The following is a 57,671-nucleotide window of genomic DNA, read 5'->3' on the forward strand; positions in this document are numbered from 1 at the left end:
TGTCTTGCGCACAGTTGTTAAACTGGCTTGTTTCATGTTTTTATCATACTGGTTGTTTTGTTCAGTTTTCAAAGATCAATGTTGTGTCGTTTTTTTGGCGACCCCTTAAATATATCATTTATTTAATATGCCGTCAATACTTTTTTAAAAAAGTATTATCCGGAGAAACCAAAATTCTTTTTCCCTCAAAAAAGCGACTTAGTAATAGTATCATAAGAGAAATAGTACATGCAATGCTTATTTCGATATTTTTAACTGTTAATAATAACCAGTATGTAAAAGACCAAAATAAAACGAGTAGGTAGTCAATTCGATTTCCCACTCGTCCATTTGTTATTTGGTCGGCATACGTCCGGTTTCATTCACTTTTTTTATAATGGGTGTGCAGTGTCATTAAAAAATAAAGACATGTAATGCGGTTAAACACGCTATACCTGGTATGCCTAATAAACCTACTATAATAGCTGTAAAAAAATTGATAGGGATGTGTAAGCCGAAAGATGCACCAAACAAGTTAAAGAAAAATAAGAATAAAATGCCTATTGTAACCTTCATTACAATTTGACCACTGCTTTTGACGACATTTACTGGAATTCCTCTAATTAATAAAACAGCAATTAGCAATAAGATCCCTGCAATAATCCACCAATCCATAATACTTGTCCCCTTTAACATATAAAGTCTTACTCTATTTATATGTATAGAGAACAAAAATAGACTACTTAATAGCTGATAAATTCCTTATCCTTGCTTCTCTTATAAGATAGAAGTATTTTGCCTTTTTTACTGCTAGATCAAATTGCGCTGACTCACTTGGTTCAATACTCCGATCCATAATTCCGTCTAAATAAGACCATTCTTTTTTTAATCGGAAAATAGTATCTAATAATTCTTTATCTAATAGTTCTTTTTTTATCGTTTTGGAACGAAACATCTCTTTCACCTACTATTATACTTCGCGCCTACCTTCTAGCGCTTTAGATAGTGTTACTTCATCCGCATATTCCAGATCTCCACCCATCGGTAGACCGTGAGCAATTCTTGTTGTTTTAATTCCTGATGGCTTAACAAGTCGAGAGATATACATTGCAGTTGCTTCGCCTTCGATATTTGGATTTGTTGCTAATATTAATTCTGTAATTTCCTCATCCTTCAACCTGTTTATTAAGGATGGTACATTAATATCTTCTGGTCCTATGCCGTCCATTGGTGAAATGGCTCCATGTAATACATGATATTTCCCATTGAACTCTTTCATTTTTTCCATGGCAATTACATCTTTCGGATCTTGAACAACACAAATCAAGGTTTCATCACGCATGTCATCTTGACAAATAGCACAAGGATCTTGATCGGTAATATGCCCACAAACACTGCAATGTGTCAGCTCTCGTTTTGCATTAGCTAGAGCTTTAGCAAAATCCAGCACATCATCTTCTTTCATATTTAAGACAAAAAAGGCCAGGCGCACGGCAGTCTTTGGACCGATTCCTGGCAATTTTGTAAAGCTGTCTATAAGCTTTGATATCGGTTCAGGATAATACATGAGACGCCTCCTAGAACATGCCTCCAGGTAAATTTAGCCCTTTAGTAAATTTGCCCATTGTATCGTTTGTTTTTTCTTCCACTTCTTTTAATACTTCATTTGTTGCAGCTAAAATTAAGTCTTGCAGCATTTCGATATCATCAGGATCTACAACTTCTTCGTTAATCTCAATGTCTGTAAGTTCCTTTTTGCCATTAGCCACTACTTTTACCATTCCACCACCAGCAGTTGCTTCAAACGTCATTTCTTGTAATTCATCTTGAGCTTTCATCATATCTTTTTGCATTTTTTGCATTTGTTTCATCATTTTATTCATATTTCCTCCACCACGCATGGTAATCCCTCCTATAAATAGATAACATTAATCATGTATTTCTAATATTTCATCGCCAACTAATTTTCTAGCTTCTTCCACCATCGGATCTTCTTCATTAACACCTGTTTCAGAAGATGATTCCGGATCTTCTTGTTGCCGCTGCTTACGAACATATTCTTCACGCAAGCTGCCCCATTCCGCTTCAGGAATCGGAATAAATGACATGTTTTTTCCGGCAGCCTCCGATAACATTAATTCTATCGTTTGTTTATGCTCTAATGCAAGTGAACAGTGAATTTCATAACGAAAAGCAATTATGACTACTTCTTCAGACGCAGCACTTGGCTTACTATTTTGAATCGTAGCATGCGCTGGGGCACTCTGTTTTTTCAATGCTTCCATAAATGTTGGCCATTGGGAGCGCAACTTCTGAATGGCAGGCTTTGATGCATCATTCAACACATTTCGTATTCGATCAAACGGAACCTTATAACTGTTTCGATTAGCGGATACATTTCTTTTTGGTGCACTAGTTGGTTGTGTTGATGGATTCGCTTGATTCGATTGACTATTCATTTGCTGCAGTTGAGCTTCTAATTGTTTGATTTTCTCATTTAATTGTTCTACTGCAGGAATGGAAACATCCTCGACATGTGCTATCTTTTGATGATTACAAATCTTTAGTATCGCAACTTCTATAAATACTTTTGGGCTATTCGTCCACTTTATTTCTTGCTGGCATTGATTGAGCTCTCTAATAGCCATTTGAATCCATTCCGCATCTAACTTCTGAGCCATTCCTTGAAATGTCTCATCCACTATAGCACGTTCCAGTACATTTTCTAAGGACGGTGCTGTTTGATACAATAAAAGATCACGTAAATAATAGATGAGATCAAATACAAATCTTCCAGGATCTTTTCCTTCCTGTATGATTTGATCGATTTCTAACAGTGCCGCTTTCACTTCATTTATATGCATGTCATCTACGACTTTTGCTAGTCTTTCCTGTGATACTGAGCCTGTAACTGCTAACACGTCATCAATCGTTACTTGATCTTCACTATAAGAGATGGCTTGGTCCAATAAACTTAAAGCATCTCGCATTCCACCTTCAGCAGATAGAGCCACTGCTTCTAAAGCTTCTTTTGTCACATCTATTTCTTCTGCTTCAATAATTTTTTCCATACGGCCGACCATAGAGGATTGGGCAATTCGTTTAAAATCAAAACGCTGACACCTTGAAATAATCGTTAGTGGTATTTTGTGCGGTTCCGTTGTCGCCAAAACAAAAATTACGTGTTTTGGTGGTTCTTCTAATGTTTTCAAAAGTGCGTTGAAGGCACCAATGGATAACATATGAACTTCATCAATAATATATACTTTATACGTAACAGCACTTGGTGCATATTTGACCTTATCTCGAATATCTCTAATTTGTTCAACCCCATTATTGGAGGCTGCATCGATTTCTACAACATCTGAAATAGAATTGTCCATGATACCTACACAGGCATCACACTTATTACAAGGCTCTAACGATGGCCCATTTTGACAGTTTACTGCTTTTGCAAATATTTTAGCAGCACTTGTTTTACCCGTACCTCGGGGACCTGAAAAAAGGTATGCATGGGTAAACTTATCCTGCATAATGGCATTTTGCAATGTGCGGGTAATATGTGCTTGTCCAACAACATCCTCAAAATTCTTCGGACGCCAGACACGATATAATGCTTGATAGCCCATAACCGATCCCCTTTACTAATAGATTAACATGATATTCCTCATTTTATTGTAGCAAATCCAACGCTAAAAAACGAGTCTAAAGTTAGTGCACAAAAGCAAGATTATACGACATAACTCTAGTGGTAATTATGACATTTTAGAACTGCGTAACAATCGCTACGGCTTGTCCGCTTCCCTTTCCGCGGGCTTTTCTCCTCAGCTAACTTTTTAAGCAAAGTTCGCTTAAAAAGTGGATCTTCGGATAAAAACTTCCCGCAGGAGTGGAAGCGGACGCCTGCGCTTTTTAATGCTTTACAACTAAAGTCAGAATAAAAATGTTGGCTTTATTCAACATCGACTATGAATTTGTATTTAGATTACTTATTATTAACAAAATAAGCCCATAACTATAACAACCCAAAATGCTAGCACTTGCAATCTTTGTAGAACTTCATTCAGCTTAGGCGTCCACTTCGACTCCTAGGGGATCAGCGTGATCTGAAGATCCACTTTTGTAAAACGAACTTCTTTACAAAAGTTAGCTGAAGACACGCCCCCTGGAAAGCGAAGTGGGCAAGCCGTAGCGGATACTACCCACATACATCATCCCAAAATGACCACAAGAGTTATGTCTTATTGTCCTTCTTATGTTCATCTACTCCGTTTTCTTTATTGTGCTTTTCTTAATTTATTAAAAAACCTCTTGTAATCCAATACAAGAGGTTAAGTAGTTATATGTAACGCCGTGCACCAAGCTTCGATGACGCTACATTAAGCGTTACTTAAGTTGATAGCTCGACCCAGGCTTCCCCGCGGCACACAGAAAGTTTCGCTTAATGCTGCTTCCTTCCGGACCTGACATGGTTCACGAGTTTCTGTTGCGCGGGACCCGAGTGTCAACACTACTCCCTTAAGGCAGGCCTTAACGTAACGGCACCTCAGCAAGGCATTCAGTCTCGCTATAGCGGATTGCGAGTACAGGGCACCGCTACCTCCCCACCTAGCACGGCAAGTTTACTAATATATTCAGTTGCGCAATTAAAGCGCATTTATTAGTATAACCTTTTTTATATAAAATTGCAATTGTTATCAATAAATATAACTAGCAACGTTGGATACAAAAAGCTTACTTTTCTCTTATCCAAACTAGCATTTCATTCTCACCCCTATTGCTCCAAGCATAATAAGGCACTGCTATTATATTGGTTTCGTTAAAAGATAAGCTATCTGTTGTATAGAGCTGATTTTGATCCATTTCGGATTGGGTTTTCCATCCTTTCCCGTTCACTATTGTAACTCCATTCAGTAGTGAGTCATCATGGTCGACAGAAAATGTCTGATTAGAATCTAATCTAATATCTTGTAGATTCCCCCCGTTATCCTTCTCTTCTAAACAATATACAATAGGACCACGTTGTAGTGCTACTTTTCCTGCATTTTCACGGACTTGAGGATGGGATCTTACTATTTCTACCTTCATATCTAGAATCACTGTCACTTCATCATTCGATTCCCATTCTCTGGCGATTTTTGCGTAACCTTTCTCTTCTTCTACTAAAATTTCTCTTCCATTAACTAATACTTTGCTTTGCTTACACCAATCTGGGATCCTCACCGCTAATGTAAAGGATGCTTTTTTTTCTACTTCAATTTGAAAATTGATATTCCCATCCCATGGATAATTTGATCGCTGTATGAGTCTTACTTGTTCTCCATGAATAGGAAATTTTGTTTCGCCACTAATAAACAAGTGTACATATAACTCACTTTCATTACTAGAGTATATATATTGCCCTAATGAGGCTAATAACCTAGCAATATTAGGTGGACAACATGCACAACCAAACCAAGGTTGTCTTGTTGTTTTAACTGTGTCCATATCATGTCGACAATTTGCTGTATGTGGCCAAACTTCTAATGGGTTAACATAAAAATAGCTTTTACCATCTAATGAAATACCACTTAAGGCACCATTATATAAGGCTCGTTCTAAAATATCAGTATATTTTGAATCAGCTTCAATTTGTACCATTCGATGTGCCCACATAATTAGGGCGATTGCTGCACATGTTTCTGTATATGCTCGATCATTCGGTAAATCGTAATCTACGGTAAATCGCTCTTCATAAGACGAGGAACCGATACCACCAGTAACATACATTCTTTTCGTTACTGTATTCTCCCATAATGTTCGGCATACTTCCAGCAGTTCTTCATCTTTAAGGCTACTAGCTAAATCTGCGATCCCACTATAAAGATACATAGCGCGAACCGAATGGCCTTCAGCAGTGGCTTGTTCTCTACTTGATAAATGAGCTTGATAGTAACTATAATCCTTATCAGGCTCTACGCCTAGCTTTTTACATTCTTCATCAAAAAAATGAGTAGGATTTCTCTTACCTCTTTCTTCAATAAAAAACCTGCATAGGTCGATGTATGTCTCTTTACCAGTTATCTTAAACAATTTCATTAAAGCTAGCTCGATTTCAGGATGACCTGGATAACCAGAAAGCTTTTCTTCCTCTTTACCTATAACTTCTCTGATATGGTCAACGGCCTTATTTACAATCTTTATAATTTTATCTTTACCTGTTGCTTCATAGTAAGCTACTGCAGCTTCAATTAAATGACCAATACAGTACAGTTCATGATCATCTTTTAAATTTGTCCATTTTTTATCTGGATGATTCACACTAAAATACGTATTAAGATAACCATCTTCCTCCTGAGCATCCTCAATTAGTCTTATCACATCATCCATGACCTTTTCCCATTGTTCATCTTTATCTAGATGTAGTGAATATGCTACTGTCTCCATCCATTTATATAAATCACTATCTTGGAAGACCATGCCGTAATGCTTTCCCTCTGTTCTATTTGCTGCTATTTCAAAGTTTTTAATGGTTCGACTAGGTTCTGCTCCAGGTATTTGATCATTTAGTGCATTCCATTGGTAAGGAATTATTGATTCTTTAACAAGTTTTTGCCACGGAGTCCAAAAGGAGTCAACTATTCTTACGTGTGTGAGCTCTATAGGGTTCATCTTATTAAAGTTTGTTTGATGTGTATTCATTTATATCCTCCTCGTTTACTACTTTCATTTTTATCTTTTTTTTAATACTATAACTAATAATATGAGACCACCTCCTCAGCTTTAAGGTGTCTATTCTTTTATCGCCCCGGAAGTCAATCCGCTTATAATATACTTTTGAAGGAACACCGAGATCAATACAATCGGAATCGTTGCAATCACTGCTGCCGCCGTCATTTGTCCCCAATTTAATGAATGTACACCTTGGAATTGAGAAATAGCTACAGGTACTGTTTTGGCATTGTCAGAAGATGTGAATATTAAGGCAAATAAAAATTCATTCCAAGACAAAGTGAATGTAATAATTCCGACAGTTATAATCCCTGGTACCGATAAAGGTAAAACGATTTTCCAAATTAACTTTGGAATACTGCATCCATCCATAATTGCAACTTCTTCTATTGCGCTAGGTATTGTTCGAAAAAAACCAGTTAGTATCCATACCACTAACGGTGTGAAATACGCAATATACGGAAGAATTAGGGCAAAATGTGTATCAATAGCACCAATATCTCTTAAAAAGCTAAACAAAGGACTGATAATAAAAATCCCTGGAAAAATAGTCATAAATAGAACAAGCATAAATAGACCATTTTTCATTCGAAATTCTAATCTTGCAAATGCATAAGCAGCAGGTACACCAATAACAATACATAGAATCGATGTAACACTTGAAACTACTATACTATTCCAAATATTTATCAAGAATCCACTTTCAAATAATACTTGAACATAATTCTCTACAAAAAATGTTTCAGGAAAAATTTTTATATTGTAAATCTCATTTTGTTGTTTTAGAGAGGTTAGTATCGTCCACAAGTAAGGAAGAATGTTAATTAAAATAATAATAATTAACCCAATCCAAAACCAAACATTTAATTTTTTCCTCATAAGGAGTGCCTCCTATTAGTTATATTGCTTATTCATACTTCTCGTATAGAAGAAAATTAATATACCTACCATAACTACCCCGATAACAGCCATCGCACCACCAAGTCCAAAGTCAAGATATTGAAAAAATACTTTGTAATTATAAAGTGTAAAGATCTCCGTTGATTCACCTGGTCCTCCACCTGTCATTACATAGATGATATCAATTACATTAATAGTTTGAAGAGTGGTAAAGATAAGCCCCATTGCAATAAAAGGTCTAATCAATGGTAAGGTGATATAATAATATTTTTTTAGAGGCCCTGCTCCATCTATATCAGAGCTTTCATACAATTCTTTTGATACTGTCTGTAAACCAGATACAATAATAAGCGTTAATAAAGGTGTTGTCTTCCATACATTGGTGATAATAACACTCAACATGGCATGATCAGAAGAAACAAGCCAGGGAATATTCCTTTCAATAAGTCCAATGCCCTCTAACACATAGTTGATCACACCAAAATCCGTTTCAAACATAAACTTCCATGATTGTGCAGCAACAACCGGAGCAACTGCCCATGGTAATAATATAGATGCTCTAAATAAGGAACGACCTTTAAAAGCTTGATTAGCAATTTGTGCAGTTAATAAACCGAGGATCAACATACCGATAACACTACCTAAAATGTAAATAAGACTTGTAATCAACGAAGAGATGAACCGACCATCCTGTAATAAATTAGTATAATTTTCCAACCCTATAAAAGTTGCCTGGGCATCCGGATTCGTTAATTGATACGATTGGAAGCTATATATAATAGTTGTAATAAGAGGAATAAACACAATGACAACAATCATGGTAAATACAGGCAATAACAAAATATAGGGTAAAAAGCGATATTTCATGATTTACAACTCCTTATAACAGGTACTAAGATAAACAGCCTTAGTACCTGTTACGCATTTTATTCAAGTTCCTCTAATTCTGTTGCTAATTGGTGAAGTGCCTCTTCAGCCGATAAATCTTGTGTCAATGCTTGATGAATATAAGATTGTGCAATATCTGATACTTTGGAGTACTGTGGATGCGACGGTCGAACTGAAGCATGCTCAAACACATCTAGATATTCTTCTAAATAAGGATTTGCTTCTATTACTTCTTCGTCTTCATATAACGCCACTCTTGTTCCTACTTGACCGCCACCGAGAAGCATTTCTTTTTGGTTTTCAAAAGTTGTAAACCATTTGATCACTTCCCATGCAGTATCTTTATCACTTGCATTTTTCGAAATAGCGAAATTCCAACCGCCAACGGCATTTGCCTTTTTGCCACCTTCAAAAGCAAAATTACTTGCTACCCATGTTTTATCTTTTACCGGAGAATCATCTGCTTGATTTACTGAATAAACATATCCCCAATTCGGATGGAACATTACTTGACCTTGGGTAAAAGGTATTCTGGAATCTTCAGGGGTCGAATTTCCAATAGCAGAAGGAGAAACTACTTCATCCTCGTAAATCATATCTACCATAAACTGAAGTGCTTCTATTGCCTCTGGACTATTAATCACTACATTGCCTTCCTCGTCAAAAAAATTTCCGTTATTCGCATGCAGAAATTCTGTGAAGCTAACTATTAATTGTTCAGCACGCCCCCAGTGCATACTAAAACCTTCTATATTCTCTTCTTCTTGCATTGTTTTTGCTACTTCCACAGCTTCCTCATAGGTTTCAGGAATTTCTAGATTATGCTTTTCCAACAAGTCTTCTCGATACCATAATGGATGCAAATCGTTAAACCAAGGTACCGCCCATATTTGGCCATCGTAAGTCATTGCATCTACCTGTCTTTCAATAAATTCCGATTGCATGTCTTCCGTAAAATATTCGTCTAATGGCTCTATCCAACCAGCTTCTGCAAACTCTGCAGTCCATACCACATCCATATTAACGATATCAAGATTTTCAGAACCAGCTGATAATTGCGTAACGGTTTGGTCGTGCATTTGGGAGGCATCATTTGACATTTCAACAAATTCCACTTGAATTTCATCATGTTCTTCATTAAAGCGCTGACGAGCTTCCTCCATCATTCCATTTGGATCAGATTCAAGTTTTGCCATATGAATGGTTTGAACATCTTCACTATTATCATTTTCCGTTTCATCTTGGTTTTCATTTGTACTGTTATTACTACAAGCAGCTAATAATATAATTACAATTGATACTCCTATAAGAGTGAAACTATTCTTCAGATTTTTTTTCATTTGAAATTTCCTCCTCTAATTTTCAATTTTGGCAATAGAAATAACGAGACACCAGTTTATCTATTTTGTAATCACCCCCTAAATGGATCTAAATGGATACGCTTACAATTAGGTTAAACGTTTAATCATTAAACAACAGAGTATTCATACAGATTCTCGTCTAATTAAAGTACAGTTCAACTTGATTTTATTAATTCGTATGTTTTCTCCATTAATTTTCTTTATTAATAAATCTATTGATTGCTTTCCAATCTCATTTAGAGGTAAATTCATAGTGGTGAGTGTTGGTAATAAATATTGACTGATTTCTTGGTTATCAAACCCAATAATAGCTATATCATCAGGAATTTTTAATTTAAGTTCAACTGCTGCTTTAAAGGCTCCTCCCGCCATCAAATCATTCATAGTGAAAATCGCCTTAGGGGCCCTGCTTCGATTAAATAGTTCCTTTGTTTGACTGTAGCCTGAATTGTATGTCCAATCTCCTTCTTTCTGCCACTCGTCATTCCAATTTAATCCATGGTCTCTTAATGCTTGTTTAAATCCTCTCAAACGTTCAATTGTCGATTCAGAGTCATTAAATCCTGTGATCACTCCAATATCTTTATGTCCATTATTCAACAAATATTCAGTAGCATTATAAGAAGCTTGAAAATCATCATAATTAACAGATAGATCTTGAGGATTAGATGTATCACAATACGTGTACACTATAGGGATCGATGATTCTGGTAACACTCCCTTGACGTCTCGATTATGGATACCGATATAAATGACACCCTCTACTTGACTAGCTAATAAAACCCTAAAAAATGGAGCTACTTCTTGTTTACATATTTCAGTTTCCGGGTACTGCATTCCTGTTTTTTTCTTCATACGCAAATTCATTAGTAAAATAGAGTATCCATGGTCTTCAGCAAATGAATTAATTCCATCAATTATTTCTGGTGCATTAAATACTGACAAATCTTCTACAATAACACCGATGGTTTGTGATTTATTCATCTTCAAACTTTTTGCTAGCCGGTTTGGTGAATAATTTAAATCTTCAGCAATCTGTAATATTTTATTTTTAGTCTTTACGCCCACTCTACCTCTGTTATTCAATACGTTTGAAACTGTAGCAACCGATACGTTGGCTTGTTGAGCTATTTTTTTTAAACTTGTCATATTATTATCCTCACTCTTTTGATGAAACGTTTAACCTTTAGTTTTTACTAAAATATCATGTATCCGCTTCCGTTGTCAATATATATTTATAAATTTATAGAAAATCATTTTCCTATATCTTTTTTTTCTTTTTCTTTGCACGTAATTGTTTAAAAAAGGATGTTAGCATTTGACTGCACTCCTCTTCTAATACACTAGAAGTTACCTGTACTTGATGATTAAACCGCTCATCCTCCAACAAATTAAACAAGGTCCCTGCACAACCCGCTTTTTCATCTTTTGCCCCATAAACAACTCGCGAGATTCTAGATTGCAAAATCGCTCCCGCACACATTGGACATGGTTCGAGGGTCACATATAAAGTGCAATTCTCCAAACGCCAACTACCTATTACTTCATTCGCCTTATCAATGGCTAACATCTCGGCATGTGAAATAGTCGTTTGCAATTTCTCTCTTAAATTAAACGCAGTAGCGATCACCTCATCTTCATGTACAATAACTGCGCCAATAGGTACCTCTCCTAATACTTCCGCTTTTTTTGCTTCATCTATAGCCATTTGCATATATTCCTGGTCAGTCATGTTTACCCCACACTTTATAAAAACGTTTAATTATATATTGAACAAAAAATTGATTTAGTTCAAGTATTAGATGCATGATTTCAGATATTATAGGGTATCTTGTCAACAGAGACAAAAATGAGGTGAAAAGTATGAAAAAAACAGCCCTTTTAATGATTGATATGATTAATAACTTTAATTTTCATGAAGGAGACTTACTATTAGATAATACAAAAGAGATATTACCTAACTTATCTAAGCTAAAAAAATATGCAAAAAAAAATGATTTCCCAATTATTTATATTAACGATCACTATGATACTTGGGATACAGACTACAAACAAATTGCTCAAACCTGTTTATCTCCTAAAAATGAAGACGTTATTGAACAAGGTATACCAGGAAAAGAAGATTATTTTATTATGAAGCCACAAATGTCTGGTTTCTTTCGTACCCCTTTACGCTCTTTATTAGAACAGCTGGAAATTCAACATCTTATCCTAGCTGGAGTAGCAGGAAATATCTGTGTCCTGTTCACTGCCAATGATGCCCATATGCGAGGTTACAGCCTTCATGTACCCGAAAATTGCGTAGCTTCTAATACAGATAGACATAACCATGAAGCTTTAAAATTAATGGCAGAAGTATTTAATGCTGATATAAAAGCGATCTAGCCTTTGATTTCCTCTCCCTTTCAAAATTTTATCAACTAATGAATACGATGTTCCCCCATCTATTCGTTCTATTTTTTGCTGGCTATCATATGGTAAAAAGAGATCATCTTTTGAGAGGAAAGGGGAACCATTCGTGCAAATTTATATTGTTAAACAAGGGGACAGTTTATATTCAATCGCCAATCAATATGGGACGTCCTTTGAAGCTATTGCGAATGCAAATGAATTAGATACACAACTTCCTTTAGTTGTAGGTCAAGCACTTGTTATTCCAATATCTGGCCAGTTTTATACTGTAAAAGCTGGAGATAGCTTATATACAATTGGACAGAAATTCGGTATATCGGCAGCAGAACTTGCCAATATAAATCAAATTAATATCTATCAGCCGCTTTCCATTGGAATGCAGCTATATATTCCTGAATCAGCCACCAAAACAGAAATTGTAACAAATGCCTACATCGAGCCGACAGGTGGGCAAGTCTCTGACACTCTAGAAAGTGCCGCAAGAAAACACACAAATAAACTAACGTACCTCGCCCCATTCTCATATCAATTTGACCGACAAGGAAACCTAATTGCTCCTCCTTTAAATCAATTTGCCACCATCGCCAATGAAAATAATGCCACCTTAATGCTTGTCGTTACAAATCTTGAAGAAGGCTCCTTCAGTGCCGATTTAGGCCAAACGCTCCTCACTAATGAAGAAGCTCAAAATAATTTACTAAACCAGATTATCCAAACCGCTCAAGAAATAGGCTTTGGAGATATTCATTTTGATTTTGAATTTTTACCACCAGAAAATCGAGAAGATTATCGTGCCTTCTTAGTAAAAGCTACCGATCGTCTGCATCAAGAAGGGTTATTGGTATCTACTGCCCTTGCACCAAAAACAAGCGCTGATCAACAAGGGGAATGGTACGAGGCACATGATTACAAAGCACATGGGGAGATCGTTGATTTTGTTGTTTTAATGACATATGAATGGGGATATAGTGGTGGTCCGCCAATGGCTGTATCACCAATCGGACCAGTCCGGGATGTAGTCAATTACGCTTTAACAGAGATGCCTCCTGAGAAAATTTTATTAGGACAAAATTTATATGGGTATGATTGGACATTACCTTATGAGCCTGGTGGAGAGTTTGCCAAAGCTATCAGTCCCCAGCAAGGAATCCAATTAGCACGGGAAAATAATCAAGCCATTCTTTTTGATGAAGAGGCGAAAGCTCCCTATTTTTTTTATGAAGATGAAGATGGCGCACAGCATGAAGTATGGTTTGAAGATGCAAGATCGATACAAGCAAAATTTGATTTAATAAAAGAAAAGAACTTAAGAGGGATCAGCTACTGGAAACTTGGTTTAGCATTCCCGCAAAACTGGTTACTATTAGAAGATCAATTCACAATAAAGCGAGAATCCAATTAAAGGGAAATTTAATTTCCAAAAACGACCTAAAACATATTAAAATAAAGAGGAGAAGCTCTTTTAGATCTTCTCCTTTGTTATTTGCATTAATTCCTTTAATTCATCTTTATTTTCAATTAAATCTGCTAATGTATATTGATTTAACACATGAAAGAAAGCTTTCATCGCTTCACCTACTACCGTCCTTAATTTGCAAGCAGGAGTGATCACACATTTATTATGTTCACCATCAAAGCATTCTACCAAATAAAAATCATTTTCCATTAAACGAATAACAGCACCAATATTTATATCATTTGGTTCCTGTGCCAAAACGATTCCGCCATTTCTGCCTCGTGTCGTTTGGATGTAACCATTCACACTTAATTGATGTACCACTTTTCTAATGTGTTCTGTAGATATATAGAAAGTATCTGATATTTCTTTAATACTGACTTTTCGTTCTGTTGTTCCTGTATATATAAGGACACGCAATGCATAATCTGTATATTTTTTTAGTCGCATGGTCATTCTCCTTCCTTTATCTATTTTAGCGGAATTCGACCACATTCGCTAGATAGCCTTTAACAATATTGTCATATATTCCATCGATAAGCTATTGAAATGCCTTTTAGATCTTTTGTACAATTAAACATGTATTTAAAATACACATTTAGTGGAGGAGTGTTTACTATGACAACTACAACACAATTAGATATTAAAACAATAGAGACAGTGAAGGCTACGGTTCCCGTATTAGCAGAACATGGAACAGCTATTACTACAAGATTTTATCAATTACTATTTACTAACCACCCGGAATTAAAAAATATTTTTAATCAATCCAATCAAAAGAAAGGGAAACAACCAGTAGCTCTGGCAAATGCCGTATACACTGCAGCTGCTAATATTGATCAACTAGAAAACATCTTACCTGTCGTCAAGCAAATTTCTTATAAACATAGAAGTCTTAATATTAAACCAGAACATTATCCTATTGTTGGTGAGAATTTATTAAAAGCGATGCAAGATGTATTGAAAGAGGCAGCCACAGATGACATTATTTCTGCTTGGGCAAAAGCGTATGGAGTAATTGCGGACGTGTTTATTGACGTTGAAAAAGAAATGTATCAGCAAACAGAAAATACATTTGGAGGCTGGACAGGTTATCGGAATTTTACCGTGATTCAAAAAGAGAAAGAGAGTGATGTGATTACCTCGTTCTACTTAAAACCGGTCGACAACAAAGCCATTCCTACGTATGAGCCCGGACAATACGTGACAGTAAAAGTTGATATTCCATCAATTCCATACACTTGTCAACGTCAATATAGTTTATCTTGTAAGCCTAATAGCGAATTTTTTCGTTTAAGTGTAAAAAGAGAAGACGGTATTGCTAACAATCCTGATGGGGTTGTTTCGACCTACTTACATGATTCAGTGGAGGAAGGAGATAGTATTGCTCTTAGTGCCCCAGCGGGAAATTTTGTTTTAAATGATGAAAAGAAACCTTTAGTTTTATTAAGTGGTGGGGTTGGCTTAACACCTTTAACAAGCATGTTAGAAACAGTTGTCGAACAACAACCTAACCGTGAAGTTTATTATATCCATGCTGCACAAAATCAGAACGTACATGGACTAAAGGATGCTGTAAAACAGATTGCAGATCAACATGATAATGTGCATTCCTTTATTGTTTATGAGAAATGTGAAGATCAAAATGCATGTGACAAAGTCGGATTTGTAGACCTGCCTTGGTTACAATCAGTACTGCCAACAAACGAAGCATCCTTCTATTTCTGTGGTCCTGAGCCATTTATGAAGGCAATAAACAAGGCATTAAAAGAGTGGAATGTAAAGGACGAGGACATTCATTACGAATTCTTCGGCCCACAAAGCGATCTAAACTAATCGAAAATGCACACATTAGACACAAAATGCGAAGTAATGAAAACTTTGTCATGTAAAGAATAATGATGAGTGGATTACCAGCGCTACGGAAAAACACTCCCTTTCCGGGGGCACGGCTTCAGCTAACTTGGTAAAGAAAATCACTTTACCAAGTGGATCTTCAGCTCGTGCTGTTCCCCCAGGAGTGTCGCATTTTTCCTCCGCTTTGTAGAGATCTCTGTTCAGGTAAGATGAAATAAGCATTCATATCAATATTCTAGCAATTACTTTATTTGTAGTTCATTACTAAAGCGTAGTCCATTTACGTAGACTCTGGCGGGATCAGCGTCTTCCGAAGACCCCACAGGAAAAGCGCCCTTTGCTTTTCTGAGGAGGCTGAGGTGACGCCCGCAGAAAGCGAAGTAAATGGACGGAGCTTTTGTTGCATTCCACTCATCAAAATTTCAAAGTGAGCAGTACAGGTACTTCGTAGTTTATTTTAATTACAAACTTCTGGTATATTAAGTAGCCCAAGATAATGACAGGAGGCTAGCACGGGTTACATGTGCTAGCCTCTTTTTATTATTCTTCTAATGTGGATGTGTCTCCTGTTGGTAATCCTAATTCCCATGATTTTAATAATCTACGCATTATTTTACCACTACGTGTTTTTGGAATACTATCCTTTATTTCAATTTCCCGTGGGGCAGCATGTGCACTTAAACCTTTTTTAACAAACTGACGAATGTCTTCTAATAACTCATCCGATGTTTCATAATCAGGATTTAACGTAATAAATGCTTTAATAATTTCCCCGCGTTCTGGATCAGGCTTCCCAATGACACCAGCTTCGGCCACCGCTTTATGCTCAATTAATTTGCTCTCAACTTCAAATGGACCAACACGTTCTCCAGAAGTGTTGATTACATCATCAAGGCGACCTTGGAACCAGAAATAACCGTCTTCATCCATATACGCACTATCTCCAGATACATACCAACCATTGATAAAATAACTTTCAAATTTACCTGGATTTTTCCAAATCGTACGCATCATCGATGGCCAACCTTTTTTAATGGCTAAATTCCCCATTTGATTTGGAGGCAATTCATTTCCTTCATTATCAACAATAGCGGCATCTACCCCTGGTATTGGTCTCCCCATCGAACCAGGACGAATTTCCATACTAGGTAAGTTAACAATTAACATCGCACCCGTTTCTGTCATCCACCACGTATCATGAATGCGTAAGTCTAGCACTCTTAATCCCCATGTAATAACTTCTGGATTCAGTGGCTCACCTACACTCATTATATGACGCAGACTAGACAGATCATACTGTTTGACTAACTCCTCACCAGCACTTACGAATTTACGGAGAGCAGTCGGTGCTGTATACCATATCGTTACATTATGTTTATCTAACGTCTCATACCATGACTCCGGTGAAAAGCGACCACCTCTAATTACATTTGTCACACCATTTAGCCATGGAGCAAATATTCCGTAACTTGTACCTGTTACCCATCCTGGATCAGCCGTACACCAATATACATCGTCGTCTTTAAAGTCAATTACCCATTTACCTGTAGCGTAATGCTGAATCATGGCATTGTGCACATGATAAACACCCTTGGGTTTACCGGTAGAACCTGATGTATAATGAATCAGCATACCATCTTCTAAATCTACCCACTCAATTTCAAATTGATCGGACGCCTGTTCCATTTCTTGATTAAAGTTAATATAACCGTCATCCTTAACATCATCCGCCCCTACTAAAACAATTTGCTTTAAATTTGGCAAATCGTCAACAGGAACACGTTCTAACAATTCGGGTGTTGTAATGAGCATTGTTGCTTCACTATCTTCTAAACGATCGCGAACCGCCTGCTCCATGAATGCTTCGAATAACGGACCTGCAATTGCACCTACTTTAAGAATGCCAAAGAAATTTGCATAAAACTCTGGACTTCTCGGCATAAATAAAAAGACACGATCCCCTTTTTGTACACCATATTTTTTGAAAATATTTGCAGTTTTATTACTTTGTTTACGTAACTGTTCAAAAGTGACACTTTCTTCTCGATCTGGAGCTGAATATAATAATGCCACTTGGTCTTTTTTAGCAGGATCTTCTGCATGTCTGTCAATTGCCTCGTATGCAGCATTCACCTTTCCTGTTTTATACCAGCTAAAGTTTTTCTTTATTTCTTCCCAATCAAAACCTTTTCGTAATGTATCAAGATCCTCTACATTATGGCTCCCGGATCTTGCCGGTACTTTCGTCATATCCATCTTATCACCTCTTCAAAAATTGTTGGCGTTTTCAATGTTATTAACTTTTTTGTAATCCCTTACATTAATATTGTAACGAATTCAGAAAAGAAAGCAAGTCATAAAAATGTGGATTTTACGTTCCTTTATTTTTTAGAAAAACTTAAAGATTTTTCTTTCACGGTTAATCGTAATTTTTAACACTACATAATCTAACGAATACTGTATATATTAACAACTAGAATCTATGAATGAGGTGCTTTTATGGTTCGTTTTTTAAAAAAATCGTCAGAATCCCCTTCTTCTATTGAAAAGAAGAAAGTATACAATTCTCTTGAAAAAAATATACAGGAAATGAAGTATTTATTCTCTTCTAATCGCAACAAAGATTTTTCAATGAGATCCCTCAAAATAAAGTTCAATAATAAAGAAGGCTGTCTTTTTTATTACAGCTCCATCGTTGATGGCTCTAAAATTGATATGCATGTAATTAAGCCATTATTAGAAAATGAAGGCAACACGGTAATGAATGTTGTCTCCATTGAAAATATCGAAGAAACAAATGAGTTTAGTAAAGTAATACAATACATGAATAGTGGAAAAGTTATACTTTTTATCGAAGAAGATGCTTCAACCTATGCGATGGACGTTGCAGATTTCCAGCACCGCTCTATTTTCAAATCTGAAAATGAACCGACTGTAAAAGGACCACAAGATGCCTTTACTGAATCATTAAATACTAACTTGTCTTTAATTCGAAAACAACTACATAATAATCAATTAATCAATGAGGGAATCCAAATTGGAAAACGCTCGATTAATGAAGTTAATATGATTTATATAAAAGATGTAGTCAACAATGAAATTCTAGAACAGGTAAGAGAGAAATTAAATAATATCTCGGTTGATAGTGTCCGCAACGTAGAACTATTAGAACAATACATAGAAGAGCGACCATATTCCGTAATTCCTACCGTGCTATATACTGAAAGGCCAGATAAAGCAACCTCGTATTTAGAAGATGGGTTTATTGTATTATTAATGGACAGCTCCTCTGCTTGTTTAATCGTTCCGGTTACCTTCTGGTCTTTTTTTCACTCACCAGAAGACCGTTATTTACGGTTTTTATACGGAAATTTTACTCGTGCCATTCGTTTACTTTGCTTCTATTTAACGTTAATGATTTCTGCTTCCTATGTAGCAATATCAAATTTTCATAGTGAAATGATTCCGCCAGATTTGTTGCTGGCGATCACTGCATCGCGAGAACGTGTTCCTTTTCCATTAATATTTGAAGTCTTAATCATGGAGATAGCTTTTGAATTAATTAGAGAGGCCGGACTCAGAATACCAAATCCATTAGGTCCTACGATTGGTATTGTAGGTGCTTTAATTTTAGGACAAGCTGCAGTCGAAGCAAATATTATCAGTCCTATTATTGTCATAATTGCTGCCTTATCAGGTTTATCTTCTTTTGCCTTAGCAGACCTGAATATAAACTTTATGGTTCGTTTAATGCGTTTTGTATTTATTCTAGCAGCGGGAGCATTTGGAATGCTTGCCCTAACTGGGGTGTTTTTATTGTTTTTTATGTATGCTGCTTCTGTTAAATCATTCGGTGTGCCTTTTTTCTCACCGATGTCACCACATTTTCTTTCTCCAGAAGATACGGTGTTTCGCAAGCCTGTAAAAAAAGAGCTTTTTCGTCCAGGTTATTTATATCCAAAAGATATTCAAAAGAAGTCTAAATCCTAAGGTGTGGGGTGAAGCATCATGCAAAACAATGGTTATTTACGAATAAAAGAAATTGCAGCAATGACGCTTCTTTTAGTAGGAATTAAATTATCGGACTCAACGCCGGCTTTGTTAGCACAAAAGGCACAAAACGGATTCTGGCTGATTCCGCTCCTTTCTTTTATTTGTATTTTCCCTGGATTTTTAATTATGCTTTATCTGCTTAAAAAATACCAGGATAAAAATCTCATAGAATTAATGGAAGCTATTACGGGAAAATGGATAGGTAAGGGAATAGGAATCGTTATTTTTTTATTTGCCTTACTCACAATTACATTTGATAGCCGAAATTATATTGAACAAATAGGACTTCTGTATTTTCCTAAATCTCCAACAATAGTGTTATTTTTTATATTCATCGGTATCGTATTTTTTGGAGCCAAGAAAGGAATAGAAGTAATTGGAGAAACTTCATGGTTATTTCTTACAGTTATTAAAATCTCTGCTTCCCTGGTAATACTTCTGTCATTAGGCGAAGTTGTCATGCAGCGCGTATTTCCTATTTTCGGATCAGGAATTACCAATATATTAACCGAAGGCGTAAAAAAAGCATCTCTTTTTGCGGAACTATTTTTCTTGTTAATCGCCTATAAAGTAACGAAGGCGTCCTCTATGTTCTCCAAAGGAATTGTTATTGCTAGTTTCATTACTTTATTTGAAATTACTTTATTTTATTTTGTATACATCACTGTCTTTGATTATAATTCTATAGCAAAAATCGCATTTCCATTTCATGATTTGACACAATTTATTAATTTAGGAAACTTTTTCACCAATATAGAAACACTCTTTATGGTGTTTTGGTTATTCGCAGCTTTTCTAAAGTTTATTATTTTTATTTATCTCGCGACATGGATATTTGGCGAGATCTTTGCTATACGTAATTTCGAACCACTTTTACTACCTTTTAGTTTTCTCGTCATTATGATTGGCCAACTACCCTTTAATTCAATTATCAATGAATTAATCCTTCGTGAAATGTTACTTACTATTATGTCACCCTTTTTCATTATTCTTCCGTACGTGCTATGGGGAATTGCTTGGGGAAAAGGAGAGTTAAAATGATTAGAGTAATCGTCTTATTAATATTTTCTATCCTATTATCAGGATGTTATGACCGTATCGAATTAGAACAACAATCCTATGTCATTGCTATTGGAATTGACAAAACGGAACAAGAGGGGGTCTATTCATTTACTTACCAAATTGCTAATCCTGAAATTGGTTCTGCTGCTGTACAAAGTGGACCAGATGAACCACCAACAGAAATTGTAACTGTGAATGGTTCCGACATATTAAGTTCTACCTATACAGCAAATTCATTTGTATCAAAAAAGATTACATTGGATCACACAAAGATTATTGTCATATCGGAAGAATTAGCACGATCAGAAGATTTTATTCGAGTGATTCAATCTGCCTCTAGAACACCACAAATAAGACGTAGTGTACAGATGCTTGTTTCAAAAGAAAAGGCAATTGATTTTATCAATAATAATGAACCGATCATGGAAAAACGACCACATAAATACTATCAATTCATGCTGAATCGGGCGGTTCAAACCGGAATTATTCCTAAATCCACTCTACATCGTTTTTTCCAAATTACGGAGGGAGACGCTGATTTATTTTTAGCTATTTATGCCACCACTGAACAATCGGATCAAAAAAAGAATACAGAAGGATTTGAGGATAAATATATTGCAGGTGAGATTCCTCAAATAGGTGGTTCACCTACACAGTTTATGGGATCAGCAGTATTTAAGGAAGGTCAGATGATTGATATACTTGATGGAGAAGAAACCCGAGTAGCTCAAATGTTGGATAAAACATTAGAGATGGAAGATTATTTGGCAACTATCCCAGACCCTAAAATGCCTGAATATCGTATTTCCTATAATTATTATCAAAAAAAGGAACCTATCATTAACATAAATTATTATAAAAATAAGCCAACGGAAATTGATGTAAACATCTCTTTTCAAGTAGAAGTTATTGCAATTCCGAGTTTGATAATGTATTCACAGAGTAAAAAAGATCAACAAACACTGCAGGAAGCACTAACTCAAAGATTAGAAGAAAAAACAAATGCCTTAATCGAAAAGACACAGAATAGTTACAAATCTGATGCGTTTTACTGGTCTTTGTACATTCGAAAACATTTCAAAGACATAAAGGAGTATGAAGACGCAGATTGGCATAAAAATATTTATCCAAATGCAAAAATCAATGTTACGTATGAACTGGAAAAAATGGAATTCGGAAAAATGATCAATGATTCAAACTTAGAAGATGTGAGGGATTAAGATGCCAATCTTTATCATCATTATTATTATGGTTTTTGTTATTTATCGAAATATAGTGCATGGTTTAGAAACACTTAAAGAAGGTAATAAAACAGGTAGTATAGCCATTTTTTCTGTAATACCTTTTGTCCTTTTCATCTTCCTATGCTTTTATTTATGGAAATAAAGAATGATCGTGAAAAGAGTAGAACATCTATTAATAAACAACCATTGAACAAACATCAAAAAAGGAGGCAGTCTCTTATGGGTCTCAAGTCTAATATATATAAAATACTTAGAATTTTGAATGATGTCAATGCCGTTCGAAAAGGTAGAGTTAAACAACGAATGGGCAGACGAGTGAGTGGTAAAATAACTGGAAGATTGCTTAGAAAATTGTTTAAGTAATAGAGCACTTCTAGTTGGTGCTCTTTTTATAATTTAATTACTATTAAAAAACGGCCCTAGCAGGATTCGAACCTGCGACGCATAGTTTAGGAAACTAACGCTCTATCCCCTGAGCTATAGGGCCTTAATAACGCTACAAAAGATATTATGAAAGAAACTTACTGAAAAAGCAAGGCTTTGATATTATTTTTCAAATAATTTCCTTAGTTCTTTCGATCTCTCTGTAGTCTGATTCAAACATGCTTTAATCGCTTGCTGGAAGTGATGATCCGCTAAGGTTTGCACACCTGCTTCTGTTGTGCCACCAGGACTGGTGATTTTTTCACGCAACGTTTGTGGAGAATCTTCTGAAACGTCCAGCATTTTCGCGACACCTTTTATCGTTTGTACCATTAATGGTTTGGCAATTTCCTGATCAAGTCCTTTTTCATCTGCAAATTGCTCAATGGCTTCTACCATATAATAGTAAAAGGCAGGACCACTGCCCGCTAAAGCAGTAAAAGCATCCATATCTTCTTCATTAATAACCGTTGTCGTACCAATTGCTGTCATTAACTCTTCAATCAAATTGATCTGCTCCGTATTGGCATGAGTTCCAGCAGCAATTGTTGTTGCTGATTCTCCGATCATTGCAGAGGTATTCGGCATAACACGTATCACCGGATTTTTGGTGCCTAACTGTTGTTCAATAAAAGAAGTGGAGATACCTGCTAATAAAGAAACAATAATCTTATCATCGGTTAGTAATGGTTTTAATTCTGCTGTAGCTACTTTTATATCCTTCGGTTTCATCGCTAAAATAAGGACATCACTTTGCTCAATTACTTTTTTTCTATCTTGTGAAGTTTTAATCTGATACTTCTCTTCTAATTCCAATAATCTACTTTTGTTGGAGTGATTCGTTGCAATAATTTGTTGAGCTGATACGATTTGATTGGAGGTCATGCCAGCAATAATTGCTTCAGCCATCGATCCAGCACCAAGAAATGCTACACTTTTTTTCATAATAAATCATCCTTTATTTATGTGGTTATAAATACATTATAGGTAATAAAAAAATCGTTATCCAATGATAACGATTTATGTTATATATAATCTCCAATTTTGTGTTCAGATAAATGGAGGAGGAAGAGGGATTCGAACCCCCGCGGGCTTTGACACCCCTGTCGGTTTTCAAGACCGATCCCTTCAGCCAGACTTGGGTATTCCTCCTTGATGACTAACGACAAGTAATAATATAGCATATACATAAAAATGAGTCAATGGAATTTTCGCGATTATCTAATTTTTTTTTGATAATCGCGAAAATATTTATAGGTTTTCTAAAGATCAGTATGGGATTGAAAAAATCGTACTCACCTTATTTGATTACTGTTTTCCCACCCATGTATGGAACTAATACTTCTGGTATCTTAATGGTACCATCTGCTTGTTGGTAATTTTCAAGAATCGCAGAAACGGTTCTACCAATCGCTAAACCTGAACCATTTAAGGTATGCACGAATTCAGGCTTTCCTTTTTCTTCACGACGGAAACGAATACCCGCTCGTCTTGCTTGAAAATCTTCAAAGTTAGAACATGAAGAAATCTCACGGTAGGTTTCGTTACTTGGCATCCATACTTCAATATCGTATTTCTTGGCAGCTGTAAAACCTAAGTCACCTGTACACATACTCATCACGCGATAAGGTAAGTTTAATAATTGTAACACTTTCTCCGCATGACCGGTTAACTCTTCTAATACATCATAAGAATCTTCTGGCTTCACAAATTGAACAAGCTCCACTTTATTAAATTGATGCTGACGAATTAATCCTCGTGTATCTCTACCTGCAGAACCTGCTTCTGAACGGAAGCTACCGCTAAAGGCAGTAAACTTCTGTGGCAAGATATCAGCTTTTAGAATTTCTTCACGATAATAGTTGGTTACAGGTACCTCTGCTGTTGGTACTAAGAAATAATCCCAATCCTCTAATTTAAAGGCATCTTCTTCAAATTTAGGTAATTGGCCAGTTCCTGTCATACTTGTGCGATTCACCATATATGGTGGCAGCATCTCTTGATAACCATGTTGATCGGCATGTAAGTCCATCATAAAGTTCATAAGTGCCCGTTCTAATCTGGCACCTAATCCTTTGTAGAAAACAAAACGGCTTCCCGTTACTTTTGCTGCTCTTTCAAAATCTAAGATGTCTAATTCTGTTGCTAAGTCCCAATGAGCTTTTTCCTCAAAGTTAACGTTTGGAACTTCTCCCCATTTTCGTACTTCTACATTATCATCCTCTGTTTCACCAATTGGTGTTGATTCATGGGGAATATTTGGGATTGATAACATAAGTACTTCCAATTCTTCTTCTACTTGTTTTAATTCCTGGTCAATTGTTTTAATACGATCCCCAACTTCACGCATTTCTGTGATCATCTCATCGGCATCTTTTTTTTCTTTTTTGAGCTGAGAAATCTTTTGGGATACATCGTTTCGTTTTGCTTTTAGTTGCTCTGTTTCTGCTATTAATTCTCTTCTCTTCTCATCTAAATCACCAAAGCGATCTAAATCACTTAAGTTCTCACCTCTGTGTGCTAACTTCTCTTTCACCTCTGCAAAATTTTTACGTAACATTTTCATATCTAACATATAAAAAAACCTCCTTAAATTTTTAAATTGTTATTTCTAATCTTCACAGGATAATAGCCACTCTTGACGGGATATGAAGAGTTATCCAGTGAAGCGAGCACTTTATCCCGTGAAGACCATTTATTATCCCGTCTACAACACTACTTATCCCGTGAAGAAAATCACTTTCTTCGCTGACCATATAAAAAACCCCCATCCCTACTAATGATTTTTAGTAGGGACGAGAGTTTTCCCGCGATACCACCCTGATTGGAGAATAGACTTCTCCCGGCTTCGTTTTGGATAACGGTTTATCACCGAGTATACTTCTTTTTCCGTATACTACTCAAGGATGGATTCACTTATTTTTTATACCGATTCACACCAGCCATCGGCTCTCTTGAATAAAAAGAATAAGTTACTAGTTCCTTTCATCGCTTTTAATACTATCTTATTAGTTTTTCACCATATTGACAAAATATTCAGTCAGTCGATGGTCATCTGTTAATTCTGGATGGAAGGCACTACATAAATAATGACCTTGTTGTGCGGCTACAATGTTATCATTATAAGTAGCTAACACTTCTACTTCCGGACCTACTTCCGCAATATATGGGGCACGGATAAAAACTGCTTCAAAATCGTCAGCTACACCTTTTATTTCAAGTTCGGTTTCAAACGATTCTTTTTGTCGTCCGAAGGCATTTCGTTCTACTTTAATATCCATTAGAGCAAGATGATTCGTTTCTTGTCCAACAATTTGATTAGCAAGTAAGATTAACCCTGCACATGTACCAAAAATAGGTTTGTCCTTTTTACCGAAAGCTACCAAAGCATCAAAAAAGTCATATTTATCAATTAATCGCCTCATCGTTGTACTTTCGCCACCAGGGATGATCAATCCATCTATTTCATCTAATTGTTCTTTATGCTTGATAATCATAGCTTGTGCACCCGTTGCCTCCACAGAACGAACATGTTCTGCAATAGCTCCTTGTAAGCCTAATACTCCTATTTTAACCATTACCTTTTACTCCTCACTACTTACCAACCACGATCTTGCATACGTTCCTCAGGAGCAATTGTACCGATTTCCAAACCTTTCATCGCTGTACCAATTCCTTTTGATACTTTTGCAATTAATTCGTAGTTTTCATAATGTGTTGTTGCTTCTACAATCGCTCTTGCGAAGTTGGCAGGATTATCTGATTTAAAGATACCAGATCCTACAAATACACCATCAGCACCTAGTTGCATCATTAATGCAGCATCCGCTGGTGTTGCAATACCACCTGCAGCAAAGTTAACAACAGGCAAGCGACCATTTTCCTTAATATCTAATAAAACTTCATATGGTGCACCTAATTCTTTAGCATATGTCATCACTTCATCTACTGACATGTTTACTAGTGTACGAACTTGTCCATTTACTTCACGCATATGACGAACTGCTTCCACGATGTTCCCTGTACCTGGCTCACCTTTGGTACGTAACATTGACGTACCCTCACCAATACGGCGAGCTGCTTCACCTAGGTTACGACAGCCACACACAAATGGGACCGTGAAATCTCTTTTATTTAAATGGTATACTTCATCAGCAGGTGTTAATACTTCGCTTTCATCTAAATAGTCGACACCCATTGATTCTAATACACGAGCTTCTACAATATGTCCAATACGAGCTTTTGCCATTACTGGAATAGACACAGCATTCATTACCTCTTCAACAATAGTGGGATCTGCCATACGCGCAACTCCACCTGCTGCACGAATATCTGATGGCACTCGTTCTAATGCCATAACTGCTACAGCACCGGCTTCCTCTGCAATTTTGGCCTGTTCCGCATTAACAACATCCATAATGACGCCGCCTTTTTGCATTTCAGCCATACCTCTTTTTACTCGATCTGTACCTATTTTAGACATTCTTTTGTTCCTCCTAAATGATCTCTACTCTATATAAATACATTTAATTCCTTATACATTATATAACAAATATTTCTTAAATGCCAACTGCTTCCATAGGATTTATCACGGTTTTAACCGTTTGTAAATCCCTCACTTCAAGTGTCCATAGATCACAAGCCTGAAAAAATGGACGGATACTCCCTAATAGTGTCGACCAGCATCGTGGAGGTATAAAACCCTAAATGATAGAAGTCGAATTTTTATTATGAAAATAGACCTTTAAAGAAATCCACTACTGTTGTGAAAATAGAACTGAAAAAGTCACCAATAGCTCCTAAGGATAGCATAAACCAATTAGATTTCTCTACAGCACTTTTTGTAACTAAATCTACGCTTTGTTCACTACCTTCGCCTTCAATATATCCATTGTCTACTTCTCCTGAGTATTGAAGAATAGCTTCTCCAATTTTCTCACCAGATTCGATAGGTGCGATTAAGCTCCCATCTTCATCCAGCTTGTCCTCATCAATTTGATAACTAATCGTATATTGCTCTTCTTCACCATTTTTAATCATGGTTTCCATTGGTTCCGCAGTTGCTATTTCTACTTCTTTTTCCTTACCTTTAGATACAGGCAAAATGGATTCACCCTCTAGTTGGTAACCAGCTGGGAATAACTCTGTTGCTTCAAATTGTGTGAAACCATATTCCATTAATTTTTTTGTCTCTACAAACCGTTTTTCCATTGATTCAGTTTTCATCACAACTGTAATAACTCTTCGATCTCCTTGTTGTGCCGTCCCGGTAAAGCAGTATCCGGCTGCTTCTGTATGTCCTGTTTTTAAACCGTCTACACCATCATAGCCATATTGAGTAAAATTATTATCTTCCCATGGTAACATCCAATTCCAATTTTCTAACTCTCTGCCATCCAGCTCTGATGTCGTCATACTTGAAAAATCTAAGACTTCAGGGTAATCGTTCACCAAATGGTAAGCTAATAGTGCGGAAGTCCTTGCAGAAAGTAAGTTATCCGCATTTGCCTCTGTTCCTTCAGGATGATATTCTCCTAAATCTGAATTGGATAAACCCGTAGAGTTCACAAATTTATATTCTTGCAGCCCGAGTTCTTCTGCTTTTTCATTCATCATTTTAACAAATTCGCCTTCCGATCCTGCCACTAATTCAGCTAAAGCAACCGTTGTAGCATTATCGGAAATAATTGCCATTCCTTCATAAAGCTGTCGAACTGTATAATCTTTGTCTTGAATTAACCCAATACCAGAGAAACTGTTATTGGATGATAACCAATACGCATAATCACTAATTTGAGTAGTTGTATCCCAGCTGAATTGACCTTCACTAATTGCTTCCAATACTAAATATTCTGTCATCATTTTCGTCATACTAGCTGGAGGTAATTTTAAATCAGATTGTTTCTCATATAAAATTTTCCCTGTTTTAGCATCCACTATAATAGCAGATTCTGCCTCTACTTCAATATTCTCTGCAGCCTGTACTGAATTGTTAGTCATTGAATATGTAGTAAGCATTAAAAATGTTATCATCATCAAAACACTTACTTTTCTTATAAAATACTTCACTCTTTCCTACCTCCACCTATTTTTTTGCATGCAATTATTTTATCACAACTATACAAAATAGAAAATAACGCTTTATGACTATTGTGCGTCCATTAAGAGAAAAAGAAAACTTGGTACTCCCAAGTTTTCTTTATTTTATTAACTATTTTTATCAAGGCCAAACAACTGATCATACACTTTATGATAGTGAATAATTCGGTGATTCTTTTGTAATTTGTACATCATGAGGATGACTTTCTCTCAATCCTGCTCCTGTCATTCGGATAAAGACTGCATCATTTCGTAACCCTTCTATATTTGCAGCTCCACAATATCCCATACCAGATCTTAATCCACCAATTAATTGATGAACCGTATCAGCCAATGGTCCTTTATATGCAACACGACCTTCAATTCCTTCTGGTACTAATTTCTTAGCATCTTGAGAATCTTGGAAATAACGATCATTTGAACCGGATTTCATGGATGTAACAGACCCCATTCCGCGATAAACCTTATATCTTCTACCTTGGAAAATTTCTGTTTCTCCAGGGCTTTCTGATACACCTGCAAACAGACTTCCTAGCATAACTGCATGTGCACCTGCAGCAATTGCTTTTGCAATATCGCCTGAATATTTAATGCCACCATCGGCAATAACAGGAATATTATGCTTTTGTGCTTCCATTGCACAGTCATTAACTGCAGTAATTTGAGGAACACCGACCCCTGCAACCACTCTTGTCGTACAGATAGAGCCTGGTCCAATACCGACTTTGATAATATTCGCACCAGCTTCTATTAATGCTTTGGTAGCTTCAGCTGTGGCAACATTGCCTGCAATTATATCAATTTCAGGGTATTTATTTCTAACTCGTTGTACTTGTTCAATTACTCCTTGTGAATGGCCATGTGCGGTATCTATCACAAGCACATCGACACCTGCTTCGACTAGTTTATCAATACGTACCATCGAATCCGCAGTAACACCAACTGCAGCACCTGCTAATAACCGTCCTTGTTTATCTTTAGCAGAATGAGGGAATTCGATCACTTTTTCGATATCTTTAATGGTGATAAGGCCCTTGAGAACTTTGTTGTCATCTACTAGTGGGAGCTTTTCAATTTTATGCTCTTGCAAGATTTTACTAGCTTCCTCCAAAGTGGTCCCTACTGGTGCTGTTACTAAGTTTTTGCTCGTCATCACATCTGATATCTTAATAGAGTAATCTTCAATAAAACGTAAATCACGGTTGGTTAGAATCCCTACTAGTTTTTGCTCTTCTTCATTATTAACGATTGGCACACCAGAAATACGAAATTTTCCCATTAAATGTTCAGCGTCAAATACTTGATGATCCGGCAATAGGAAAAATGGATTGGTTATTACTCCACTTTCCGAACGTTTTACACGATCCACCTGTTCTGCTTGTTCTTCGATGGACATGTTTTTGTGTATAACACCAATACCACCTTGTCTAGCAATAGAAATAGCTAATTTAGCTTCTGTCACTGTATCCATTCCAGCACTAATAAATGGAATATTTAGCGTGATATTGTCTGATAGCTTTGTTTTAACAGATACATCTCTTGGCAATACATTAGACTCTGCAGGTAATAAAAGTACATCATCAAACGTTAAACCTTCTTTGCTAAATTTGTCTGTTCTCATTTAGGGAACCTCCTTGAATATTTATATTGTATAATTATTAATGAATAATGGAGAGGAATAAAGATCTCTATCACAAGCGATTTCTCTTTATCACGGAGTAAATCCTGATAAGTCTCGCTAGCCATCAGTGGAGTTTAAAAACTCCCCCTGAGTCGCAGTCTCACTTTACATTGGGGCTTATCTACTTAACTATTGTTAATTACAATACGATATGTTTCATTGTTTTTCAACCTTTTTTTTTACCTAGTCAAATTGCTTTATTACATAATATTATTAAACCAATAATGTAAGAGTTTACATAATAAAAAAGAAATTTCACACATTTAACATTTAAGATAATCAGCCAGTAAAAATATAAAAAATGAAACACGAGAACCGTCCCCGTGTTTCATTAATCTGTTATAATGCTGTCGATAAATATTGCTGGTTTATCTTTTAATTCGATTATTTCTGTGCTGTCCATTAGGCGTACCATTGGTCTTGTTGGGGCGTTTTGATCAATAAATACAATAAATGCTTCCTTACCAGTGGATAGTTTTACACGTGTCCCTATTGTATAGTTCATTAAGGTATCCACAAATTTTTGAAGAACTGGATAGTCAAATTTATGGTATTTCAGTTTCAACATTTCCTCAACAACTTTAAACGGAGACTGCTTTTTACGATAAACCCGTTCAGAAGTCATCGCATGATAGGTATCACTTACAGCAATTATTTTAGCATAGGTGTGGATTTTTTCTTCTTTCACACCTATTGGATATCCGCTTCCATCAATTCTCTCATGGTGTTGAAGTATAGCAAGCTTCATCTCTTTTGTTACAGAAGGAATATCTTCTACCATTCGATAAGACAATGTTGGATGTTTTTTAATTTCCTCATATTCTGCAATCGTCAGTCTGGATTCTTTCATTAACCAATTTTCACTAAGCTTAGCCATCCCACTATCAACCAGAATACCAGCGATACCTACCTGAATCCACTCTTTTTCATAACCCATTTTCTTTGCTAAATGTGCGGATAATAACGATACCGCTACTCCATGATGATAAAAATAATCCTCTTTGGTAGCAAATTTATGTAGTAAAAATAAATCTAAACTTATATCCTTTAAATAATTAAATAAGGGCATCATAATTTTGCGTACCAGATAAATATCAACAGAGCCTCCACCTTGCCATTTATTAAACATCGCTTTATAATCAGAAACCGCTTGGAGATATAAAGTATCAAAGGAAGTCTTAGACTCCCTTTGTACATTTATTTGGTTATTCAATTCTTTATGATCATAGGAATTTGGTATATATGCACTGCCTGATTGTAATTTATCCGAGACTTCAATGATATCAATATTAAAGTGTTCCAATGCCTTAATATGCTTTTCTTCAACTACTGTACCTTTTTCTATGATCGGATGTTTTGATTTGCCTATCACTTCTTTAGTAATTATACACCCAGGTTTTAATTGATGTGGATGCACCTGCAATCGGATCACACCCCTATATTATTTTTCTGTCTCTTCTGCTTCCTCAATGACTTCTTCAATTTCATCTTCAGGATCTACTTTAGCAACAGTTGCTACTCTTTCTTCTTCCTGTAATCGAATGAGTCGAACACCTTGCGTATTTCTTCCAGTCGTAGAGATACCCTCTACTTGCATTCTAATTAACACACCTGAAATGGTCATTATCATAATGTCTTCATCTTCCGTAACAGTTTTCACTGCCACCACTCTACCGGTTTTTTCGGTAATGTTACATGTGAAGATACCCTTTCCTCCACGATTTGTTCTTCGGTAATCATCGACAATGGTTCGTTTTCCATAACCATGTTCTGTTACATTGAGAACATATTGACTTTCCTCCATAATTTCCATAGAGACGACTTCATCATCTGCACGTAAGGAAATACCTTTTACACCTGCTGCTGTTCTTCCCATTGAGCGAATCTGACTCTCTTCGAATCGAATCACATAGCCGTTTTTCGTACCAATTAGAATGTCTTTATTGCCATCTGTCAGCCTAACTGATATTAATTCATCTTCATCCCGTAAATTAAGTGCAATAAGACCACCCTTACGGATATTGGCGAATTGTGGGAGTGCTGTACGTTTAGATATACCATGTTTGGTTGTGAAGAACAAATACCAATCTTCCTTGTACTCTTTCACCGTAATAACCGCATTAATCCACTCACCTTGTTCTACTTCTAACAGGTTAATAATTGGAATACCTTTTGCTGTACGGTTGAATTCAGGAATTTCATACCCTTTTGCACGATATACCTTCCCTTTATTCGAGAAAAATAACACTGTATCATGGGTAGAACACGATACTAAATGCTCGACAAAGTCATCCTCGTTTGTACCCATTCCTTGTACACCACGTCCTCCACGACGTTGTGCTCTATAAGTAGAGGCTGGCAGTCGTTTGATGTAACCTCGGTGTGTCAAGGTAACGACAATGTTTTCCTCTGGAATTAAATCCTCATCTTCAATAAGGTCGACTCCACCTGAAATGATTTCTGTTCGTCTTTCATCATTGAATTTTTCTTTAATTTCTAATAATTCTTCACGGATGATTTCTAAAATCTTCTCTTCATTAGCTAAAATAGCTTTTAACTCGTCAATTAATTCCATGATTTGATTATACTCTTCTTCAATCTTGTCTCGTTCTAATCCAGTTAAACGTTGCAAACGCATATCTAAAATAGCTTGTGCTTGTTTTTCGGATAACTTAAACTGATTCATTAAACCTTCACGGGCAATTTCAGTAGTTTGTGAACCTCGAATCAATGTAATAATCTCATCAATATGGTCTAATGCGATACGTAAACCTTCTAATATGTGGGCACGAGCTTCCGCTTTATTTAACTCATATTGTGTTCTTCTTGTAATAATCTCTTTTTGATGTGCTAAATAATACTCTAAACATTGCTTTAAATTTAATACTTTTGGTTGCCCATCGACTAAGGCGAGCATATTAATACCAAAAGAGGTTTGCAGCGATGTTTGCTTATATAAATTATTTAGAACGACATTTGGATTAGCATCTCTGCGTAATTCAATCACAATCCGCATACCATTACGATCCGACTCATCTCGTAAATCTGTAATTCCTTCAATACGTTTATCTCGTGCTAAATCAGCAATTTTTTCAATCAATTTTGCTTTATTGACTTGATAAGGAAGTTCAGACACTAGTATTCGTGACTTACCATTGGCTTGTTCTTCTATTTCTGTTTTAGAGCGGATCGTAACTGATCCTTTACCAGTTTCAAATGCTCTGCGAATACCACTTCTACCTAATATTTGTCCAGCAGTTGGAAAATCAGGTCCAAATATATATTCTTCCATCAATTCTGTAATAGAAATCTCAGGATTTTCACTGATAGCTAGAATAGCGTCAATCGTTTCACCTAAATGATGTGGTGGAATATTTGTTGCCATCCCTACTGCTATACCAGATGCACCATTTACTAAAAGATTGGGAAACTTTGCTGGTAACACTTTTGGTTCTCTTTCTGAACCATCATAATTATCGGTATAATCAATGGTATCTTTACTGATATCTCTTAACATTTCCATTGAAATTTTAGACATTCTTGCTTCGGTATAACGCATTGCAGCTGGTGGATCACCATCAACAGAACCAAAATTACCGTGACCATCTACAAGCATATAACGATAACTGAAATCCTGAGCCATTCTTACCATGGCTTCATAAACAGCAGAGTCACCGTGTGGGTGGTATTTACCGATTACATCACCGACAATACGAGCTGATTTTTTGTATGCCTTATCTGCATGCATACCTTGATCATTTAATGCATATAATATTCGACGATGCACGGGTTTCATACCATCTCTAACATCTGGCAAGGCACGAGCGACAATAACACTCATAGCATAATCTAAAAAAGATGTACGCATTTCTTGCCCTAAACTAATTTCTTGTACTTGTGGACGATTATGATCCACCATATTTAATTACCTCCTATTTCACTGCAGGAAGACGTGAACTTTCGCTAGTGATTCTATCTATTGTTTAAATATCTAAGTTTTTGACATAAACGGCATTATCCTGGATAAAGTTTCGTCTCGGCTCCACTTTGTCCCCCATTAACATGTCAAAAACGAGATCCGCTTCCATTGCATCCTCTAAACTAACTTGTAACAAAGTTCGTTGATCAGGATCCATTGTTGTTTCCCAAAGCTGTGTTGCATTCATTTCCCCTAAACCTTTATACCGCTGTAAACCAGGTCTTGGTTGTTTTGGTAATTCCGCTAATAATAGGTCCAATTCTTTATCTGAGTACGTATAATGGATCGCTTTACCTTGCTTCACTTGATAAAGTGGCGGCTGTGCAATATAAACATAACCATAATCAATTAACGGTCTCATAAAACGGAAGAAAAAGGTTAACAATAACGTTCTAATATGTGCGCCATCTACATCGGCATCAGTCATAATCACAATTTTATGATAACGGGCCTTAGATATATCAAAATCCTCACCTATTCCGGTTCCAAGTGCTGTAATCATCGAACGTATCTCATTATTAGACAAAATTTTATCTAACCTTGCTTTTTCCACGTTCAGAATTTTACCCCTTAGTGGCAGGATCGCTTGAAAATGACGATCTCTCCCTTGTTTTGCTGAACCACCCGCAGAGTCACCCTCTACGATATATAACTCACTAATTTTCGCATCTCGTGAAGAACAATCTGCTAATTTACCAGGAAGGTTGGATATCTCAAGAGCGCCTTTTCTTCTCGTTAATTCTCTCGCTTTTTTAGCTGCCATTCGAGCTCTAGAAGCCATTAAACCTTTATCGACAATAATTCGAGCAGTATTTGGATTCTCAAAAAGGAATTTCGAGAATAATTCACTAAAAGCGGAATCCGTAATAGTTCGTGCCTCGCTATTTCCTAATTTTGTTTTGGTTTGTCCCTCAAATTGAGGATCAGGGTGCTTAACGGAAATGATCGCAGTTAGACCTTCTCTGACATCATCCCCTGTTAAATTAGGATCATTTTCTTTAAATAAGTTCTTCTTTCGAGCATAATCATTGATCACACGTGTTAAACCGGTTTTAAACCCAGATTCGTGTGTCCCACCTTCATGAGTACTGATGTTATTTGCGAACGAATAAATATTGCTTGCAAAACCATCATTATATTGTAATGCAACTTCCACTTGAATATTATCTTCTTCTTTTTCTGCGTAAAACGGTTCGTGTAAAACCTCTTTTGATCGATTTAAATGTTCTACATATGAACCAATTCCACCTTCGTAATGAAAGGTTTCTAATTCTCTGTCTTCTCGTTTATCTTGAATAGAGATCGATAAACCTTTATTTAAAAAGGCAAGTTCTCGTAACCTAGTAGCTAAAATATCATACTGAAACTCAATGGTTTCAGTGAAGATATCCGGATCTGGCTTAAAATGAGTTTTAGTACCAGAGATATCTGTTTCACCGATTACTTGTAAGTCATTATTTGGCTTACCTCTGTTAAAACTCAAATGATGTAATTGTCCATCCCGATGAACATAGACTTCTAATTCACTGGAGAGGGCATTTACTACCGAAGCCCCAACACCATGCAGTCCACCAGATACTTTATAACCACCGCCACCAAATTTTCCACCAGCATGTAATACCGTCATAATTACTTCTACAGCAGGACGACCTGTCTTTTCATGTGTACTGACAGGAATTCCACGACCATTATCGGTAACTGTAATACTATTGTCCTCTTCAATAAAAACCTGAATATGATCACAATATCCAGCCAGTGCCTCATCGATACTATTATCGACAATTTCCCAAACAAGATGATGTAACCCTCTTTCATTGGTAGAACCGATATACATACCCGGTCTTTTTCGTACAGCTTCTAAACCTTCTAACACTTGTATTTGATCCGCATCATAAGCCTGTTCTATTGGTAAATTTTCTTCCATTGTCATTTCAATCACCTGCATTTTCTCTTTAATTATCTATTCTTCGTCACTTACTTCCGAGTAATCCTCCAGCCTGCTAATGGTAGAAATCATACTTGCTCGTTTCTTCAATGTTAAAACAGATAAAGGACTGTAATATACTTGACCAGAAGTAATAACTACTGCTTTCGTAAGTTCTTCATCAGATACAACGACTTGCTCTTTTGCTTTTAACTGTTCAAGCATTTCCTCATTTATCGTTGAGGACGTTACTAAACTATAATCAATGATTCCAATCACATCTTTAGATTGAATGACATGGTCATCTCCAATGTGAATAAACATGATATCCCTACTTTTTACTCAATTATTTTTCCATTATCTATTTTAAAAATCTCTGCCTTTTCTAGTGTTTGATGATCGATACCGTCGACACTAGTTGTTGAGACAAAGGTTTGGACTTTTCCTTCAATTGTATCTAATAAATGAGATTGTCTAAAATCATCCAATTCGCTTAACACATCATCTAATAGCAAAATGGGATAGTCATTTATTTCTTGGTAAATAAGCTCAATTTCTGCCAGTTTCAAAGATAGTGCTGTTGTTCTTTGCTGACCTTGAGATCCGTATGTTTGCACGTTTTTACCATTCACATAAAATAGAAGGTCGTCCCGATGTGGACCTATTAACGTCGTGCCACGTTCCACTTCTTTATTCTCGATCGAAGTAAACGTTTCTTGTAAGACATTTATTATTCTTTGCTTATTATCATCCTCGGATACATTAATAGTAGCAGCATATTGGAGACTCAGTTCTTCTATACCTCTACTAATGCCTTTATGTATCTCATATGCCCATGATCGTAAACGTTTCATAAATAAGAAACGTTTTTCTAAAATAATTGCAGCATGTTCAGTCATTTGTTCTGTTAATACACGAAGCATTGTTACATCATCGTTTTTTCGTTTTTGTAACTGTTTGAGTAAATGATTTCTTTGTTTTAATATTTTGACATATTGCCCGAGGTGATAAATATAGATAGGTTGAATTTGCCCAATTTCCATATCAATGAAACGCCTTCGTATTTGAGGACTGCCTTTTACAAGGTTAAGGTCCTCTGGAGCAAACATGACAATGTTTAATGCTCCGATATAGTCACTAAGACGTTTCTGTTCAAGATGATTTAATTTAGCTTTCTTACCTTTATTATTAATTTGAATTTCTAGTGGGAATTTCTGTTTTCTCTTAAATATACTACCTTCTATTTTAGCATAGTTTTGCTCCCACTGAATCAATTCTTTATCTTTTGTTGTACGATGTGATTTTGAGAATCCTAAAACATAAATAGCTTCCATGAGGTTTGTTTTACCTTGAGCATTTTCCCCAATAAAGACATTTATTTTATCATCAAATTGTACAGATAATTGATGGTAATTACGATAGTTGGTTAAACTTAATTGTTGTATATGCATTCGAATTTCCTTTCGAATTTAACCTTATTGCTCACGTTTTGATACCACGAACGTACCAACATCTTCGACAAAGACTGTATCCCCCGGATAAAGCTTTTTACCTCGTCTTGTTTCTATTTCATCGTTGACATAGACACCATTTTCTTGTAAAAAAACTTTAATCATGCCACCAGATTCTAAAATATTGGCTAATTTCAGAAGTTGACCGAGTTGGATATAATCTGTTGATATTTCAATGTTTTCTTTCATTTTTTCACCTACTTTTAGTTAACAAAGATATTGGTATTTAGTATAGCCCTTCTATCTATTTTACTAAACATTTGCAAAATAGAAAAGCAAACCTGCTAATTATTCTAGATTTATGGTTATAAACAATCGAAAGAGGAACAAATAATTTGTTCCTCTTTTAACAAGTCCCGAAGTTTTACTTATACCTTTTAATTACTTCATCAATTCATTTTATCTTTAAAACGTTCGTACGGGTAAAATTAATTGTAGTATTTGATCATGATCAATAGGTTTTATGATAAATGGTCTCATTGCTCCAGTGAACTCTATTTTCACTTGATCGCTTTCCATAATCTTTAACGCATCGATCATATATTTTGAACTAAATGATATTTTTAATTCCTCACCATCAATTTTAGCGACAGATATTTCTTCTTCCACTTTTCCTATTTCAGGAGAGTTACTAGATATTTCAATTGTTTGATCTTCTTTTGTTTGTAATCGAATCACATTATTATGGTTATCTTTAGCTAATAATGATGCACGATCAACTGCCTGAAGTAAATTTTTTGTGTCTGCATGAATAACTGTTTTACTTTCTTCTGGAATTAAGCGAGATGTTTCTGGATATTTTCCATCCAATAGTCGGGAAAGAAAATATAAGTGATTCGTTTGGAATGCTATTTGGTTTTCTGAAATGCTTATTTGAAGTTTATCTTCTGTATCGTCTAGTATTTTGCTTAATTCATTCAAACTTTTTCCTGGTATGACGACTTGATCAAAAGGAAATTCTTCAATGGTATTATTCAATGGCAGTTTGTTAGCTGCTAAACGGTGACTATCTGTTGCTATAAAATGCAGATGGTCTCCTTCAACTTTTATATTTACCCCTGTTAAAATCGGTCTTGTTTCAGAAGTAGAAACTGCAAATACGGTTTGTTTAATCATATCTTTGATTAAATTGATTGGTAATTCAAAATTTGTTTCTGTTTGAATCTGAGAAATTTGTGGATATTCATCTGCATCCTGTCCGTTCAAATGAAATTCAGCATGTCCAGATTGAATAGTAATCTGTAAGTTCTCATCTGCATTAATTTCTACAGTAGAAGATGGCAGTTTTCTGATTATCTCTGGGAAATACTTTGCATGTACGATAATTTCACCTTGTTCGAGTTCATCAATAAATTGAATACCTTCTTCCTCGATTGGAATAAAAGATTCAATCGTGATATCTGAGTTACTCCCAGTTAAAGTAATCCCATTAGCCGTAGCTTGTACTTTTAATCCTGCCAGGATTGGAATAGCCGTTTTAGAAGAAATAGCTTTTGTTACATGTTGAATACTTTCTATTAATTTATCTCTATTAATTACAATTTTCATTCTTATCCTCCTTGAGGAATATATTTATTTATTATTAATATAATACCGTAATAATAGTAATAGGGCCTGTGAATATGTGGATAAGTGAATAATTAGAAAGTAGAACGAGTTATCCAGATGTGGATAAGATGTTTATGACCTTGCACTTTTTATCCACAGTTTTCACAATTATATCACTGAAAAGTTTTTCTACATAGATTTTAATTGTTCCTTAATTTCTTCGATCTCTTTACTTAGTAATTGATCGCTTCCCATAAGTTTAGTGATTTTTTCATGAGCATGAATAACAGTGGTATGATCTCTCCCACCAAATTCTTCCCCAATTTTAGGTAAAGAAAAATCAGTTAATTCTCTTGATAAATACATAGCAATTTGTCTTGGAAAAGCGATGGATTTAGTTCTCTTTTTAGCTGTGAATTCTTCTAGTTTTACATTATAGCGCTTGCCAATCTCCTCTTGTATATGTTGGATAGTGATCACTTTAGGTCTTGAAGAAGGAATAATATCTTTTAAAGCTTCTGCAGCTAAAGGAGCATCAATATCCTGATTAATTAGAGAAGAATAAGCGACAACGCGTATAAGCGCACCTTCTAATTCTCGAATATTCGTATCGATTTGATTTGCAATGTATAACATGACCTCATTAGGAATATCCAGCCCTTCAGCCTTAGCCTTTTTCCTCAGAATAGCAATTCTGGTCTCTAAGTCTGGAGGTGTTATGTCTGTAATTAATCCCCATTCAAAACGAGATCGTAATCGATCCTCTAATGTAGGTATTTCTTTCGGAGGTCGATCACTGGAAATAATAATTTGTTTATTTTCTTCATGTAATGTATTAAATGTATGGAAGAATTCCTCCTGTGTTTGTTCTTTTCCTGCTAAGAATTGAATATCATCTATTAGAAGGACATCTACATTCCGATATTTATTTCGAAAATTAACAGCTTTATTGTCACGGATCGAATTAATAAACTCATTGGTAAATTTTTCGGATGAAAGATAAACTACTTTTGCTGTTGGATTATGATCCAATACGTAATGACCTATTGCATGCATTAAGTGTGTTTTTCCTAAACCAACACCACCATAGATAAACAACGGGTTGTAGGCTTTAGCAGGTGCTTCTGCTACGGCTAAGGAAGCAGCATGGGCAAATCGATTTCCAGATCCAATAACGAACGTTTCAAAAGTATACTTATCATTTAACATCGATTTAGGTGAAGAATCATTATTTGTAGTTGGTACGGTTTTTTTCTTTTTCATTTGAGTAAATTCTTCTGTTGATTCATCTAAACTTTCTGGAATCACAAATTTAACGGTCAATTTAGCTCCAGTTAATTCATATAATGCTTCTGCAATGATAGTAGTATAGCGAGATTCTAACCAGTCTCTAGTAAATTCATTAGGAGCAGAAATAATTACTGTATCTTCTTTTAATTGATCAACGGAAGTATTTTTCAACCACGTGTCATAACTGGGTTTGCTAACTTTTTCTTTGATAATTTCAAGTGTATTTCTCCATAAATCTTCTATGTTTTCCACGAAATTCCCTCCTTTCAATTACTAGAATAAAGATCACTACATGTATAATAACATGTGGATAGATTTACATTGATAAAAAAACGGAAAACCTACAAATTAAGTTTTCCACATGTGTGTGTATAAATTAATATACAAGCTGTGAACTATTGTCCACACTTTATCCACAACCTGTGGATAAAGATTACTTAGAATTACTTTACTAACAAACTAAAACACAAATATAATATCAAATTAAGACAAGAATTGCAATGATTTATCAAGAGTTATCCACAAGTTTGACAATATGTGCATTATTCTTCTACACATGTTCTTATTTTGTGGGTAAATTGTCGATAAAAGGAAGATTAAGTCGGTTGACGCTATAATTGTTATCCACAGTAATGTGTTATAGTACAATTATAGCGATAATCTGTTGTGGTACAGAGGACGATAGATTAAAATGGAGATTATATGTAAGAAAGATAATTCGTTTAAAACTAAACTGTTAAGTAAGAGTCGTGATAATTTTGAACGAAAATATGTGCGTAACAGTCGCTCCGGCTTGCCCACTTCGCTTTCCAGGGGGCGCGTCTTCAGCTAACTTTGTAAAGAAGATCACTTTACAAAGTGGATCTTCAGATCGCGCTAATCCCCTAGGAGTCGAAGTGGACGCCTGCGCTAGCTCAAATTCTACATTGAATTCGAGAATTGAAATAATGACTTTAAAATAATTAGCCTAATATTATTATAGACAGCTCTGAATGATCACTGTCGCAACCATTGTAGAGCATATTTATAGCGTAGGCCGCCCACTTTCACTCCTGTGGGATCGTTTTTCCTGAAGATCCACTTTTTCATGTGTTCTTTGCTTGAAAAAGTTAGCTGAAGGGAAAACCCCACGGAAAGGGAAGTGGACAGCCGAAGCGAATGTTTAGTAAATAAAACATTTCAAAATTACCACTTGCATTCATAAGTACCATCAGTTAATTCGCAGTTTGTGTCTTATGTGAGGGCTGGTTATAGATTGTTATTTTTTACGTTGCAGGCATTGACATTTGAGTTTATTTATCAGTATAATGAGTAAGACTGTCTAATCGATTATGATTTTTAAATTCCTCAGGGAGGTGCAATATATAATGAAACGTACATTTCAACCAAATAATCGTAAACGTAAAAAAGTTCATGGATTCCGTACTCGTATGAGCACGAAAAATGGACGTAAAGTACTTGCTCGTCGTCGTAAGAAGGGTAGAAAAGTATTGTCTGCATAGGCCACTGATACACTCAGTGGTCTTTTTCCATGTAAGGCATTAATGGGAATTTAGTATGTTTGCTTTAATGGAGGCGCACGAAAATGAAGAAAGCATGGAGAATTAAAAAAAATAGTGAATTTCAAGAGGTCTTTAAGAAGGGCGCTTCTTTTGCTAATCGACAATTAGTGATCTACTATTTACATAAAAGTGAGCAAAATCATTATCGAGTAGGTTTATCTGTTAGTAAAAAAATCGGTAATGCAGTAGTGCGTAACCAAGTAAAGCGCTATATTAGACAAGCATTTATTGAATTAGACCTAAATATTAAAAAAAGTTATGATATAATCATTATTGCAAGGAAACCGACAAAAGAAATGGACTTTCACCAAACAAAAAAAAGTGTGAACCATTTATTATATAAAACGAATCTTTTAGAAAAGAAATGAACATTTTGTTAACCACTAAATAGTTTATTTATTTTTATTCCATTATTGCTGGCTTGTTGTTAGTAAGTAGTGGTAAAATGTAAAACTATAAATAACGTGTATGTAAAGGAAATAAGGAGGATAAAGATGCGTAAGAAGCTCCTATTATTATTGGGTTTAGTAGGTGTAATACTTTTATTGTCCGGTTGTACAGAAATTGACCAGGACATTACACCTGAAAGTGAAGGGATTTGGAATCAATACTTTGTATTCCCTCTATCATGGTTGATTGTAAAAGTGGCGGAATTTTTTAATGCGGAGTATGGCTACGGTTTATCTATTGTTATTGTAACCATCTTGATTAGGTTAGTATTATTACCTTTAAATATAAAACAATTGAAAAGTTCAAAAGCAATGCAAGCAATTCAGCCTGAATTACAAAAGGTAAGAGAAAAATACAGTTCAAAAGATCAACAAACACAACAAAAGTTACAACAGGAAACAATGGAACTGTTTCAGAAGAATGGTGTTAATCCACTGGCAGGTTGTTTACCAATTATTGTACAGATGCCGATTTTAATTGCTTTCTATCATGCAATTATGCGGACAGGAGCACTGGATGGCCATGTGTTTTTATGGTTCCGATTAGATTCACCAGATCCTTACTATATATTACCTGTTTTAACAGCTGGTTTTACTTATTTACAACAAAAGTTAATGATGGCTGGTACAACGGCAACACAAAATTCTATGATGCCTCAAATGACAATGATGCTTTACTTGATGCCGATTATGATCGGGGTATTTGCAATCTTCTTCCCATCAGCATTGGCATTGTATTGGGTTGTAGGTAATATCTTTATGGTGTTGCAAACATTATTAATTAAAAACCCAATGATGAAACGTGATGAGGCGGATGCAGGAGGCACAAAATAGTGAGACAACTAACTGCTACTGGACAAACAGTTGAAGAAGCGGTCCAATCAGCTTTAAGGCAGTTAAACATCACAGAGGACCAAGCTAAAGTCGAAGTCATTGAGGAAGGAAAAAAAGGTATCTTCGGTTTATTTGGATCAAAACGAGCCATTGTGAAAGTATCCAAGGATGAAGATCCGATCGAAAAACTTCAGAAATATCTCGAATCGATTATTTCTGAATTTAATTTAGATGTTAAAATCACTATAAAAGTGGATCAAAATGTCGTAACATTCCAATTAGCTGGTGAAAAAATAGCATTACTGATAGGAAAACGGGGACAAACGCTGAATGCTATTCAATATTTATCGCAATTAGCGATGCATCAATATGCTGATAAATACTATACGGTAGTTGTTGATGCAGAAGGTTATCGTGAAAGAAGAAAAGAAACATTAACATCACTGGCAGAGCGTTTGGCTGAACGGGCTTCTAGAACAAATAAAGAGGTCAAGATTGAACCAATGCCATCCTATGAGCGTAAAGTGATTCATACGGCATTGCAGCAAAATAAAACAGTAGAAACAGATTCACAAGGTACCGAACCAAACCGGTATGTTGTGATCAAACCTAAATAAGTAGACAAAGCACGAGTAATTATCAATGATTACTCGTGCTTTTTTTTGTGCTAAGCATGGAAAGCATATAATCAGCGGTATCAAGGCATTTGTTATCAAAGTAGTAATTTTGAAATATAGTGACTTTTAATCCACCGCTTCTGCTGTCCACTTCCCTTTCCATGGCGTTTTCCCTTCAGCTAACTTTTTCGAGCACAAACCGCTCAAAAAAGTTAGCTGAAGACACGTCCTTGGTATAGGATACACTCCGAAAGCTTGCTTGAGCAGATGTTGACTTATGCCCTATGGGTAAAAGTGAAGTGGGGAAGCCGTAGCGGGTTTTAAATCTATTATACATTTCAAAATTACTACTAAAAGGACAGGGTGGGTTCCCGGTTTTTCATATACGTTAGAAAAGCATACAATTTTAGCGATAAAGTAGTTCGGCGAAGAAGAACTTTAAGTTGTGAATACTTTTATTTTTAAAAAGTTATTAACATGTGGATAAAATAAATTGAAAGAAAAAACGAAAACTAGGTGTGGATATCTTTTCAAGTGGTATAGTTTTGTGCTATTCTAATAAGTTAGTGACACTAAACGATAATGAAGAGTGATTGATATAGAGATCTTAAAAAAATGGAGGTGAAGAAATGGAGAAAGATACGATAGCCGCGATTTCCACGCCAATCGGAGAAGGTGCGATAGCCATTGTTCGATTGAGCGGGGAAGAAGCGATAACCATAAGTAATAAACTGTTTGAGGGTAAAGACCTGAAGCAGGTTGATTCACATACGATTCATTATGGCAAAATGATCGATCCAAAGACCGATGAAATGATGGAAGAAGTCATGGTCTCGGTCATGCGTGCCCCAAAAACGTTTACCAAAGAAGATGTGGTAGAGATAAATTGTCATGGGGGGCTGGCATCTGTTAATCGTTTGTTAGAACATGTTTTGCTATATGGTGCACGTCTGGCAGAACCGGGTGAATTTACGAAACGTGCTTTTTTAAATGGTAGAATTGATTTGTCACAAGCAGAAGCTGTCATGGATTTGATCCGTGCTAAAACAGACAAGGCGATGAACATCGCTCTTAAACAGTTAGATGGCAAATTATCAAAGCTTGTCCATCAATTACGACAAAAATTAATAGAAACTGTCGCACATGTGGAAGTTAATATAGACTATCCAGAATATGATGATGTTGAAGAAATGTCGCATCAAATGTTGAGAGATAGAACCCAGGAAGTGTATCAAGAAGTAGAAAAACTCCTGAGTATGGCAAAGCAAGGAAAAATCTTGCGTGAAGGAATTGCCACAGCTATAATTGGCCGTCCGAATGTAGGTAAGTCCTCCTTGTTAAATGCTTTTGTCCAAGAGACAAAAGCGATCGTAACAGATATACCTGGAACGACAAGAGATGTAATTGAGGAATATGTCAATGTTCGCGGGATTCCGCTGCGATTGGTGGATACTGCAGGTATTCGTGAAACGGAAGATATTGTCGAACGAATTGGTGTGGAACGATCACGTCAAGCTTTAAAAGAATCAGATCTGATTTTGTTAGTGTTAAACTATGGAGAAGAACTTACAGAGGAAGATCGCAATCTTTTTAAGGCGGTCGAAGGTTTGGAATATATTGTGATTGTGAATAAAACCGACCTTGATGCTAAACTAGACGTAGAAGAAGTAAAACAACTTGCAGCTAATCAAAAGGTCATCACCACTGCTTTAATTGAAGATAAAGGAATGAATGCATTAGAAGAAGCAATCGCTGATACCTTTTTTGAAGGGGAGTTAGACACTGGTGATCTATCCTATGTATCAAATGTACGGCATATTCAGTTGTTGCAACAGACGTTAACAGCATTATCTGACGCGGTGGAAGCAATGGATGCAGAGATGCCAATTGATTTAGTCCAGATTGATGTAACAAGAGCTTGGGAATTGTTAGGTGAAATTGTAGGGGATACATTGCAGGATAGTTTAATTGATCAATTGTTCTCTCAATTCTGCTTAGGAAAATAAGTAAATTAAAGGAGGATCAGCAATGTCAACCTATGAAGCTGGTCAATATGATGTGATCGTAATTGGTGCAGGACATGCGGGTGTTGAAGCTGCGTATGCTGCTGCCAAAAGAGGTGCGAAAACATTAATTTTAACATTGAATTTAGATATGATTGCGTTTATGCCGTGTAATCCATCGATTGGTGGCCCTGCGAAAGGAATTGTCGTACGTGAAATAGATGCTTTAGGTGGTTTAATGGGCAAAGTAATTGATAAAACCTATATTCAAATGCGTATGCTTAATACAGGCAAGGGGCCAGCTGTACGAGCATTACGAGCCCAAGCAGATAAACCACTATATATTCAAGAGATGAAAAAGACATTAGAACAAGAAAAGAATTTGACGCTCAGGCAAGGTATGGTAGAAGAACTTCTTGTTGAAGATGGTACATGTAAAGGGGTCATCACAGAAACGAAAGCACTTTATCGTGCGAAGTCTGTCATTATTACGACAGGAACCTTTATGCGCGGACGTGTTATTACTGGTGATATTTCTTATGAAAGTGGTCCGAATAACCAACGTGCCAGTGTTAAATTAGCGGAAAATCTAGAGAAAATCGGTTTTGATCTTGTTCGTTTTAAGACTGGAACACCACCGAGGGTCAATAATCATACGATTGATTATGCGAAAACAGAAATTCAGCCAGGGGATGACAATCCACAACATTTTTCTTATGAAACTACAGAAGAAATTGTCGATCAAATTCCTTGCTGGTTAACCTATACGAATGAAAACACTCATGCTATTATTAATGACAATTTAGGATTGTCAGCAATGTATTCAGGCATGATTAAAGGGACAGGACCTCGTTATTGTCCATCAATTGAAGATAAAATTGTTCGTTTTCATGATAAACCACGTCATCAAATTTTCTTAGAGCCTGAAGGACGCAATACAGATGAAGTGTATGTTCAAGGTTTATCTACTTCATTACCAGAATATGTACAAAGAGAAATCTTGCGAAGCATACCTGGTTTAGAAGAAGCAGAAATTATGCGTGGTGGTTATGCAATTGAATATGATTCAGTGGTACCAACACAATTATGGCCTACGTTAGAAGTGAAAAATGTCGAAGGACTGTTTACAGCTGGACAAATTAATGGAACATCCGGTTATGAGGAAGCGGCAGGACAAGGTCTGATGGCAGGTATCAATGCGGCAGCAAAAGCATTAGATGTAGAGACGTTAATTTTAGATCGTTCTCAAGGGTACATTGGTGTATTAATTGACGACCTTGTAACAAAAGGTACAAATGAACCATATCGATTATTAACGTCCAGAGCTGAATATCGTTTATTATTACGCCATGATAATGCAGATTTACGATTAACAGAAATTGGCCATCGTATTGGTTTAATTTCAGAGGAACGTTTTCATCGATTTGAAGAAAAGAAACATTTAATAGAAGAAGAAAAAGAACGGTTAAGCAATATCCGATTAAAACCGACAGAACAATTACAACAATTAATGGAATCGATTGGTGGTACAAGATTAAAAGATGGTATTTTAGCGTATGATTTATTGAAAAGACCGGAAGTTACCTATGATGTTATTCAGCAAGTAGCACCTGCGGAAATAGAATTAGCTGCTGATGTTAAGGAGCAAGTCGAGATCCAAATTAAGTATCAAGGCTATATATCAAAATCTAATCAACAGGTAGCGCGAATGAAAAAGATGGAAAATAAGGCGATTCCTGATAACATAAATTATGATGATATAAGTGGATTAGCAACAGAGGCACGAGAAAAACTAAAACAAGTACGACCGTTATCTGTGGCGCAAGCCTCTCGAATTTCTGGTGTAAATCCAGCGGATGTCTCTATTTTATTAGTCTATATTGAACAAGGAAATGTAGCAAAAGTATCGAACGAATAATAGAGGAGGGGCTAAATGAATCTCCAGTCATTTCAAACACATTTAAATAAAGAAGGTATCACGCTTACCGATCAACAATTACAACAATTTGACACGTATTTCCACACCTTAGTCGAGTGGAATGAAAAAATGAATTTGACAGCAATTACGGAAAAAGAAGAGGTATATGTCAAACATTTTTTCGATTCGTTAACAGCGGCATTCTATTTTGACTTTTCGAATGAATTACATCTATGTGATGTGGGGGCTGGGGCAGGGTTTCCCAGTATCCCACTCAAAATCATCTTTCCACAGCTTAAAGTAACAATTGTTGATTCATTAAAGAAACGAATTACATTTTTAAATCACTTGGCATCAGAGTTAGAATTGGAAGGCGTGTCCTTCTATCATGATCGTGCCGAACTGTTTGGTATTAATGATAAATTTAGACATAAATTCGATGTGGTAATGGCACGCGCTGTTGCCAGAACATCAGTTCTGTCTGAATTGTGTTTACCTTTGCTTCGAACCAATGGAACGTTTATTGCGATGAAAGGTTCAAATATTGAAGATGAATTAAAAGATGCAGAAGATGCTATTGAGTTACTCGGTGGAAAAATTAAAAAGGTTGAATATTTTATGTTGCCTGAGGATAATGGGGAAAGAAACATGTTAATCATCGATAAAAAAAGAAAAACACCTAAAAAATTCCCTAGAAAACCTGGTGTACCTAACAAAAGCCCATTATAAAATAAAACATTATTTTATAGGAGTCTAAAAGCTCTCCAGATACCTATCAGATAGTCTCTTTCCAATCTTAGTTTTATTGATTCAAGAGGAATATGATGTAAGTTTACATCATGATAAATAATAATTTACAAAAAATAATTTATATTTTTTATCGCTTTTTGTATTTTTGTGATAAAATGATACTAACAGATTACTAGTTATGTTCCACGTGAAACATTTTGGAATATAAACGGCTTCAATGACTTGCTTAAATCCATGTTTTAAGCAAGTTTTCCCATTTTATACTTTTATATAGATCCATTGTACAGGTATAATAGTTTCGTATATTCATAATTTTGGTGAAGAAGAAAAAGGTGGTGTTTAATATGTTACACCCATTTGGTCGTATTTTTGGTATTGGTGATAAAGCTGTAGAGGATGTTATAGAAGATGCCGAGAGTTTTCAGGATGAAGTATTGTTCTTAAACATAGACTCGATCGAAGCAAATCGATACCAACCAAGATCAATATTTAACGAAGAAAAAATCAAAGAATTAGCACAAACATTACATACACATGGTATGATCCAACCGATTGTCGTTCGCCCAATCGAAGATGAAGCAGAACGATATGAAATTATTGCAGGGGAAAGACGTTGGCGTGCTGCTAAAAGTCTTGAATGGGAAAAGATACCTGCCATTATTCGTGAAATGACGGATAAGGAGACCGCATCGGTTGCATTAATAGAAAACTTGCAACGTGAGGAACTGACAGTAATCGAAGAAGCTATCGCATATGATAAATTAATCGAAATGCATGAGTTAACACAAGAAGCGCTTGCGCAACGGTTAGGGAAAAGCCAATCAACGATAGCGAATAAAATGCGACTGTTGAAATTGCCAGAAGAGGTACAACAGGCCATTTTACAAAAAGTGATTACAGAAAGACATGCACGTGCGTTAATCGGTTTAAAAAGTGAAGAGCTGCAATTGAAAGTTTTAAAGCAAATAATCGATAGAGATTTAAATGTAAAGCAAACCGAAGCACAGATTGATCGATTAATGGCAGATAAAAAGAAGCCTAAAAAGCCGCGTCTTAAAGGAATTAATAAAGATATGCGTATAGCGATGAATACAATCAGGCAATCCTTGGACATGGTGTCTGATACAGGTGTTGACTTAGAAACCGATGAACAAGATCATGAGGATTTTTATCAAATAACCATTAAAATCCCTAAGAAAAAATGATGCTAGAATAGACCCATCTTTATGTAATAGCAAAGATGGGTTGTTTTATGATAAGAAATAACAAATCTATTATTTTTTTTGTATCAATCGAACTATTTATTAACTTTTTGTAAAAACAAATATTTATTTGTTCGAATTAGTGATAAAATAAAAGAAATGAAGCAAGAGGTAGGTGACATCATGGGAAAAGTAATAGCCGTTGCAAACCAAAAGGGTGGCGTCGGCAAAACGACTTCTTCAGTTAATTTGAGTGCAGGATTAGCACATTTCAATAAAAAAATATTATTGGTAGATATCGACCCACAAGGTAATGCTACTAGCGGTGTAGGGGTTAATAAAGCAGATGTTAGCCATTGTATCTATGATGTATTAGTAGATGATATAGAAACTAGTAAAGTGTGCGTACATACGGAAATTCCTAACTTAGATATTATTCCTGCTACCATTCAATTAGCTGGAGCGGAAATTGAACTAGTATCGACTATTTCACGTGAAGTTCGGTTGAAAAAAGCCATTGATAATATTAGAGATCAATATGATTTTATTATCATAGATTGTCCGCCTTCACTAGGTTTATTGACAATCAATGCGTTAACCGCATCTGACACTGTCTTAATACCTGTACAATGTGAATATTATGCGTTAGAAGGTTTAAGCCAATTGTTAAACACCATTCGTCTAGTACAAAAGCATTTAAACAAAGAACTGATGATAGAAGGCGTTCTATTAACAATGCTGGATGCCAGAACTAATCTAGGTTTGCAGGTAATAGATGAGGTAAAGAAATATTTTCAGGATAAAGTATATCAAACCGTAATACCACGTAATGTTCGATTAGGTGAAGCACCAAGTCATGGGCAACCGATTATAACATATGATTCTAAGTCGAGAGGTGCAGAAGTATATCTTGATTTAGCAAAGGAAGTGATTGCGGATGGCTAGAGGATTAGGAAAAGGATTAGATGCCTTTTTCCCTGAAATAGAGGAAAATGAATCAGATAAAATAGAAGAGGTTGAATTAAAAAAATGCAGGCCAAATCCATATCAACCTAGAAAAGTCTTTGAAGCTGATGCAATTGAGGAATTAAAGGAATCTATTATTCAGCATGGTATATTGCAACCTCTCATAGTTCGTAAAAGTATTAGGGGTTACGAAATAGTTGTTGGAGAAAGACGATTTCGAGCAGCAAAAGAAGCAAATTTAGAAACGATTCCTGTTGTTATTAAAGACTTAACTGATGAGCAGATGATGGAATTAGCTTTATTAGAAAATATTCAACGTGAGGATTTAACACCTATTGAGGAAGCGACAGCATATGACCGTCTCATTAATGAATTAGGGACAACTCAAGATGAGTTAGCTAAGCGCTTAGGAAAGAGTAGGTCGCATATTGCGAATCTAGTACGCTTACTCAGCTTACCGGAAGATATTATTGCTCAAATAAGTCATGGTGAATTATCAATGGGACATGGAAGAGCACTTTTAGGCTTAAAAGATAAGCAAAAAATAAAGCCTGTTGCAAAGCGAATTATAACAGAAAAATTAAATGTTCGTCAGGTTGAAGCGCTCATCAATGAGTTAAATAATCAACCAGTGAAGCAAAAGCAAAAGAAAGAGATAAAAGATGTTTTTATTGTAGAAAGAGAAAACCATTTAAAAGACTTCTTTGGTACAAACGTCAAAATAAACAAAGGCAAACGCAAAGGGAAAATTGAAATCGAATTTTTCTCGGATGATGATTTAAATCGTATTCTGGATAAAATGGAATAATTAAAGGTCTGATTGTTTGCTCAGCGCAAATAATCAGACCTTTTCATTGTACATACAAGGTGGAAGAAGGTGAAAAGTGCATGGTATTATTAGGGACATTAATAAATGGGTTATGTATTATTATCGGAACGGTTTTAGGTCTGATTTTTACCAATATTCCAGAAAGAATGAAAACAACTGCATTACAGGGAATAGGATTAGTCGTGTCGTTAATAGGAATACAGATGGCAATCCAAGCCGAAAATATCGTCCTTATTCTATTAAGTTTATTAATAGGAGCTCTTATTGGAGCAGGTATTTATCTTGAAGATAAGTTAAATATAATCGGTGAAAGGATTGAAAGGAAAGTTAATAAAAAAGGGAAAAGTAACCTAACAGAAGGTTTTATTACTGCTAGCTTAATATTTGTTGTTGGTGCTATGGCAATAGTTGGCGCGCTGGATGGAGGATTAAGAGGAGATCATGAAGTGTTAATAACCAAAGCTTTTTTAGATGGCTTTATGGCGATGGTTTTAACGACGACATTAGGTTATGGTGTCATTTTCTCGGTAATTCCTGTTGTGCTTTATCAGGGTTCTATCGCTTTGTTAGCAGTCCAAATTAATAAATGGTTACCACAACAAGTACTGGATGGGTTTATTAATGAAGTGACGGCCATCGGAGGTTTGTTAATTTTAGCGATCGGTTTAAATATTTTAAATATCACTAAAATTAAAATCGGAGACTTCCTGCCAGCTATATTTATATTTATCCCCTTTTATTTCAGTTATTCATTTCTAATGTAAGTTTAAATTTTTTTATCACATACCTTTGACTTCTGTTGCATATTTTTAATATATCTAAAGCTTTTTGGAGGCAAAGGTATGTGGAAATCTGGCTTGAAATGGATGTTCTTAATTGTAGGAACAATGGTAGGTGCAGGATATGCATCAGGGAGAGAGTTATGGCAATTTTTTGGTCATGAAAGTGGACTAGCAATTGTTCTGTTTACTATATTATTTATCTGTTCCGTTACAATAACCATGATGGTGAGTTATACGAATAAAACAGATAATTATTATAACTTATTAGAAATGATATTAGGAAGTAAAATTGCTAGATTTTATGATGTACTCATTTTCTTTTATTTAATGTCAACTACTGTAGTAATGATTGCAGGAAGTGGAGCAACATTTGAAGCGATTTTCCTATCTAAATGGGTGGGCATTCTATTTATTGTTGTATTTATCATTATTATTTTTGTAAAAGGTATAAATGGTATACTTACTTTTAATGTAGTAATTTTACCATTGTTGATCATTGGTTTGTTATCTATTTTATTGATTTACACGTTTGATCAAAAGTTGACTTTTTTATTAGCTCTTGATCATCAGGCGAATTGGACAGCGGCATTTACATTTACCGCATTAAATATTTTGTCTATTCTGGCAGTGATAGGAGCAGTAGGGGATAAGATAAAGTCAAAAGGGGAAATCTTCATTGCGAGTATTGGTAGTGGGCTTATACTTGGTCTTACTTCCTATTTATACAACAATAGTTTAATTCAAATATCAGAAATTATCATTTTATATGAAATTCCGTTGTTTGCAATATTAAAAAATTACCCTAATTACACGTATATTATCATGACCATTTTGTTATGGTTTGCAATTTTTACAACTGCAATATCCAGTATGTTAGGACTTGTTACACGACTAGCCCGTTTTCTAAAATATAAAATGTGGCATATTGCCCTTGTTGTATTATTACTCGTAACCCCTCTAACCAAAATAGGTTTCTCAACTTTAATTGCATTGTTATATCCGATATATGGAATAGTAAATTTATATTTACTTTGCGCTATCTTACTATTTCCATTTTATAAAAAAATTTAATATAATAAAGAGAGAATAAAATGTACGTTGAAGAGGTGAGAGGATGGAACGAAAAGAATTTCAATTAAATGATATAGTAGAAATGAAGAAGCCTCATCCGTGCGGTGAAAATCGATGGAAAGTGATTCGAATGGGCATGGATATTCGCGTGAAATGTGAAGGTTGTGGGCACAGCGTAATGATCCCACGCAAACGATTTGAACAAAAAATGAAAAAAGTACTTGTTCATGCGGAATAAAAAAATGTTTCACGTGAAACATTTTCGTTTTTTCTGCGAGTTACAATGACATATAATTGCTTTTTTATATAAGAAAAAATTGAAAATCAAGGGGTGTAGTCCCTTGATTTTTGTTTTTTAATAACTTGTCAATTAGAGAAAGTATCACTATAATTGGTATGACCGATACGTTCATATGGACGGAATCCTTAAGGAGTGAAAGTTACATGGCATTAACAGCAGGAATTGTTGGTTTACCTAACGTGGGTAAATCAACGTTATTTAACGCAATAACGCAAGCAGGTGCAGAATCTGCAAACTATCCATTCTGTACGATTGATCCAAACGTTGGGATTGTAGAAGTCCCAGATGAAAGACTGCAAAAATTAACAGAACTCGTAAAACCAAAGAAAACCATACCGACGGCATTTGAATTCACAGATATTGCAGGGATCGTTAAAGGTGCAAGTAAAGGGGAAGGACTTGGTAATCAATTCCTTTCACATATTCGCCAGGTCGATGCAATTTGTCATGTGGTACGTTGTTTTCAAGATGACAATATTACCCACGTGTCGGGTAAAGTAGATCCTATTTCAGATATCGAAACCATTAACCTGGAGCTGATCCTAGCAGATTTAGAAACAGTATCTAAAAGAATTCAGCGGGTTGAAAAAATGGCTAGACAAAAGGACAAAGAAGCAATGGCTGAATTAGAAGTACTTACCAAATTAAGAGAGGCTTTTGAAGAGGAAATACCTGCACGTGCAGTAGAGTTTAATGATGAACAGCAAAAATTGGTGAAGGGACTGCATTTATTAACAAGTAAATCTGTTATGTATGTTGCCAATGTAGGTGAAGATGAATTATTAGAAGTAGACAACAATGCATACGTACAGCTAGTGAAAGATTTTGCTAAGAAAGACGAAGCTGAAGTTATTGTTGTCAGCGCAAAAGTTGAATCAGAAATTGCAGAATTAGATGGGGAAGAGAAAGAAGAGTTCCTAGAAGAACTAGGTATCGCAGAATCCGGATTAGACCAATTGATTAAAGCAACCTATCAATTACTCGGATTAGCAACATACTTTACAGCAGGTGAACAAGAGGTACGGGCATGGACCTTTAAAAAAGGAATCAAAGCACCTCAAGCAGCAGGTATTATCCATAGTGACTTTGAAAAAGGTTTTATTCGTGCTGAAACCGTATCTTATGATGATTTGGTGGAAGCTGGGTCTGAACAAGCTGCAAAAGAAAAAGGACAAGTAAGATTAGAAGGTAAGGAATATTTGGTGAAAGACGGAGACGTTATGCATTTCCGTTTCAACGTATAACAGGATCATTATCCATCGACTTATATTAATTAATATTTGCAATGATTAAAGAATATTGGTATAATATTTTATTGTGAGTAATGAGACTATTATTCCTTGCTCTATTACAAAAATAGAGCCGCCAAGACCAAAAGGAGGTGTAAACGGATGAATAAATACGAAATCATGTACATCATCCGCCCAAATATCGAGGAGGAAGCACAAACAGCTTTAATAGAGCGTTTCAGTGGTTACCTTACGAATAATGGAGCGGAAATTGAGAAAGTTGAAGAAGTAGGTAAGAAACGTCTTGCTTATGAAATCAACGATCACCGTGATGGATATTATGTAATTATTAATTTTAAAGGTGACGAAACAGCAATTAACGAATTTAATCGTCAAGCGAAATTCTCTGATGACATTTTACGTTACATGGCAATTCGCGAAGACGAACAATAATAAGGAGTGGTTCTGATGTTAAATCGTGTCGTGCTTGTCGGCAGGTTAACGAAAGATCCTGATTTACGTTATACACCAAATGGCGTAGCCGTAGCTAATTTTACAGTAGCTTGTAACAGACCTTTCTCTAATCAACAAGGTGAGCGAGAAGCAGACTTTATCAACTGTGTAACATGGAGAAGGCAAGCGGAAAATCTTGCAAACTACATGGGTAAAGGAAGCTTAATCGGTGTAGACGGTCGAATTCAAACTCGTAGCTTTGATAATCAGGAAGGTCAGCGAGTCTTCATGACAGAAGTAGTAGCAGATTCAATCCAGTTCTTAGAATCAAGAGGTGGATCTGGTGGTGGACAACCTAATACACAGGGATCTCAAGGGTATAATCAAAATCCGAATCAGAACCAACCGAGTCAAGCAAACCAGAATCAATTTAATCAAAATAACAACAATCAAAACAATAACCAAAATAATCAAGGGAATAATAGTGGCGACAATCCATTCCAAGATAGTGGAGAGCCGGTAGATATTTCTGATGATGATTTACCATTTTAATTTAAAGGAGGTTTTTAATTATGGCAGCTCGTCGTGGACGCGCAAAGCGTCGTAAGGTGTGTTTCTTTACAGCGAACGGTATTACACACATCGACTATAAAGATGTTGATTTATTAAGACGTTTCGTTTCAGAACGTGGGAAGATTCTTCCTCGTCGTGTAACAGGAACTTCTGCAAAATATCAACGTAAATTGACAAGAGCAATTAAACGTGCTCGTCAAATGGCTTTATTGCCTTACGTTAATGACTGATATTGAAGAAGAAGCACTATAGAGGTTTTTCTATAGTGCTTTTTTATATTAAGCAAGGAAAGTATATAATCAGCGGTATCAAGGCATTTGTGATCAGAGTAGCCATTTTGAAATAAAGCGTACACGAAACCATCGCTGCAGTTGTCCACTTCTACTTATTTTATCTTTGTCATTTGTCATGAATAAGAAACTGAATAGGTGATGATAAGGATATTGTGTTCACTAATTTAAATAGCAATTTAGAATTGGAACAGTATGAAAAATGATAGGTACAAGAAAAAAAGTTCTTCTGAGAGCTATGAAAAATTTCTATGCAATTATTATTTAAGCATGTGATTGATCAAGTAAATCATTTTTGAAAGTCGTAGTCATTTTTCGTACGTAGAGCTCTGCTACAAGGAGATTTGGTACCCAAGATAACCAAGATATGATTGTATAACTTGTTTCATAGTTTTCGACCCCAGCGGTTAATACGAATAAAGGAAGCCATAGTCTGAGTGTGACCGCAGCAAAGGTTAATGAATAATTCCGAATCATCCATTTGCGGTGCTGCTGAATTTTTCGTTGTTTGATCTTATAAAAAGCCATACTACCAGTTACAAGCCAGAAAAATGCTAGGAAGCCAAACCCTAAAGTAGATATTAGGCCACCTGTTGCTTCAAAGGCTAAATAAAAACCAGTCAGTCCCCCAAATAATATACAACTTAAATACACTTTTCCAAAAAGTTTATGTCTTTCTCTATTTTTATTTCTTATTTTCTCAGATAAAAGAAAAGGTCCTAATGCTAAAGCTAGTAAACTTGAGAATGCATGAATGTATAACATAATGTACCAAAATTGGTTTAATACGTCGCCTATTTGAATTTTTGACATGACAAATCCAGACTTACTAGGTTCTAATACAAAATACTGAACTAAAGAATACCCAGAAATGCAAAGAGCAAGAATCGTACCTATAATCCAAATTGCTTTTTTCAATATAATCCCACCTTTTATTTAATAATTCCATTCAGATAAGTATTGATATGAAAAGAAATAAGATCTTGCTTTTGCTTCCATGGAAATGTTTGGAATGAAATTAATAAAGATGCTATCCCATGTAAATGAGCCCAAATCGATTGACTTATGATTACTGCGTCCTTTTCATCTATCCAACCTTCCTTTATACAATCTTCCACTTGATCAACTAAAAGTTGAAACCCTCTTAAACGATCACTTTCCATTAAAGATATATGATGCTGATTTTCAAGATTTTGAACAAAAATTAATTCGTAATATTCAGGGGAGTCTATACTAAATTGGATATATGCATGTAGGAGTTTTTTTAATCTGATAGGTGTGTCTTCATCCTCTTGAATAGGGGCCTTTAGAGCTAAATAAAATAATTGATAGCCATCTTGTAGTAGATGGAAAACAAGTTCATCTTTATTTTGAAAGTAATTATAAATATTTGTTGGAGAGTACCCAACAGTGTTTGCAATTTTACGCATAGATACTTGGTGGTAACCTTCTGAGATGAATAAA

The 57,671-nt window shown here is 35.7% G+C and carries 54 protein-coding genes, 2 tRNA genes, 1 other RNA gene and 1 other annotated feature (1 of these 58 running past the window's edge); of the genes, 25 read left to right on the forward strand and 32 right to left on the reverse strand.

The window, feature by feature from the left end; all coding sequences use genetic code 11:
* Positions 1 to 393 precede the first annotated feature (393 nt).
* The 12 genes from BUC25_RS16475 to tadA all read right to left on the reverse strand — a co-directional run bounded on the left by BUC25_RS16475 (position 394) and on the right by tadA (position 11,571).
* Positions 394 to 654: a pro-sigmaK processing inhibitor BofA family protein gene (locus BUC25_RS16475; RefSeq protein WP_073202983.1), complete on the reverse strand. Its 261-nt coding sequence runs from the start codon at positions 652 to 654 to the stop codon at positions 394 to 396.
* A 64-nt stretch (positions 655 to 718) separates the two neighbouring features.
* Positions 719 to 934 (reverse strand): YaaL family protein, encoded by a 216-nt coding sequence (locus BUC25_RS16480; RefSeq protein ID WP_073202984.1) that lies wholly within the window; start codon positions 932 to 934, stop codon positions 719 to 721.
* Between the two features lie 15 nt (positions 935 to 949).
* A complete protein-coding gene (recR, locus tag BUC25_RS16485; RefSeq protein ID WP_073202985.1) occupies positions 950 to 1,546 on the reverse strand; it encodes a recombination mediator RecR in 597 nt (198 codons plus the stop codon).
* Positions 1,547 to 1,556: 10 nt separating this feature from the next.
* Positions 1,557 to 1,880 carry a YbaB/EbfC family nucleoid-associated protein gene (locus BUC25_RS16490; RefSeq protein ID WP_058309222.1) on the reverse strand — a complete coding sequence of 108 codons (324 nt, stop codon included), beginning with the start codon at positions 1,878 to 1,880 and terminating at the stop codon, positions 1,557 to 1,559.
* A gap of 27 nt (positions 1,881 to 1,907) precedes the next feature.
* Positions 1,908 to 3,608 carry a DNA polymerase III subunit gamma/tau gene (gene dnaX, locus BUC25_RS16495; RefSeq protein ID WP_073202986.1) on the reverse strand — a complete coding sequence of 567 codons (1,701 nt, stop codon included), beginning with the start codon at positions 3,606 to 3,608 and terminating at the stop codon, positions 1,908 to 1,910.
* 722 nt (positions 3,609 to 4,330) lie between these two features.
* Positions 4,331 to 4,596: signal recognition particle sRNA large type (gene ffs / locus BUC25_RS16500), an RNA gene on the reverse strand.
* A gap of 117 nt (positions 4,597 to 4,713) precedes the next feature.
* Positions 4,714 to 6,660: a glycoside hydrolase family 127 protein gene (locus tag BUC25_RS16505; protein ID WP_073202987.1), complete on the reverse strand. Its 1,947-nt coding sequence runs from the start codon at positions 6,658 to 6,660 to the stop codon at positions 4,714 to 4,716.
* A 90-nt stretch (positions 6,661 to 6,750) separates the two neighbouring features.
* Entirely contained in the window at positions 6,751 to 7,569 is an 819-nt protein-coding gene (locus BUC25_RS16510) for a carbohydrate ABC transporter permease (protein ID WP_073202988.1), read from the reverse strand.
* Positions 7,570 to 7,584: 15 nt separating this feature from the next.
* Positions 7,585 to 8,457 carry a carbohydrate ABC transporter permease gene (locus BUC25_RS16515; RefSeq protein WP_073202989.1) on the reverse strand — a complete coding sequence of 291 codons (873 nt, stop codon included), beginning with the start codon at positions 8,455 to 8,457 and terminating at the stop codon, positions 7,585 to 7,587.
* A gap of 59 nt (positions 8,458 to 8,516) precedes the next feature.
* Positions 8,517 to 9,818 (reverse strand): ABC transporter substrate-binding protein, encoded by a 1,302-nt coding sequence (locus BUC25_RS16520; RefSeq protein WP_073202990.1) that lies wholly within the window; start codon positions 9,816 to 9,818, stop codon positions 8,517 to 8,519.
* 144 nt (positions 9,819 to 9,962) lie between these two features.
* A complete protein-coding gene (locus tag BUC25_RS16525) occupies positions 9,963 to 10,988 on the reverse strand; it encodes a LacI family DNA-binding transcriptional regulator (protein ID WP_073202991.1) in 1,026 nt (341 codons plus the stop codon).
* A gap of 112 nt (positions 10,989 to 11,100) precedes the next feature.
* A complete protein-coding gene (tadA, locus tag BUC25_RS16530) occupies positions 11,101 to 11,571 on the reverse strand; it encodes a tRNA adenosine(34) deaminase TadA (protein WP_073202992.1) in 471 nt (156 codons plus the stop codon).
* A gap of 131 nt (positions 11,572 to 11,702) precedes the next feature.
* Here tadA and BUC25_RS16535 point away from each other — a divergent pair, with 131 nt between their 5' ends.
* Positions 11,703 to 12,224 carry a cysteine hydrolase family protein gene (locus tag BUC25_RS16535; RefSeq protein ID WP_073202993.1) on the forward strand — a complete coding sequence of 174 codons (522 nt, stop codon included), beginning with the start codon at positions 11,703 to 11,705 and terminating at the stop codon, positions 12,222 to 12,224.
* A 133-nt stretch (positions 12,225 to 12,357) separates the two neighbouring features.
* Entirely contained in the window at positions 12,358 to 13,653 is a 1,296-nt protein-coding gene (locus BUC25_RS16540) for a glycoside hydrolase family 18 protein (RefSeq protein WP_073202994.1), read from the forward strand.
* A gap of 60 nt (positions 13,654 to 13,713) precedes the next feature.
* Here BUC25_RS16540 and BUC25_RS16545 read toward each other — a convergent pair whose 3' ends face one another.
* Complete coding sequence (locus BUC25_RS16545) at positions 13,714 to 14,157, reverse strand: RrF2 family transcriptional regulator (RefSeq protein WP_073202995.1); 444 nt, start codon at positions 14,155 to 14,157, stop codon at positions 13,714 to 13,716.
* 168 nt (positions 14,158 to 14,325) lie between these two features.
* Here BUC25_RS16545 and hmpA point away from each other — a divergent pair, with 168 nt between their 5' ends.
* Entirely contained in the window at positions 14,326 to 15,543 is a 1,218-nt protein-coding gene (gene hmpA, locus BUC25_RS16550; RefSeq protein WP_073202996.1) for an NO-inducible flavohemoprotein, read from the forward strand.
* A gap of 561 nt (positions 15,544 to 16,104) precedes the next feature.
* On the opposite strand, the gene acsA is transcribed toward hmpA, so the two are convergent.
* Positions 16,105 to 17,820 (reverse strand): acetate--CoA ligase, encoded by a 1,716-nt coding sequence (acsA, locus tag BUC25_RS16555; protein WP_073202997.1) that lies wholly within the window; start codon positions 17,818 to 17,820, stop codon positions 16,105 to 16,107.
* Positions 17,821 to 18,063: 243 nt separating this feature from the next.
* Between acsA and BUC25_RS16560 the strand changes: the two genes are divergently transcribed.
* From BUC25_RS16560 to BUC25_RS19465, 5 genes are all read left to right on the forward strand, one after another.
* Complete coding sequence (locus BUC25_RS16560; RefSeq protein ID WP_073202998.1) at positions 18,064 to 19,554, forward strand: spore germination protein; 1,491 nt, start codon at positions 18,064 to 18,066, stop codon at positions 19,552 to 19,554.
* An 18-nt stretch (positions 19,555 to 19,572) separates the two neighbouring features.
* Positions 19,573 to 20,658 carry a GerAB/ArcD/ProY family transporter gene (locus BUC25_RS16565; RefSeq protein WP_073203111.1) on the forward strand — a complete coding sequence of 362 codons (1,086 nt, stop codon included), beginning with the start codon at positions 19,573 to 19,575 and terminating at the stop codon, positions 20,656 to 20,658.
* A complete protein-coding gene (locus tag BUC25_RS16570) occupies positions 20,655 to 21,899 on the forward strand; it encodes a Ger(x)C family spore germination protein (protein ID WP_139251851.1) in 1,245 nt (414 codons plus the stop codon). Before BUC25_RS16565 ends, BUC25_RS16570 begins: the two co-directional genes overlap by 4 nt.
* A gap of 1 nt (position 21,900) precedes the next feature.
* Positions 21,901 to 22,065, forward strand: coding sequence for a hypothetical protein (locus BUC25_RS19460; protein WP_170862723.1), 165 nt, complete (start codon positions 21,901 to 21,903; stop codon positions 22,063 to 22,065).
* Positions 22,066 to 22,142: 77 nt separating this feature from the next.
* Complete coding sequence (locus BUC25_RS19465; RefSeq protein WP_170862724.1) at positions 22,143 to 22,286, forward strand: hypothetical protein; 144 nt, start codon at positions 22,143 to 22,145, stop codon at positions 22,284 to 22,286.
* Between the two features lie 51 nt (positions 22,287 to 22,337).
* On the opposite strand, the gene BUC25_RS16575 is transcribed toward BUC25_RS19465, so the two are convergent.
* The 16 genes from BUC25_RS16575 to dnaA all read right to left on the reverse strand — a co-directional run bounded on the left by BUC25_RS16575 (position 22,338) and on the right by dnaA (position 40,630).
* Positions 22,338 to 22,410, reverse strand: a tRNA-Arg gene (locus BUC25_RS16575).
* 59 nt (positions 22,411 to 22,469) lie between these two features.
* On the reverse strand, positions 22,470 to 23,291 hold the full coding sequence (gene proC / locus BUC25_RS16580; RefSeq protein WP_073203000.1) for a pyrroline-5-carboxylate reductase: 822 nt from the start codon (positions 23,289 to 23,291) through the stop codon (positions 22,470 to 22,472).
* 114 nt (positions 23,292 to 23,405) lie between these two features.
* A tRNA-Ser gene (locus BUC25_RS16585) sits at positions 23,406 to 23,498 on the reverse strand.
* A gap of 148 nt (positions 23,499 to 23,646) precedes the next feature.
* The gene (gene serS, locus BUC25_RS16590) at positions 23,647 to 24,921 is read right to left on the reverse strand and encodes a serine--tRNA ligase (protein ID WP_073203001.1); all 1,275 of its coding nucleotides are present in this window, start codon (positions 24,919 to 24,921) and stop codon (positions 23,647 to 23,649) included.
* 213 nt (positions 24,922 to 25,134) lie between these two features.
* Positions 25,135 to 25,344 (reverse strand) — a binding site (T-box leader).
* A gap of 10 nt (positions 25,345 to 25,354) precedes the next feature.
* Positions 25,355 to 25,924, reverse strand: a complete 570-nt coding sequence (gene pdxT / locus BUC25_RS16595; protein ID WP_073203002.1) for a pyridoxal 5'-phosphate synthase glutaminase subunit PdxT — start codon at positions 25,922 to 25,924, stop codon at positions 25,355 to 25,357.
* 20 nt (positions 25,925 to 25,944) lie between these two features.
* Positions 25,945 to 26,829, reverse strand: a complete 885-nt coding sequence (gene pdxS / locus BUC25_RS16600; protein ID WP_073203003.1) for a pyridoxal 5'-phosphate synthase lyase subunit PdxS — start codon at positions 26,827 to 26,829, stop codon at positions 25,945 to 25,947.
* Positions 26,830 to 27,074: 245 nt separating this feature from the next.
* Positions 27,075 to 28,415, reverse strand: coding sequence for a D-alanyl-D-alanine carboxypeptidase family protein (locus BUC25_RS16605; protein ID WP_073203004.1), 1,341 nt, complete (start codon positions 28,413 to 28,415; stop codon positions 27,075 to 27,077).
* A 178-nt stretch (positions 28,416 to 28,593) separates the two neighbouring features.
* Positions 28,594 to 30,066, reverse strand: coding sequence for an IMP dehydrogenase (guaB, locus tag BUC25_RS16610; RefSeq protein WP_073203005.1), 1,473 nt, complete (start codon positions 30,064 to 30,066; stop codon positions 28,594 to 28,596).
* A 391-nt stretch (positions 30,067 to 30,457) separates the two neighbouring features.
* Positions 30,458 to 31,543, reverse strand: a complete 1,086-nt coding sequence (locus BUC25_RS16615) for an HD-GYP domain-containing protein (RefSeq protein ID WP_244535208.1) — start codon at positions 31,541 to 31,543, stop codon at positions 30,458 to 30,460.
* A gap of 24 nt (positions 31,544 to 31,567) precedes the next feature.
* Positions 31,568 to 34,045, reverse strand: a complete 2,478-nt coding sequence (gyrA, locus tag BUC25_RS16620) for a DNA gyrase subunit A (protein ID WP_073203007.1) — start codon at positions 34,043 to 34,045, stop codon at positions 31,568 to 31,570.
* Positions 34,046 to 34,109: 64 nt separating this feature from the next.
* Positions 34,110 to 36,035 (reverse strand): DNA topoisomerase (ATP-hydrolyzing) subunit B, encoded by a 1,926-nt coding sequence (gene gyrB / locus BUC25_RS16625; protein ID WP_073203008.1) that lies wholly within the window; start codon positions 36,033 to 36,035, stop codon positions 34,110 to 34,112.
* 30 nt (positions 36,036 to 36,065) lie between these two features.
* Complete coding sequence (gene remB, locus BUC25_RS16630) at positions 36,066 to 36,353, reverse strand: extracellular matrix regulator RemB (protein WP_073203009.1); 288 nt, start codon at positions 36,351 to 36,353, stop codon at positions 36,066 to 36,068.
* A gap of 14 nt (positions 36,354 to 36,367) precedes the next feature.
* The gene (gene recF, locus BUC25_RS16635; protein WP_073203010.1) at positions 36,368 to 37,480 is read right to left on the reverse strand and encodes a DNA replication/repair protein RecF; all 1,113 of its coding nucleotides are present in this window, start codon (positions 37,478 to 37,480) and stop codon (positions 36,368 to 36,370) included.
* Between the two features lie 24 nt (positions 37,481 to 37,504).
* The gene (gene yaaA, locus BUC25_RS16640) at positions 37,505 to 37,729 is read right to left on the reverse strand and encodes a S4 domain-containing protein YaaA (RefSeq protein ID WP_073203011.1); all 225 of its coding nucleotides are present in this window, start codon (positions 37,727 to 37,729) and stop codon (positions 37,505 to 37,507) included.
* Between the two features lie 216 nt (positions 37,730 to 37,945).
* Positions 37,946 to 39,088, reverse strand: a complete 1,143-nt coding sequence (gene dnaN / locus BUC25_RS16645; RefSeq protein WP_073203012.1) for a DNA polymerase III subunit beta — start codon at positions 39,086 to 39,088, stop codon at positions 37,946 to 37,948.
* Positions 39,089 to 39,277: 189 nt separating this feature from the next.
* Positions 39,278 to 40,630 (reverse strand): chromosomal replication initiator protein DnaA, encoded by a 1,353-nt coding sequence (gene dnaA, locus BUC25_RS16650; RefSeq protein ID WP_073203013.1) that lies wholly within the window; start codon positions 40,628 to 40,630, stop codon positions 39,278 to 39,280.
* A gap of 1,115 nt (positions 40,631 to 41,745) precedes the next feature.
* Here dnaA and rpmH point away from each other — a divergent pair.
* The 17 genes from rpmH to rpsR all read left to right on the forward strand — a co-directional run bounded on the left by rpmH (position 41,746) and on the right by rpsR (position 56,147).
* The gene (rpmH, locus tag BUC25_RS16655; protein ID WP_058309197.1) at positions 41,746 to 41,880 is read left to right on the forward strand and encodes a 50S ribosomal protein L34; all 135 of its coding nucleotides are present in this window, start codon (positions 41,746 to 41,748) and stop codon (positions 41,878 to 41,880) included.
* A gap of 83 nt (positions 41,881 to 41,963) precedes the next feature.
* On the forward strand, positions 41,964 to 42,308 hold the full coding sequence (gene rnpA / locus BUC25_RS16660; RefSeq protein ID WP_073203014.1) for a ribonuclease P protein component: 345 nt from the start codon (positions 41,964 to 41,966) through the stop codon (positions 42,306 to 42,308).
* Positions 42,309 to 42,434: 126 nt separating this feature from the next.
* The gene (gene spoIIIJ / locus BUC25_RS16665; protein WP_073203015.1) at positions 42,435 to 43,223 is read left to right on the forward strand and encodes a YidC family membrane integrase SpoIIIJ; all 789 of its coding nucleotides are present in this window, start codon (positions 42,435 to 42,437) and stop codon (positions 43,221 to 43,223) included.
* Complete coding sequence (gene jag, locus BUC25_RS16670) at positions 43,223 to 43,840, forward strand: RNA-binding cell elongation regulator Jag/EloR (protein ID WP_073203016.1); 618 nt, start codon at positions 43,223 to 43,225, stop codon at positions 43,838 to 43,840. The genes spoIIIJ and jag overlap by 1 nt, the downstream gene beginning before the upstream one ends.
* Positions 43,841 to 44,469: 629 nt before the next feature.
* A complete protein-coding gene (gene mnmE, locus BUC25_RS16675) occupies positions 44,470 to 45,846 on the forward strand; it encodes a tRNA uridine-5-carboxymethylaminomethyl(34) synthesis GTPase MnmE (protein WP_073203017.1) in 1,377 nt (458 codons plus the stop codon).
* A 22-nt stretch (positions 45,847 to 45,868) separates the two neighbouring features.
* A complete protein-coding gene (mnmG, locus tag BUC25_RS16680; protein ID WP_073203018.1) occupies positions 45,869 to 47,761 on the forward strand; it encodes a tRNA uridine-5-carboxymethylaminomethyl(34) synthesis enzyme MnmG in 1,893 nt (630 codons plus the stop codon).
* Positions 47,762 to 47,776: 15 nt separating this feature from the next.
* Positions 47,777 to 48,490 (forward strand): 16S rRNA (guanine(527)-N(7))-methyltransferase RsmG, encoded by a 714-nt coding sequence (gene rsmG / locus BUC25_RS16685; RefSeq protein ID WP_073203019.1) that lies wholly within the window; start codon positions 47,777 to 47,779, stop codon positions 48,488 to 48,490.
* 365 nt (positions 48,491 to 48,855) lie between these two features.
* Positions 48,856 to 49,716, forward strand: coding sequence for a nucleoid occlusion protein (gene noc, locus BUC25_RS16690; protein WP_073203020.1), 861 nt, complete (start codon positions 48,856 to 48,858; stop codon positions 49,714 to 49,716).
* A 180-nt stretch (positions 49,717 to 49,896) separates the two neighbouring features.
* Complete coding sequence (locus BUC25_RS16695; protein ID WP_073203021.1) at positions 49,897 to 50,658, forward strand: ParA family protein; 762 nt, start codon at positions 49,897 to 49,899, stop codon at positions 50,656 to 50,658.
* Positions 50,651 to 51,487, forward strand: a complete 837-nt coding sequence (locus BUC25_RS16700) for a ParB/RepB/Spo0J family partition protein (protein ID WP_073203022.1) — start codon at positions 50,651 to 50,653, stop codon at positions 51,485 to 51,487. The genes BUC25_RS16695 and BUC25_RS16700 overlap by 8 nt, the downstream gene beginning before the upstream one ends.
* An 80-nt stretch (positions 51,488 to 51,567) precedes the next feature.
* Entirely contained in the window at positions 51,568 to 52,272 is a 705-nt protein-coding gene (locus BUC25_RS16705) for a DUF554 domain-containing protein (protein ID WP_073203023.1), read from the forward strand.
* Positions 52,273 to 52,350: 78 nt separating this feature from the next.
* Positions 52,351 to 53,361, forward strand: coding sequence for a YkvI family membrane protein (locus BUC25_RS16710; RefSeq protein WP_073203024.1), 1,011 nt, complete (start codon positions 52,351 to 52,353; stop codon positions 53,359 to 53,361).
* A gap of 43 nt (positions 53,362 to 53,404) precedes the next feature.
* Positions 53,405 to 53,599, forward strand: a complete 195-nt coding sequence (locus tag BUC25_RS16715) for a DUF951 domain-containing protein (protein ID WP_073203025.1) — start codon at positions 53,405 to 53,407, stop codon at positions 53,597 to 53,599.
* 206 nt (positions 53,600 to 53,805) lie between these two features.
* A complete protein-coding gene (gene ychF, locus BUC25_RS16720) occupies positions 53,806 to 54,906 on the forward strand; it encodes a redox-regulated ATPase YchF (RefSeq protein ID WP_073203026.1) in 1,101 nt (366 codons plus the stop codon).
* A 147-nt stretch (positions 54,907 to 55,053) separates the two neighbouring features.
* Entirely contained in the window at positions 55,054 to 55,344 is a 291-nt protein-coding gene (gene rpsF / locus BUC25_RS16725) for a 30S ribosomal protein S6 (protein ID WP_058309183.1), read from the forward strand.
* Positions 55,345 to 55,359: 15 nt separating this feature from the next.
* Positions 55,360 to 55,896, forward strand: a complete 537-nt coding sequence (gene ssb, locus BUC25_RS16730; RefSeq protein WP_058309182.1) for a single-stranded DNA-binding protein — start codon at positions 55,360 to 55,362, stop codon at positions 55,894 to 55,896.
* Positions 55,897 to 55,916: 20 nt separating this feature from the next.
* Complete coding sequence (gene rpsR / locus BUC25_RS16735) at positions 55,917 to 56,147, forward strand: 30S ribosomal protein S18 (protein ID WP_058309181.1); 231 nt, start codon at positions 55,917 to 55,919, stop codon at positions 56,145 to 56,147.
* A 324-nt stretch (positions 56,148 to 56,471) separates the two neighbouring features.
* On the opposite strand, the gene BUC25_RS16740 is transcribed toward rpsR, so the two are convergent.
* Together BUC25_RS16740 and BUC25_RS16745 are read right to left on the reverse strand one after the other, a co-directional pair.
* Positions 56,472 to 57,125 carry a DUF2306 domain-containing protein gene (locus BUC25_RS16740; protein WP_073203027.1) on the reverse strand — a complete coding sequence of 218 codons (654 nt, stop codon included), beginning with the start codon at positions 57,123 to 57,125 and terminating at the stop codon, positions 56,472 to 56,474.
* Between the two features lie 14 nt (positions 57,126 to 57,139).
* On the reverse strand, positions 57,140 to 57,671 hold the 3' portion of the coding sequence (locus BUC25_RS16745) for a TetR/AcrR family transcriptional regulator (RefSeq protein WP_073203028.1). Its footprint extends 56 nt past the window's final position; the window shows 532 of its 588 coding nt (coding positions 57-588); its start codon lies off the right edge, out of view; it ends in the stop codon at positions 57,140 to 57,142.

This window comes from Gracilibacillus kekensis (genome assembly GCF_900143085.1).
Classification (GTDB): domain Bacteria; phylum Bacillota; class Bacilli; order Bacillales; family Amphibacillaceae; genus Gracilibacillus; species Gracilibacillus kekensis.

Bases quoted from the DNA above. Each gene is read 5' to 3' on its own strand.
- BUC25_RS16475 (WP_073202983.1), bottom strand. From the start codon at position 654: ATGGATTGGTGGATTATTGCAGGGATCTTATTGCTAATTGCTGTTTTA.
- BUC25_RS16480 (WP_073202984.1), bottom strand. From the start codon at position 934: ATGTTTCGTTCCAAAACGATAAAAAAAGAACTATTAGATAAAGAATTA.
- recR (WP_073202985.1), bottom strand. From the start codon at position 1,546: ATGTATTATCCTGAACCGATATCAAAGCTTATAGACAGCTTTACAAAA.
- BUC25_RS16490 (WP_058309222.1), bottom strand. From the start codon at position 1,880: ATGCGTGGTGGAGGAAATATGAATAAAATGATGAAACAAATGCAAAAA.
- dnaX (WP_073202986.1), bottom strand. From the start codon at position 3,608: ATGGGCTATCAAGCATTATATCGTGTCTGGCGTCCGAAGAATTTTGAG.
- BUC25_RS16505 (WP_073202987.1), bottom strand. From the start codon at position 6,660: ATGAATACACATCAAACAAACTTTAATAAGATGAACCCTATAGAGCTC.
- BUC25_RS16510 (WP_073202988.1), bottom strand. From the start codon at position 7,569: ATGAGGAAAAAATTAAATGTTTGGTTTTGGATTGGGTTAATTATTATT.
- BUC25_RS16515 (WP_073202989.1), bottom strand. From the start codon at position 8,457: ATGAAATATCGCTTTTTACCCTATATTTTGTTATTGCCTGTATTTACC.
- BUC25_RS16520 (WP_073202990.1), bottom strand. From the start codon at position 9,818: ATGAAAAAAAATCTGAAGAATAGTTTCACTCTTATAGGAGTATCAATT.
- BUC25_RS16525 (WP_073202991.1), bottom strand. From the start codon at position 10,988: ATGACAAGTTTAAAAAAAATAGCTCAACAAGCCAACGTATCGGTTGCT.
- tadA (WP_073202992.1), bottom strand. From the start codon at position 11,571: ATGACTGACCAGGAATATATGCAAATGGCTATAGATGAAGCAAAAAAA.
- BUC25_RS16535 (WP_073202993.1), top strand. From the start codon at position 11,703: ATGAAAAAAACAGCCCTTTTAATGATTGATATGATTAATAACTTTAAT.
- BUC25_RS16545 (WP_073202995.1), bottom strand. From the start codon at position 14,157: ATGCGACTAAAAAAATATACAGATTATGCATTGCGTGTCCTTATATAT.
- hmpA (WP_073202996.1), top strand. From the start codon at position 14,326: ATGACAACTACAACACAATTAGATATTAAAACAATAGAGACAGTGAAG.
- acsA (WP_073202997.1), bottom strand. From the start codon at position 17,820: ATGGATATGACGAAAGTACCGGCAAGATCCGGGAGCCATAATGTAGAG.
- BUC25_RS16560 (WP_073202998.1), top strand. From the start codon at position 18,064: ATGGTTCGTTTTTTAAAAAAATCGTCAGAATCCCCTTCTTCTATTGAA.
- BUC25_RS16565 (WP_073203111.1), top strand. From the start codon at position 19,573: ATGCAAAACAATGGTTATTTACGAATAAAAGAAATTGCAGCAATGACG.
- BUC25_RS16570 (WP_139251851.1), top strand. From the start codon at position 20,655: ATGATTAGAGTAATCGTCTTATTAATATTTTCTATCCTATTATCAGGA.
- BUC25_RS19460 (WP_170862723.1), top strand. From the start codon at position 21,901: ATGCCAATCTTTATCATCATTATTATTATGGTTTTTGTTATTTATCGA.
- BUC25_RS19465 (WP_170862724.1), top strand. From the start codon at position 22,143: ATGGGTCTCAAGTCTAATATATATAAAATACTTAGAATTTTGAATGAT.
- proC (WP_073203000.1), bottom strand. From the start codon at position 23,291: ATGAAAAAAAGTGTAGCATTTCTTGGTGCTGGATCGATGGCTGAAGCA.
- serS (WP_073203001.1), bottom strand. From the start codon at position 24,921: ATGTTAGATATGAAAATGTTACGTAAAAATTTTGCAGAGGTGAAAGAG.
- pdxT (WP_073203002.1), bottom strand. From the start codon at position 25,924: ATGGTTAAAATAGGAGTATTAGGCTTACAAGGAGCTATTGCAGAACAT.
- pdxS (WP_073203003.1), bottom strand. From the start codon at position 26,829: ATGTCTAAAATAGGTACAGATCGAGTAAAAAGAGGTATGGCTGAAATG.
- guaB (WP_073203005.1), bottom strand. From the start codon at position 30,066: ATGAGAACAGACAAATTTAGCAAAGAAGGTTTAACGTTTGATGATGTA.
- gyrA (WP_073203007.1), bottom strand. From the start codon at position 34,045: ATGGTGGATCATAATCGTCCACAAGTACAAGAAATTAGTTTAGGGCAA.
- gyrB (WP_073203008.1), bottom strand. From the start codon at position 36,035: ATGACAATGGAAGAAAATTTACCAATAGAACAGGCTTATGATGCGGAT.
- remB (WP_073203009.1), bottom strand. From the start codon at position 36,353: ATGTTTATTCACATTGGAGATGACCATGTCATTCAATCTAAAGATGTG.
- recF (WP_073203010.1), bottom strand. From the start codon at position 37,480: ATGCATATACAACAATTAAGTTTAACCAACTATCGTAATTACCATCAA.
- yaaA (WP_073203011.1), bottom strand. From the start codon at position 37,729: ATGAAAGAAAACATTGAAATATCAACAGATTATATCCAACTCGGTCAA.
- dnaN (WP_073203012.1), bottom strand. From the start codon at position 39,088: ATGAAAATTGTAATTAATAGAGATAAATTAATAGAAAGTATTCAACAT.
- rpmH (WP_058309197.1), top strand. From the start codon at position 41,746: ATGAAACGTACATTTCAACCAAATAATCGTAAACGTAAAAAAGTTCAT.
- rnpA (WP_073203014.1), top strand. From the start codon at position 41,964: ATGAAGAAAGCATGGAGAATTAAAAAAAATAGTGAATTTCAAGAGGTC.
- spoIIIJ (WP_073203015.1), top strand. From the start codon at position 42,435: ATGCGTAAGAAGCTCCTATTATTATTGGGTTTAGTAGGTGTAATACTT.
- mnmE (WP_073203017.1), top strand. From the start codon at position 44,470: ATGGAGAAAGATACGATAGCCGCGATTTCCACGCCAATCGGAGAAGGT.
- mnmG (WP_073203018.1), top strand. From the start codon at position 45,869: ATGTCAACCTATGAAGCTGGTCAATATGATGTGATCGTAATTGGTGCA.
- rsmG (WP_073203019.1), top strand. From the start codon at position 47,777: ATGAATCTCCAGTCATTTCAAACACATTTAAATAAAGAAGGTATCACG.
- noc (WP_073203020.1), top strand. From the start codon at position 48,856: ATGTTACACCCATTTGGTCGTATTTTTGGTATTGGTGATAAAGCTGTA.
- BUC25_RS16695 (WP_073203021.1), top strand. From the start codon at position 49,897: ATGGGAAAAGTAATAGCCGTTGCAAACCAAAAGGGTGGCGTCGGCAAA.
- BUC25_RS16700 (WP_073203022.1), top strand. From the start codon at position 50,651: ATGGCTAGAGGATTAGGAAAAGGATTAGATGCCTTTTTCCCTGAAATA.
- BUC25_RS16705 (WP_073203023.1), top strand. From the start codon at position 51,568: ATGGTATTATTAGGGACATTAATAAATGGGTTATGTATTATTATCGGA.
- BUC25_RS16710 (WP_073203024.1), top strand. From the start codon at position 52,351: ATGTGGAAATCTGGCTTGAAATGGATGTTCTTAATTGTAGGAACAATG.
- BUC25_RS16715 (WP_073203025.1), top strand. From the start codon at position 53,405: ATGGAACGAAAAGAATTTCAATTAAATGATATAGTAGAAATGAAGAAG.
- ychF (WP_073203026.1), top strand. From the start codon at position 53,806: ATGGCATTAACAGCAGGAATTGTTGGTTTACCTAACGTGGGTAAATCA.
- rpsF (WP_058309183.1), top strand. From the start codon at position 55,054: ATGAATAAATACGAAATCATGTACATCATCCGCCCAAATATCGAGGAG.
- ssb (WP_058309182.1), top strand. From the start codon at position 55,360: ATGTTAAATCGTGTCGTGCTTGTCGGCAGGTTAACGAAAGATCCTGAT.
- rpsR (WP_058309181.1), top strand. From the start codon at position 55,917: ATGGCAGCTCGTCGTGGACGCGCAAAGCGTCGTAAGGTGTGTTTCTTT.